We start from the raw sequence: 41,144 nt of genomic DNA, 5'->3' as shown, positions 1-41,144 counted from the left end.
TGTAAATCATTAAACACAATTTTGGCAATCACTAACCAGGCCACGAAATTCAAGGTATACGTAACCAGATACATTGTTTGGTTATTCATAAAACGTCGTTGCAAACCAAATTGCATGATAAAAATGACGCCAATAATCGAAGGTAAACATAGTAATTTGGCAATCATATGCTCACCAATAAATTCGTAAATTAACGTTTCCAAATGCTCAGTCCCTCCGAATTAGAATGTAATCGGTTCAACGTTTACCGGACTTGAGTAATAGAAAGATTGTTGCCGCCATGACGTTGGCAAATCTTTTATCAAATCACTATCTTCAACTCCTTCAATAACGACCTCTAAGGCCATATCATCGATGGCTGTCACAATCAAATTAATAATGTCGATGATGGTATCGATCGGTAAGAAACGCTTGAGATGCAAGACAGAAATCTTAATTCGACTAATCAGGTGTGGCACCTCAAACAAACCAGCCAACGAATTGACGCCCGCTAAGAAATCGTCAAGCACCAACTGATAGCCAAGCGCGGATAATCGTTCTAGCTGTACTTTGGGTAAGAATTCGTCGTATGCATTCGTCCGATTCAGCGGTAACCGTTCTGTGAGTTCAAGCTTTAATCGTGACCGCAGCGCTGGATCAATCTGTTCAAATAGCGTAAAGGTTTCCTCATAAAACAATTCCTGATAATCCAAATTAAATGAAAATGTATAGTTGGGATTATGACTCAAAACCTTTGGCAGAATGACTGCAAGCTCTGTAACATATTGCTTATGCTGGTCATGATCTGTCATCGTTGTGATAAATTCTTGATAAGGAAATCTTGCCACCCCATCAATATCGCGGCGCATCAATAGCTCATATTCTTTACTTGTCTTTCCTTCCAAGGCAATAATTTGCTGTCCTTGGAAATATAACTTACTTTGTACTTTGTCAGTCATACATGACTCCTTTATTGTTGTCATTCAAGTATGCCTGTATTTCGGAATACTAACCGGCTCATTTTTACGTTAGCCTTGTTGCGAACTCGCAACTTGGTTTTTCGAAAAAAATAGTCAGCCCCTTAAACGTACAAAAGGCAGTCACCTCGCTGTGTGACTGCCAATTTACCCGGTATTTATATTTACTATTAACTCGTCGCCACATCACGTGCCTGCAAGTCAGTGGTTATTCGTTGCAATTGCGCGGTTAGCGCCGGTACTATGACGGCCGTCTTCAGCCGCATATATGACACAAGCAGCGGTAAGATTTCAGCAGGTACCCGCGGATTCAAATCCGTTAATTGGGCAATTTTGTCTAGCCGATATTGGACTGTTCGCCGATGAACATGCAAGGTGTCACTTAATTCACTCATTGAATGACCTAACGTGCCGTACAGCCACAAGGTAACCTGGACTTCCTCATCGACCCGATCCTTTAAGAATTGTTCGACCTGCGGATAGGCGACACCAGCTTCCACAACTTGCGCCAAATCAACTACGTCTTCGTAAAAGACAATTTTCATTTCCTCAATTACCGGACTGGTTAATGCTAACGCAAACACCGCCTCTTTGATGCTTTTTGTTAAATCAAAGTGTGGCCGACTAACCCCCGCTAAGGCATGTTCCGGCAACGTTGCCAAAAATTCATGTACCCCCGTCAACGGAAAAATATAAACCCGTCGTAAGTGATCCAAGTCAAAAGCTAAGCGCTGATTTGGCAAATGATTGCGGTTCCCCTCGACCACAATTGCCACATATTGTTCACTAAAATCCACACCGTACGCCCGTGCTTTCTGAACAAACCGATCATCAACAGTGTAATCATAATCTGACATGATTAACCATTGTTGTATAAATGTCTCAAGCATAGTTGTGCCCTCCATAGATTTTCTTTGACCTGTCACTGCTTACCATTAAGTCTACATTGTTAACAAAAATTAAGCTGACTAAAAATTAAGCGCTTACATGAAAATCAGTTTGTTGGGTGGCTGGCAGTCGTATCATCGCTACACCAATTCCCTGACAACGGCGGCCAAGATAGTCTATCGTTGGTTTATATTCATTCCTGACAAACACCCAAAACATCAAAAAAAGAGGCTGGGACAGAACAGTTCCAGCTGAAAATGAAAAAGGAGAAGAAAATCCGGTGGATTTACTTCTCCTTCTTTCTTTTTTATCCAAAATAAACGGGATGTTATCCCGCCATGATGGCCATATTCATGGCCATAATAACCAGTCCGGTTTCTATTTTCACCTTTCGCAGACCGCGAACCATGAATCTGCCCACGCCAAAATGAGCCTTCATTCGACCGAAAACTGGCTCGTTATCAATCTTACGACGTGCGTAGATTGAAGCGTTGATTTCGTCAGAGAGGCTTTCTCGCATGCGTGCTTTCTGATACCCCCATGAGGGGTTAATATTGATTTGGCGAACGTTTCCACCCTTTGTATATACCGCTGGAATATCTTGGTTATTTTCGTCCTTTTCTTCCGCGCGATAAACTTGGAAATCGCGGGCCTTGCCATTCTTATCCGTGCGATGACTATAATTGCGCCATTTGAAAACGACGCCGTCGTTATCCGTATACTCATCAGCTTTTTCATCGTCAGACCAGTTCATGACCCTGCTGTCATCACTACGCCACTTACGACTAGCTTCGCGAAGCATTGTGTTGTAGGGAATGAGTGCTGTTACTTCTGGCATTTCATCTTCGAAGAATCGATAGTTAGCTTCGGATACATAACCCATGTCAGCTACGACAACTGAACCCAGTGTTCCTGCGTTATTCATTTTCTTGACTAGTGGAATAAGCGTTCTTGCATCAGTCGGATTTTGGAATACAACATATCCAATAACCATTTGATTGCTGACAGCAGATGGTACATTATAGGCCGGCTTAAGCTGGCCATTCATCATCGGATCTTCCTTTACGCGCATAAACGTGGCGTCGGTATCTGTTTTAGAATAGCTGTTACGATTACCGAACGTATCCATTTAATTTTCGTATTGCTCATTCTTATCGCGTATTTCTTTCAGCTTGCGAGTTTGAGATTTCATAGTACGCCGTTCTTGCTTAGCTGGATTTGGTGATACCTTTTTGGTTTTTTCGACAGCTTGGTTTAGCTCATCAATATGCATCTCTAACCGTGCAATAACATCATCCATATAATCAAACGACAATTCGGTTTCTTCATGAAAGAAATCCGCTTATGATGCTTTGATTTCTTCGAGAAGCGCAACTGCTTTGGCTTTGTTCAGTTCGCTAAAACGAAGGGTGTTCTTACGCCAAACAAACGAGTACTTGTTAGCGTTGGCCAGAATCTTCGTCCCATCGATAAACAAGACATTATCAATGACGCCTGCGGCGACTAGTTGCTCACGCAACTTTGTAAACATCTCTAATATGATTTGCTCCATACGACCATCAGCTCTAAAACGATTAATTGTTCGATATGATGGAACTTGTCCTTGAGTTAATCACATGGCTACCTTATTTTCATCCGCAAATCGTTCTATCATACGACCATATCGAATTCCACGAGTATACGCAAAAAGAACCAACTTAAGTAATAGACGTGGGTGATAAGGATATCGTCCCGTCGTGTACTCATCCGTAAAATCCAATGATTCTACAAGCTGGTTAATCTGATATGCTGGGTGGTTTTCTTCAGGTTCATATGCAGTTGGGATATCCAACATTAGCTGATTCATGCTATAATTGTTATACATTGTTTGGTTCAGTCCTTCCGAGACAGAAATCGTAGACGTTGAGTGGCCGCTCAACGTCTTTTTCTTTGCCTTTATTACTACTATTATACCAAAAAGCAGGCGCAAGCCCTTGATAGACATGGTTTTGCGCCTGCTTTTTATTCAAAATATTCAGCTAAGTTTTGTCCCAGCCTCTCTTATATACTTATATCTTGCCGGTCAATGCTTGGAAACGCTGCACAGTTAATTCGATTAACTTTTCATGCAACGCTTTTTCTTCCGGGTTTTCTGGGAATGACCGCCAGGCAAATCCCGGCACTTGGCTATCGAGTTGCACATCAGAAATGTATAGGTCCGTTTCTGATGTAAATTCGGTGGTGATATTAAGGTTAACTGATTGCCATTTTGCAAGCCGCTCAATAATAATTTGTTCGAGTGCCGGCATATCAATCATATCGACGGTGACATTAATCACCGGCAAGATTTCACTATTATTCAATACAAGCACAAATGTATTCAGATACTCATTAAAGATGGCCGTTGATACTTCTGCTTCTGATAAGCCAAAGTGTGGTGCAATATGGGCAACGACTCGTTCTGTAAATGCCGTGTGAATTGGAAACGTACTCATCGAGAATTGACGATTAATTGGGTGCGTAATGCCATTTTGTCTGAAGAACAGCATCCGGAAATTCAACGAGAAGAGTGCTTTTTGAATTAACTCTAATTCTGGTTGTGATAACGACAAGCCAAAAAAATCTTGATAAACTTCGCAAACGTCATCATAAATTTCCTGGAATTTCCGGCGGACATCCGGTACCAGGTTGGCAACTCGGTATGAACCTGAACCGATGCCTAGTGAATAAATCGATCCTAAGCCAAAACGTAACTCTTCGTCAAACCACGGCGCCTGATTATCAAAGGAAAGCGTAATCACCTCACGCAATTTATCGATAATCATCCGCGCATGTCGTGACAAGTCCGCATCTGGCTTAAAGAGTTGATGGTTATAATCACCAATAACGTGACCGTGCTTCAAGCGAGTATACCAAATACCAAAAAAGATGCGGAATGCTTTCTTCACAGTCGTCCGGATGTGCGTTTGTTCTTCAATAATCGCCTCAACCTTATCAGTTGCTGCTTGCACATCCGCTGGAAACGGCGTTGGCTGATCGGCATAGGCAGTATACAATGCCTCAAACAGCAGAATTCGAATATTTCGTTCATCCCCAACTAATTGATAATCGTCAGAAATTTGGATACCAGACTTTTCAAGTTCCTCACCAACTTCGACCTTAGTCACACGGACAACCGTTGTACTCGATGAGTGACGCAAGGCAATCATTTCATTAGACTGCGCCACTTCTAAGAAAATATCCATTAGCACATCGAATTGTAATGAATTTCGAATGTACTCCCCTAATAAAGCTGTATCACTAATTGTTTGTAACTGATCAACTTGTAATGCCCGGTTTGAATCAACTAGTCGGAGATACACAATGTTCCCGTCCCCAACTTGTTGGTAATCAACACGCAATGTTTCCACGTTTTGCAAGACCATATACCGTGACCACCCTAAATCAGCCATGATGTCTTTAATTAGGACAGCATGGCTTGACTTGCTCGTCAAATATCGATGTAATGCTAAACGTTCTTGATCTTTCTTAGGTAATAGCCACTCCATAATCGCATTCTCTCACTTCTATCTTCGTTCAATATGCTTAGTTTAGTCGGTTATTGTTTTTTGATTTCGCGGGATTATTTTTTCGTATGAAAAATATTAGTTAACAGTGCCATTTATTCAATCTCACAAAAAGAGCGATTCATCCGAATCGCTCACAAACCAATCTCATATATACCATAGGGGTTACTGATGGTACAAGCTTATCTTACCGAAGTGATTGGCAATATGCCGACGTAACATTTTTCTATTTTTAATAATTTAGCTAAACTCCAAAGTTTCCAACTAGTTTTCATTATATCAAATGTTTAACGGTATTTGCAAATATCGACTCATAATCGTCTGCGACAACTCAACCGATGCGCTAAACGCTTGCTGACTGCTCAACGTTGTCCCGAAAACAACCCCCACCACTGCCAATCTAAAAAACTTTTTCATGACTTTACCTCAACATATTGCTATTTTCTCCACGTGACAAATTCTATCATGTGAAAAAACGCACAGTTGACGAAAATTTTTGCCTGTAAAAAAATTCAAATAGGGTTATTCGGACGCTAACGGTATTGTTGCCACAGAGCATCATACCGTCTTTGATAGTACTGAACTAGCGGGCCATCACCCAGGAGGACGGCATAATTATTGTAGAGCCCTTTTAATTGGCGAATCGTTTCCAATGGATTAGCTGCAAACTGTTCGTATAGCCGATATGATTCAACCCGCCAACGCCAAGCAGTATAGCGTAACGTATTCGTTAATGACGGATTATTCGTTAAAGCCAGTCGGACAAGCTGACGGACACGGTCGAAATCTCCCTTGAAGAGTGCGCCGAAAATCGCATACTCTACCGCATCAATTTGGCGGTCGGTATAAACCCGTGTCGCCCGGTTATCCCGGTGATCTTGTCGCATTCGCCGAAACCACATCGCCAACTCATCCTCATTTGTCACCACCATTAAACCAACTTTAACGAGCCGATATTCCTTTTCATGCCACTCATCTAGCTCACGTAGCAGGTTGGCCACCGCCGTCGCGACCTGTGTGGCGCGTTCTGTGCCAAACCAAGTCACGTCCGCTCGTACAGCGGCGTAGACTTCGTTCTCGTAATAATCTTCAATGTCAGTAGCGCTTTGCCGTACGACGGCTGGTGAGACCACACTGTGTGACGCACCGTATAAATTTGTGCGTGCATTTTGTTCGTCCAATGGGAACCACATGAGCACCGCGACAATGTCCCCAGTGTCAAACCCAATAATGCGCATCAAATCTAACATCTCATCAATCATCAGGGTGCCCACATCTTCAAATACCCGGTACAACTTCGACTTTGAAAAACCCAGGGCTTCCAAACTCCGTACCCGGATATGCTTGTCTTTCAAACGCCGGCGTAACGCCTCGCCAAATGATTGACTTCGCGGTTGTAGCGTCAAATCAGTGATGATAGCTGGCAACGTCTCGGCCATTTTTTGCGCATGCAATTGTTGCTTACTTAATTGTAGCCGTGTCCAAACCGCCACCAGGGATGTTTGGACGGTGTTCATCGTCATTTCGCGCACGCCCATTTGTTGCGCAGCCATCAAAAAGACGCCAATTTCAGCCGCGACCACTTCTGAATCCATGGTTAAATAGGTGCGTAGCAACCCGGTAAATCGTTGCAGTAGCAAAATTTCTACATTTGAACGGCGTGCTGGCTGACGCATAATACCTTCTAAGGTCAGCCAGACGTCCGTCACGTTTAATTTTTTAGGCCAAATAACTGCCTGATTAAGCGCAGTCATATGAATCATTAAACTTGTTTCAAACAAATTACCAGGCATATAATCGCGGAAAACTTGGACATCATGAGCGAATTTTCGATAGAGTTTAAAAAAACGTTTTGGTGTTAGATCCGTTGCAATTAATGAAAAGACATGCATTTCAAAAATCGTGAATGCCTGAATGCTATTCAGTCGATCATATAAACGTTGTGTTTTGTCACGATAATCAACCCCACAGCGGCGATCGATGATGATGTCAATCACAATTGCCACCATTTCAGCCGTTGGATAACCAACCGATGCAGCAGTTTGTGCAATTTCCGCCTGTTTTTGACGTAATTCAGTTTCCGTACATTTTGCTAAGTCGCCAATACTCAGCTGATACGGATCAGCAATTACACCCGCAAACAATTCTGAAAACGACACTGCTAATAACTTTAATAAGCGAGATAAATCCACTACTGAGATTTGTGTCTCACCACGTACAAACCGATAGTATCGTGACCTTGAAATGCCGGCTCTTTCAATATCTTCAACCGTTATATTTTTTCATCCCGGAGCGCATTAATCCGCTCTGCTAATAGTACCTGTGACATTTTCAATCCCCGTTTTTCTCTGTCAGGCTACTTACTAATAATTCATTATATTAGAAAAATACAACAATTTGTGGAAACGGTTTCAAACATTTAGCGTAAAAGCATTTAGCCGACTTGTTGCGATTTCATGAACAACACCCCTTACCTATTTTGTATTCCAAATTTTTCAGGTAAAATGAGAACATCTTAATAAACAACGGGGTGCAACAGATGACACTAGAAAATTTTGATTTGTTATCACAAAAGTACGCTGACTTAATTACGTCAGTTGGGGTTAATGTCCAAAAGGGACAAGATATTGTCATCTATGCGGATGTCGCACAGGTGCCTTTGGTGCACAAAATTGTGGACTCGGCCTACAAACGTGGCGCAAACAACGTCATGATTGAATGGCAGGACATTCATGTGCAACGTGAATTTTTGCAACACGCCAACAACGATTCTTTGACGAACATCCCCACTTGGGTATCTGTTCGCGCTGAAGAATTGATGGCGAAGCATACGACGCGCATTTCACTGATTTCTGCCGATCCAGATGGTCTTGGTGCTGTTGATGGCGATCGCGTTTCGGCCTACCAACAAGCCTACCAACGCGCTAATCAAGCCGTTCGCAAGGCCACGATGAATAATGATGTGTCATGGTTAGTTGTTGCCGCGGCTGGTGAAGCCTGGGCTGAAAAAGTTTTCCCTGATTTAAAGGGTGAAGCTGCAACTGACCGTCTTTGGGAAGAAATCTTCAAGATCACTCGCGTTGGGGTTGCAAACGACGTCATCGCTGACTGGATGGCCCATGTGAATACTTTGAAAGAAAAGGCGCAATGGCTCAACGATTTGAACTTCAAGGAGTTACACTACAGCTCACCCATCACGGATTTAACAGTTGGGTTAGCCGAGGATCACGTGTGGGAAGCTGCTGACTCAATTGACAAGGCTGGTAACATGTTCGTCGCTAACATGCCAACTGAGGAAGTCTTCACCTCCCCTGACTACCGCAACATTCACGGTACCGTAACGTCAACAAAGCCATTATCATACGCAGGCGTTTTGATTAATGATATCAAGCTAACGTTCGTTGATGGCCACGTCACGGAAGCGCATGCCTCAACCGGCGAAGCAGTCCTACAACAATTGATCAAGACTGACGAAGGTGCTTCATCTTTGGGTGAGGTATCATTGGTACCAGATCCGTCACCAATTTCACAATCAGGCATTGTTTTCTACAACACTTTGATTGATGAAAATGCTTCTGACCACTTGGCACTTGGTGCAGCATACCCATTCAATTTGAAGGGTGGCACCCAAATGGACGTCGCTGCGCGTCAAGCAAAGGGCCAGAACGAGTCATTGGTTCACGTTGACTTCATGATGGGATCAGCCGATATGGATATCGACGGTATCACGTATGACGGTCAAGTCATCCCCGTCTTCCGCAATGGTGACTGGGCATAATCGCACACAAAAAGAAAAGCATCTGGTATTTGCAAACACCAGATGCTTTTTAATTATCATTAATTTGCTTCACCAACGATGACATTGCCAACAATCGCAATCCCAACACGTGAGTAGCCCGCATTCATTTCCCAATCACGGTGACCAGTTGTACCAACCGGCATCATGTTCGTCTCATTAAACCAAGCGTTTACAACCGACGTACCCGGGGCATAATCAATCGCTACGACTTCACCAGCGGTGCTGTAGTGATCACTCGCAACACCACCCAAGTTAGCCATTTGTTGGGCCCGTGCCTGTGCACGCGCTGCCAAATCGTTATCAAACGTCAATGGCGCCAACCCCTGTGACTGACGCAACGCATTCAAGGCATTAAATGTCGACATATCCGCGCTGCCAACCGTGGCTACCGTCGCCTCAGTCTGAACTTGTGACTCAGCCGTTACTTGTGCTTGGACGGTACTAGCTGCAGCTTGTTGTGATGATGCTTGCTCAGCCGCCACCTGAGCGGCTACGGCGGCTGAAGAAGCAGCTGCAAGTGCAGCCGATGCCGTTTGTTGCGCAGCAGCTTCAGAAGCGGCCGTCGCTTGTGACTCCGCGGCCGCCATTGATGCAGCGTCAGCTTGTGACTGTGCTACGCTAGCTGCGTATGACGCTGCTGCCGCCTGACTAGCAGCAATTGAAGCTGCTTCACTCGCTGCTTCAGAGGCCGCTACTTGACTGGCAGCAACTGAATCAGCAACCTGACTCGCTACGACTGCCTCTGACGTTGGTGTCGCAGTGCTGGTCGCAACAGCATCTTGCTCAGTCGTTGCGGTTTGCTCTGTAACACCTTGCGGTTGTACAGTCGCACCAGTAGTCGTTTGCGCCATAAAACTTTCATTTGCAAACAACACATCCGGATTTGCAATACCGAATTGGTTAACAAACGTATCCAAGTTCTCACCATTCGCTAAAGCTAATGCCCAAACAGTATCCCCATACTGCACGTTGTAATTTGCCAAACCACCCGCTTGTGCCAACTGATTGGTTACTTGTTGGACACCATTCGCTTGCCAAACGTCAGCTGACGCCTTGTCATTTGCTGTGATGGCCACGCCAGCAACCGTTGCTACCGTCGCCAACGCTACCCACTGCTTGCCTGATTTGTACATCTTCTTACGAGAAACCGTGTTCATATTTAATAAATCCCCTTGATAATCATATTCAAACCCGTTTTCTCTTTCTCTAACAAATATTAAGTTTAGCAACTCGTCTTAACAAATTCATTACAAACATAAATGTTTTTTATATATTAACCTTAAAAAGCGCCTAACCTCTCAGTGAGAAGTTAAGCGCTTTTTAGGGGCCTACTGTTGTAGGCGTTGAATCGTTTCGCACAACCGTGCAACATCGACATCATAATCTTCAAATTTCGTCTTCATATATAAGGAAGCATCGCGCTTGTCGAGTCGAACATCAGTCCCTTTCAACTGCGTTTTTACATCATTCAACTCCGAACGTGTTAACTCGCCACGACCTTCTGCCAAAGCTAGATCTTCCGTCACATAGCCACCATCTGAAATCCGCAACTGCGATCCAAAAAGACTTGATTCCTCATACACATAAAGCGTAATTGGCAATCCTTCGACATCCAAGTACGACGTCTCAATTTTTACAATATCTGCTGTCATCTTTTCAAACCTCGGTTTTGGACCATTTTCGCTACGCCACGCATTCTCTAGTTGCGTGATATCAATCATATTGACCTGTCCAAAATTTTCTCTCTTACAGAAGTATAGCACAATCCGGAATATATGAAAAACTTTGCATTCTCAACACCGTACACGGATTATTTTCGCAGATTACGCGGAAATGTCGGCGGTAAAGGCGCTCCAACTGACTTCACATCGTTAGTAAACGGAATTGGTAGTTGAATCGCTGCCGCATGCAGTAATAAGCCATCTGAATAATTACTGTCTGGGTTATACAGCGGATCACCAACTAACGGGTAGCCGAGGTGCTTCATGTGTAAACGAATCTGGTGTGTACGTCCCGTCGCTAATGCAAGCCTTACGAGCGTATTTTGGTAGACCGTATGAACCTTGTGCCAATAGGTAACTGCCGGACGCGCATTAGGCCCGTTGACCGTCCGTGTGCGTGAATCTACTGGATTATCGCCAATTGGTGCATCAATAGTGCCACTTGTTGCGGTAATGTTGCCACATACCCACGCCAGGTACGTTCGCTTGATAGTCTTGTCACGCAACATTTGGTTTAACATCGGCACAACATAAGGATTTTTAGCTATAATTAACGCCCCTGTCGTGTCGCCATCCAACCGATGCACCATATACGCCGATTTGCCCTGCTCTGCTAAATAAGCCTGCGCAAAATTCATCATGGTGCCATCTTCACCTGGCGAATTCGGATGGGTTTTGACACCCTTTCGTTTATTCACAACAATTAAATCATCATTTTCAAACAATACATCTAATGGCTGACTAGCATCTGGGACGTAATGCGAATCCGCCACTTCAAAATCCGCCGGCAACCAGGTCATATCGAGGACGTCACCCGGCTTTAAACGCGTTGAGGTCGGTTGGTAAACGCCATTTAATAAGATACGCCGCCCCATTCTAAAATTGCCTCTGATGCGTCGTGGCACTTGCCAAGCCGTTAACTGTTCTTTAATTGAAATTGCCGGTTGATCTGCTGGTAAAACAACACGCTTCGTCCACACTGTCATTACACCCACTGCTCCTTTTAAAACTGCAAACAAAAAGGCAACCTGATGATTACCAGGTTGCCTTTAAGCCGTTATTACAACTTAGTAACGTTAGCAGCTTGCAAGCCACGGTCACCTTGTTGAACTTCGAATGATACAGCTTGTCCTTCTTCCAATGACTTGAAGCCGTCACCTTGGATAGCTGAGAAGTGAACGAATACATCGTCACCTGACTCACGTGAAAGGAAACCGAATCCCTTGTCTGCGTTAAACCACTTTACTGTTCCTTGTTCCATGTCTGAAACCTCCTGGCAATTATTGCCGAATTTTTTAATAATCTAAATATGACGATGCCAGATATTTCTGTGAAACATAAAACAAAATCCTTTAAACTATGTACATAAGTATAACACGCTTATCCAAAGAAAGATACCCAAAGTTTTAAATTAAATATTTTAATCTTATCCAAAAAAGCCGTCGGTCTATGATTGGTATAAATTTTGAAACAAAAACGGACATTCTGACTGTGTCAGGATGTCCGTTTCGTTTACTTTAGCATCGCCTTCATTGCCTCAGCCGTTAGTTCAGCCGTCACCTTTGTGGTGTACGCCTTAACTTCGTCTTGTGAAGCCTTTGGGTTAGCTTGCATGAACGCAGCAATCTTTGCAGAAGCCGCAGCCTTTAGTTGTTCTTGTTGTGCTTGCGCAGCAGCAGGATTAGCCGCAGCCGCCTTTTGCTTCGCTTGTACAGCCTTTGATTGTGCCGGCGTCATAACCACCCACGTATCCTTAGGCAACTTAACAACTGTTTGTTGCTTATACAATGAGTGGCCTTCACCACCAAACCCAAACATCAACTTAAAGAAATCGTTTTGCCACTCCCAACGAGTCGTCTTAGTCGTGACCGTTGCCTTATCAGCATCGATCAACTTATAAGTCGCCGTCTTCTTAACCGCCTCTACAATGTGATTCTTGTTAGGCACAAAGTGAGCCGTTGGCTTAGCGTTTTCTTTATCGGCGTAAATCATAACATAGTTGTTTGACTTTGTCCCCAATGCTTGGGCAATCATCATACCAGCTGGAACCTTAGAACCACCGGCAGAATAAATTGTCTTGGTTTCCGTCTTAGTAACCTTCTCCATACCGAAATGGTTGTTGAAGTTCGCTACCAACATCAAAACTGTCGCCAGTAGTAATCCACCTGAAATCAAGCCAGATGTTACACGAGCAGGGACATTTTCAATCTTAATCCAAGAAATAAACGTCAAAATGGCGAAGACTGCCAAAAGGATAATAACCATCTTATTCAGCCTCCTTCATTTGTGGGTCAACCGGCTTGTGGTTTGAATAACCGGCTGCCTTAATGGCCCCACCCTTCAAGAACATCGCAACGACGATACCAACGATGGCAAATCCCAAACCGATGGCAAATGATACGTGGAATCCCTTCATTGAAGCGTCCAAGTAATCCGCCCCGTACTGGAGTGGGTTCGTCTTTGACAATGCCTTAGCAGGCTCATTATTTGAAATCACATTTTGTGTTACTGATGACAGCAAGGCCACAACAACGGCTGACGCAACTTGGCGGGCCGTGTTGTTAGCAGCTGTTGCGTGTGGTGCCTCAGCTGGTGGCAATACTGACATGGCCATCGCCGTCAACGGCATCATTGCCATGGCGATACCAAACATACGAACCGCGTACAAAGCGGTAATGAAGTGTGCTGGTGTTGACGCCGTCAAGAATAGGAACGGTACTGTTCCAATGGCCAAGATTGAGAAACCAGTCAAGGCCAAACGCTTAGCCCCGATCTTATCGTAGGCTGAACCAGCGATTGGCGCCATGATACCCATCATCAAAGCCCCAGGCAACAACGTCAATCCTGATTCCAATGGTGACATGGTGTGAACGTTTTGCAAGTACGTTGGCAACATCATTTCGACACCCATCATCGCCATCATTGCCATCATAACTGACACAGTCGTCAACGCGAATTGGTGGTTCTTAAAGACCTTCACGTCAACAAATGGTTCATCCAACTTCAATTGGCGTACGACGAACAAAACGATGAACAACAAACCAACAATCATTGGCAAGATAACGTTCTTAAAGTCGCCCCAACCATCAGTCGCCACATTAGTAAATGACCACAAGAAGATTCCGAACCCAAGCGTTGAGATAATCAATGATGGCACATCCAACTTCATCTTACGGTTAGGAATAACATTCTTAATAAAGAATGGTGATGCGATAATTACCAATGCCAAAACAAACATTGGCAAGTAGAAAATCGTCCGCCAAGAGTCAGAAATCGTCAGACCCAAGAAGTGGTGATTCTTTTCCAAAATCCATCCAGACAACGTTGGTCCAATGGCAGGTGCCAAACCAATGACAATACCATTAATTCCCATGGCTGCCCCACGCTCTTCGGCTGGGAAGATGTTCACCATTACCACCTGCATCAACGGCATAGTCACACCCACCGCGATGGCCACCAGGATACGTCCCAGCAAGAACATCCACCACATATCGTGGTGTGCGGGTGTAAAGGCCGTCGTTGCCATACCGGCAAACAACATCAAGTACGCGAAAATGTACAAGACCTTAGATGGAATACGCGTTGATAGGTACGCAGAAACTGGCATCATAATACCATTAGCTAACAAGAACCATGTCGTTGCTTGTTGGGCCGTGGCTAACGTGATATCAAAATCGCGCATCAAAGTTGGGATTGCGGTACCCAACGAAGTTTGCATTAACACACCAGCGAAAGTACCGATCAAGAGCACTGCCACCATGGCAGAGCGACTAAATGGGTTTCCGTTGATGTCCATAGCAACACTTTTATTTTTTGCCATGTCATCCTCCAATTGTTCTATTTAATTATAAGTGCATCAATTTGACAAGAATTAATTGTAAAGCTACTTAACAAACTTTGCAAGTATTTTTGTCAACTTTTTTGACAAAGATTGCCGATTGTTTCACAAAGAAGTGCCGTAATAAGACACAAAAAGTGCTCGGCCACCGAAGGGCCAAGCACTTTTTTAATAATCTATTTAAATGGGGTAAATCTTACCACCAACCGTTAGCGGCACGGAATTGTACGGCACCGTCAACTGAACCGTAACGTGAAACGGCGTAGTTAACCAAACCATTAGTTTGCGTGGCAACGTCACCCGTTCCCCAGCCTTCCTTAGTTTGACCCAATCCCATGTAACCGTTTGGTGAAACGGCGTTAGGGTTACCACCTGATTCAGGCATTACGATGTTTTGCCACAAGGCATCAGTACCACCGTTAGCAATGAATTGGTCATAAACTGAACCACCAGCGGCTGGTGCGGCTGCAGGAGCAGCTTGTTGTGCAACTGGCTCAGCTTGCTCAGCAACGGCAGTATCTTGTGCAACTGGTTGTGCTTGAACTGAAGCAGCAGCGGCTTCTGACTCAGCAGCCTTTGAGGCAGCAGCTTCTGAAGCGGCAACTGATGATGCAACGGCCTCTGAAGCAGCGGCAGATGATGCGGCAGCTTCTGATGCAGCAGTCATTGAAGCAACAGCTTCTGACATTGCTGATGAAGCAGCATCTGATGCAGCGCTGTTAGCTGATGATGCAGCAGTCGTGTTCAACGCATTTTCATTAAGCTCTTCTTGCGTTGGCACTTCGATTTGTTGATCAGCAAAAATCATGTTTGCGTCAGTAATCTTGTTAGTCTTAACCAAGTCTTCAACAGTCAAGTTAAACTTGTCTGCCAATTCTGACAACGTGTCGCCCTTTTGAACCGTGTATGTTGAAGCGGCGTTTGCAACAGTTTGGCCTGCAACCAATACTGAAGCCAAACCGGCGATCGTCAATGCTGTTTCTTTCATCTTACTCATAATCAGTTAAACACTCCTAAGGATTGTATCTATGTCGTGCGAACCCTATTGCTCAAGCACGTTCTCTTATATGAGGCTTCTTCCTTGCCTCAACCACAAGACATAGTTTACCAAGCTGAGCAGGCTTAAAATTACACATTCATTACATAACATGTCTAGAAACAATATCATGACCCCTTTTTGTGTCATATTAACGTTACATAAGGTGTGTTACACGTGTAAACCATTGATATATAGGTATTTCCCGCCATTTAATTAACCGGTTAAATAACATGTTTTTTGTAACTTAAATTGATAAATAAAAGCCGGAAAACGTTGATTTCCTGGCTTTTGTCTATTTTTGTCACATTCATGACACGTTGAAAAGTAATGAAATCAGAATTTACGTAACCAAATTTCGTTAATTCCGTGTCCCATCGCCTTATGAAGAATTAAATCAGCTCGTTCACGCGTTGGTAAAATGTAGTCCGTTAGGTTCGGTAAGTTAACCGTTTCCCAGACGCGACGCGCACCAGCTACCGCTTCAGCTACTGGAATTTGCGTATAAGGAAAGAAGAAATTCGTTGGATCTGCCTCTTCCTTTGCCTGTTGCAGCAACGCCTCAAATCGATCAATGTACCAATGCTCAATTAATGATGTCTCTGCATCCACATATAACGACAAATCAAAGAAGTCTGACAAGTAGACTGGCGAATTAGGCGCCGCTTGTAACGTATTAATACCCTCGACAATAAAAATCTCTGGGCGCTTAAACGTGTCGAATTCATTCACTAAGACATCTGATATGTCGTGCGAATAGCGTGGTGACCGAACGACTTCATCACCATCTTTAACGTTATTCATAAATTCAAGCAGCGCTGGCATATCGTATGATTCTGGGAAACCCTTCCGATCAAAAATACCTTGTGCTTGCAATTCTTCATTAGGCAACAAGAAACCATCCGTTGTCGTTAAGGCAACGTTTTGTTCACCATACTCCGCTTGCAACATGTATTGGAGCAACCGGGCTGTGGTTGATTTACCAACAGCCACCGAACCAGCAATGCCAATAACAAACGGGCTTGGCTTAATTGCGCGACCTAAAAAGCGCTCACGTTCTTCACGATCACGCAAATACTGTGCATGGCGCAACTTAATGTAATGGACCAATGGATCATAAACATCGGCGACATCACTCATTGAAATTTGGTCATTAAACGCTTTAATTTCTCCCAATACCTTTGGTGTGACGTGAGATGTATCTCGGTCAGCTGCAGGCACGACTAATTCGTGCCATTCATCACGCTGAAATACCGCATAATTAAACGGTGCCTCACTCATGGTTCTTACCCCTTTTCGTACAAACGCTCGTCAACTTCGGCCAGCAATGGCGTCAATGATGTTACAGCTAAGACCGTTAACTGGTGCATAGCACGTGATGCAATTGTGTAGACCAACTGACGTTCATCATCGCCGTGGTAAACGCCTTCTGAAGCATCCCACATAATGACAGCGTCAAATTCAAGTCCCTTAGCCAAGTAGGCTGGCACGATAATTGTGCCAGGTACCAGACGTTGATTCTCGGTCCGAATAATGGTCACGTCAGCGCGTTCACGGAGTGCCTCGTACGCAACTTCCGCATCTGCCAGTGTCTTGGTAATGATTGCCGTTGTTTCGTCAGCTTCATCATTAGCGACCAATTGCATCAAGGTTGCTTCAACCATCTTATCTTGTGATGGCAAAATCTTAACAACTGGCTTGTCACCCTCACGTTCAAAGGCATCAATTTGGGCACCGTTAATCAAAATGGCCTTTGAGTAATCGGTAATTTGTTGGGTTGAACGATACGTTTGCGTTAATTGCACGTATTCTGACTTTTCTGGATCAAACAAACGTGACAATTCATCCTGCAAACTGACGGCGTTTTCCTTCGTGAAAATGGCTTGGTTCAAATCACCCAACATCGTAAAGCGAGCACGTGGGAAACTAAACTTCAAAAAGGCCAATTGGAATGGTGTGTAGTCTTGGATTTCATCAATAAAGACAAAGCGAATGTCACGCTCACCGCGACTACCCTTAATCAAGTCGAATAACAGCATAAATGGTGTCATGTCGGCCATTGGTAATTCACCGTTCTTCATCTTATTCACTGTGTATTCAACCGACTTGGTCCAATCCGCTTCCGTAATATCGTAGGCCGCCAAGTTAACCAACTTTGGCACAGAACGCAAGAAATGAATAAATTGATTGTTAATATTGATAAAACGATTTCGGTTGACACCCTTGGCGATTGGCGCCAGGGCATTCGTCACAATGATTTTAGCCAAATACTTGGTTTCTTCTTCATCAGACTTAAACTCACGCGGGTTATCACCCAACATGGTGTCATACTGTTCTTTCGTCAAGTTTTGAATTTCAGCTTCGACCCAATCAGCTTGCATCTCATTACCAATTCGACCTTGCAACATCTTCATTAGTCGTTCTTTCGTCCCTTGAAGACGGTTACCCAGCTTATAGTTCTCATTGAATGAATAATAAATGTCGACAATCTTTTCCTTAGAAATGATTTCTTGCCCACGGAACTTAATTGGGCGGACCTTAATATCAGCCTTGTTCAAGCCATCAGCATAGCGTTGCATGGCATCGAAGTAGACACTTGTACCCTTCAAGTCAATGATACGCTTTTGAGCGCCGGCTGGTTGCGCCTCAAAACGTTCTTGTAACGTTTCAAGTTGCAACTTTGGCAAACGGCGTGATGCGTATTGGTAATATGTCATTTGAACCATGTTTTGCTCACCCAATTCAGGCAAAACTTGGTCGATATAATCGTTAAATAGTTGATTTGGTGAGAACATGACCACTTGACCAGACGTCAAATGACCACGATAACGGTAAAGTAGGTATGCCACACGTTGCAAAACAGCTGAAGTCTTACCAGAACCCGCCGCTCCTTGTACGAACAGCAATTCAGCGGCCGTGTTTCGGATAATCTTATTTTGTTCCTTTTGAATCGTCGTCACGATTGACTTCATCTTAGTTGTTGATTCACCAGACAAAGCATTCAACAACATTTGATCACCCACAGCTTCGTCGGTGTCGAAAATCGTCACAATCGTGCCATCTTCAATTTGGAATTGACGCTTCAGGTGAACATTTGCTTCCTGCTTGCCATCTGGTGTTTCGTAGGTCACATTGCCCAAACCCGCATCATAATAAATAGAAGAAATTGGTGCGCGCCAGTCGTAAACCAAGAAATTATCTGGTGAATCAGAGAACGATGCCAAGCCGATATAAATTGGTTCAACCGTCTCTGAACCAGCTTCTTGCACATCAATACGCGCAAAGTATGGTCGCGCTTGTAAACGGTCCAAGACAACCGCTTGGTGCTCAACTGAATTCATCGCCAATTCACGTTCTTGTAACATCTGTTGCTGTTGACGTACAGACATCGCCGTTTCGAACAAGCTGCCGTACGTTGATGACCTAAAGCGGACATCGTTCCACCCATTATCGACGTCAGCCTGTTTTTGTTCAGCATTTTTTCGATCTAAATCATTTTGTACCTTCGCGTCTTGAATCTTCTCCAAGACGGTATCCAAGCGTTGCTGCTCGGCTTCATATGGTTCCATAAACAGGGGTCCCCCTACGTAAATTTAGTGATTCCATGGTACTACAATTTGGGTTTAATTACTACTCTTTTTCAAGTAGTCGTTTTTTACCTAACAACAAATCCCAGCCTTACGACCTAATGAGTCGACAAAGCTGGGATTTGTTAGTTTTTATTGGGCGAGCCACTGTCTTGCCCAGCGTATTAATCTTCTTGAGCGTAATCTGTCACGATAAGGTGTTCTAGGAAATCACGTGCGTCAGTTTCATCAGTCGTGCCTGCAGCGATTTCAGCTTCCACTGCTGCGTGAATCTTAGCCGTAACTGCTTCACTCTCTGCATCTGCGGCAATAACGTGCACGCGGTGGAATTGGTCTGACCAGTAAACCTCAGTAGGTCCCCAAGTGTTCAAATCCAACTTCTTTACCCAATCTTGTACTTCTTGTCTAGTGTATGCCATGATGACTACCTCCAACTGCTTTCGCAGTGATTAACTTCCTTTTCCTTTTTTATTACATGATTAGTATAGAACAACTATTTTGTTGTGGCGATAAAAGGCCTATTATCGCGAATAAATCGCGGCATTCAACGTCCCAATTATGACATAACTTAATAACCTGAAAATCGGCATCAAAAAACTCGTACTACACTACATCGCTGTACCATAATACGAGTTTCCAAAAGTTACTTAGTTTTCATCAATTTCGAGTTCAATATCATCCACGTTATCAGCTGACGTGTCGTTATCATCAGCTGAACCATCGGCGCCATCATGGCTACCGATGTAGGCTTCACGAACTTGGTTATAGACATCATCGTAAATCGCCTTGTGTTCTGGGTCTTCCAACCAACGAATAACATTGACCTTTCCTTGACCAATCTTCTCACCATTATATGAGAACCATGACCCTGACTTAACGATAATATCTTTATCAGCCGCCAAGTCAATCATTTCACCAGTCTTAGAAATTCCCTTACCAAACAAGATTTCAACTTCCACTTCACGGAATGGCGCCGCAACCTTGTTCTTAACAACCTTAATACGTGTCAAATTACCAACCGACTTGATATCATCCCCATCAGCCTTCGTCGCATCAATACCACCCTTACGACGGACATCCAAACGTACTGATGAGTAGAACTTCAACGCACGTCCACCAGGCGTTGTTTCTGGGTTACCAAACATGATACCGATCTTTTCACGTAATTGGTTAATGAAGATGGCTGTTGTACCAGTCTTCAAAATAGCACCTGACATCTTACGCAAAGCTTGTGACATCATACGTGCTTGCAAACCAACCGTTGAATCACCGATTTCACCGTCAATTTCAGCCTTTGGCGTCAATGCGGCAACAGAGTCAATAACGACCATGTCGATTGCACCTGATGTAATCAAGGCATCCGCAATTGCCAATCCTTGTTCACCAGTATCTGGTTGTGACAACAGCAACTCATCAACGTCAACGCCCAATGCCTTAGCATACTCAACGTCCATCGCGTTTTCGGCGTCGATATAAGCGACAATTCCGCCATTACGTTGGGCCTCAGCAACTGCGTGCAAAGCCAACGTTGTCTTACCTGATGATTCAGGTCCATAGATTTCAATGATACGACCCTTAGGGTAGCCACCAATGCCAAGAGCCACGTCCAACTTCAATGAACCAGTTGACGTTGATTGCACCTTCGTAAATTGGCTATCACCTAGCTTCATAACAGATCCCTTACCAAAAGACTTTTCAATCTTCTTCAAGGCTTCGTTCAAGGCATTTTGACGTTCCTTAGGGTCTGCAATCTTTCCTTCCAACTTCTTATTTGGGTTAATGTTTTTTCCTGATGCCATTTTTATCGGCCTCCACTTGTTAACTTAAACTTAATATAAATATAGTGTAACCTAATCGCTACAATAATTCAAATGTTTTCCCAACTATTTTGCCAACTCGGCGAGTTTTGTTGCAATCGCTGCAAAACCAGCTGCGACACTTGCTTCCCGCACGGCTTGCCGATCACCAGTAAAATGGTGCTCCGTGGCGACTACTGATCCATCCGGTGCCGCGACACCAATGAACACCGTGCCAGCCGGATGCCCTTCCAGCGCGTCAGGTCCGGCCACGCCGGTGAAGCTAATCCCCCACGCCGTCTGCAACGTTGCTTTCGCACCCGTTGCCATCGCCTTAGCAACCTCTGCCGACACCACGCCATACGTCGCAATCATGTCCGCTGGCACACCGACGAGTTGCGTCTTGGCAGCTGCAGCATATGTCACAAATGCCCCTGGCAAAACGGCTGAAATACCACTAACACCAGCCAGCGTACTAACAAACATCCCCGCCGTTAAGGATTCTGCCGACGTAATCGTCTCACCTCGTGCAATCAACGCCCGGCCAACTTCTTCATTCGTCATCTGCAGCCTCCAATTTCATGTGTTATCCAATATAGACGATATCATGGTCCATTTGTCCATTTTCTGTCACTACTTATTCTAATACAAAAGGAGGCAGGCTAACACATCAGGTGTCACCCTACCTCCTAATTATGATTTACTTAAAACCATCCGAGAAAACATCGCGGTTCTTATAGAAATAATCAATTCCTGAATAAATCGTTGCTAACAACGCAATCCAGATCATAATCATGGCAAATGGAATATTGGCCATTGCAAACACGATATCATGTAGCAAGAAAAATGAAATAGCAACCATTTGAGAAGCCGTCTTAATCTTGCCTGGCATCGCAGCAGCCAATACCTTACCGTTGTTTTCAACAATCAGCGTGCGCAACCCGGTAATCGCCAATTCGCGAATAACGATAATGGCAACCATCCAAGCAGGTACCCAACCAAATTGAACAAAGAAAATCAATGCGGTCATTACCAATAGCTTATCTGCTAAAGGATCGGCAAACTTACCAAAGTTCGTCACTAGCTTATACTTGCGAGCAATCTTACCATCCGCCAAGTCAGTTAATGACGCCACAATGAAGATAATCGCGGCAACCAAGTGTGTCACTGGCAATTGTGCGCCCGCAACTTGCAATGTTCCCCAATCCAATGGCAATGCCAATACTAGCATAAACACTGGAATCAAAATCATACGGAACACCGTAAGCTTGTTAGGTAAATTCATGACTGTTAACGCTCCTTACTATCTTTTAGCGGGCAAACGTCATTGCAAGGTTCCAGACCGTTGCATTGTTTGCCATCAAGTCAACTGACTTGCCGTCAAGTGATACTGCTGTCGCAGCTGCGTTACCAATTGAAACACGTACACCAGGAACAGTTGCTGGAATCTTAACATCTTGGTTCCCGTTTGCTTGCAATGTACCGTTCCACAAAACGGCACCTGATGCATCACTCACTTGAATCCATGAAGCACCAGTCGTCTTCAAGTTCAACGTCAACTCCTTGTTAGCAGGGGCCTTAACAGTGCCGTAGTTAACGGTGTTGCCAGTTGCTTGACCAGCACCCAAATCAACAGCATCCTTATCCTTCTTCTCAGATGATGCAGAAGAAGACTTCGCAGCTGATTCCTTTGACGCGTCCGTTGAGGACTTTTCAGCATCCGATGACGCTGATGATGACACCTTTGACGTTGTGACAGAGACTGATGACGTTGTGTTTTCTTGCTTAGCTGAGCCAGCAAATGACGCAACTAGTGCCCAAATAATACCAATAATTGCCACCACGGCAACCCCAATTAAAATCTTTGGTAACATTTGGCGCGTCTTTTCAGCCGTTGACTCTTCAACATGGTGCATACCAGCACGCGTCACATTATCTGAATCCACACGTGCCCCACTCAAGTCTGGTTCAACTGTTTGCGTTTGAATATCATGATTTTGCATGAATTCCGTCACGTCTAAGCCAACAGCTGACGCATATTGGCGTACAAACGCGCGCTCGTAGAAAGCACCAGGCAACTGGTCGAATTGACCATTTTCAATGGCTGCTAGGTAGCGCTTTTGAATTTTTGTTGATTGTTGAATATCGTCAAGGGATAGCCCCTTATCAAGACGAGCATTTTGTAGCTCTTGTCCGATTACGCTGTTGCGCTCTTCGTTCATTAGTCTCTCATCCTTAACTATTTATTGTCATTATAATTGCATATAGGCTTATTCTATCACATGTCCAAAGCATTTGGCGTCGCAATTACGGTTGTCAATGCACTGACTTGGGCATTTCTTAAGATTTCTAATACATCTGTAAACGTCAATGCTTGCAAAATATTAATTTCGTCACGTAATGTCGCAAAATCAAAGGTTGATCCTTCAAAGCGAGTGACAATTTCTTCAAGTTGATTCAACTTGTTAATTAAGCGGCCCAAGGCATCTTTCTTAACTAATTCGAAATCTGCTTGCAAAGCCGCAAAACGATCGGCCATGTTTTCCAATTCATCAGCGACTGCATCAATTAGTTCATCAGCTTCTGGTGTCTCGGCGGCAATGGTCAAAAACGCTACCCCACGTTCCCAGTCAAACTCTGCACTGAACGAATCGTCAATCATCCCTGAGTCATACCAAGTCATGTAAGTTGGTGAGAATTCACCAAAGACCAAATCAACTGCCAAACTACCCGCAATTGCAATCCGCAACGCTTCCCGACCAGTCGGCATATCGGCGCCATCATACCAACGTTGTCCCATCGCTACCTTAGGGCGAACAACATCCATTTCGACCTCTAAAATATCATCACTTACTGGTTGCAGCTCGTGAGTTGGCACTGATACTGGCGCCACGGCGGGCCGTTGACCAGCTGGTGATGCGTTAATTAGGTCACGAACTGTTGTTTCATCAAAAGCCCCCGCAATCACGACGTCCATGTTGTCGGGCCGATAGAATGCGTCAAAAGCCAACTGTAAATCTTCTGGCGTCACGCTATGAACTGATTCAGTCGTACCAGCAATATCGTCGGCCATTGGATCATCCTTAAATAATTGGCCTAAAATCAAACGATACAACCGCGCATTCGTATCATCTTGATACATATCGACTTCTTGCGAAATGATATCCTGCTCGCGTGCAACGGATTCAGCCTCAAAATAAGGCTCCTGGGTAAACGTTAACAATTCCTTTAGCGCCTCATACTCGTTCGCCGGGGCGGTTAAAAAGTAACTGGTCCGGGTCTGAGTTGTAAACGCATTGGCATTCGCCCCTAGCTCACTCAACCGTGAAAACGCATCATAGCCAGGTTGTGCAAAGAGTTTGTGCTCCAAAAAATGGGCAAGACCCGCTGGTTGTTTCACCAGTTGTCCGTCTTTTTCAAAACTTTGGTCTCGCGCACCAAAATCAACCGTCACCATGGCAACCATTTGATGGAAGTCAGGTCGTGGTAGAAGATGGAGACGTAGGCCATTTGGTAATGTTTCATGACGCTCATTGGGCGCAAAACGTGTCACAGCATCAGTCATTCTGGGTCCCTCCCACTAATTCATAATGCAGTTGTTTTTTGACTGCGTTCGCAACTTGTTGTACTTGTTGTGCGGTAACCGACTCAACGGCGGCCAACCACTCTTCAGCTGTGGTGTGATACCCGATTAATTCTTGATTCTGCAATCGTTCTGTGATGCGGCCTGGTTGGTCCAAGGAAGTCACATAGTCTGCCTTCATCAAGCGTTTAATCATGGCAAGTTCGTCGTCAGCAACTAATTCCGTCTGTAGGCGGGTCAACTCCGCGTCAATTCGTTGCTCGGCTTCACCTAATTTGGCATGGTCCACCCCGGCCTCAACCATGAGCAAACCAGTGTATGGGTTGTAATCTGAATAGACAGAATAAGCCAAGCCAGCTGACTCACGCACATTCATAAACAAACGCGAGACAGCTAAGCCACCAAACAATGCATTAAACACAAAGCCTTGAAAACGATCCGTCTGCGCAATATGCAATTGATAAGCCAGAATCAAGCGGGCCTGATTCACCTTGTCAAGTTCAACCACCTGCTTAACAGCATCTTTTTCTGGTTGCTCATAATAGGGATTTCCCACAATGGCACGACCGGTTAGTGGCAATTGTTGTACTGCCTGCGTAACTGTCGCAACATCGACATCACCCAAAACAATAATATCAACGCGATCATGCTGCATCGTATCAAACCAGGCATCCCAGGCTTCCTTGGGAGTGACCGTTTTAAGCAAGTCAACAGTCCCGTAAGCCGGCAATGCCTGCACTGGATCATCGAAATAAGCATTGATGGCTTGCCGAGCCGCATAGAACGGCTTTTCTTCCTGTAAACCGGCGATTTCATCAAGTGAGATTTCACGTTGGCGCTCAAAAACAGTTGGATCAAAGCCCTGTTCGGCATCACCGAGTGGCGCGCACATCATCTCCCGGATAAAAGCAAAGCCATCAACCAACAGACTTTCTGAATCTGGTGCAAACGAATCGTGAACCAACGTCATTCGTAGTCGTAACGTGTGCAATGCACCAGTTTTCAAAACATCTGTGCCAAAGGACGCACCATAGAGTTCACTCAGTGCGCGGGCCAAAGCTGTTTGTGAAGGATATTTTTTAGAAGCCGTTTCCAGCATATTGCTGGCTAGGACACGGCCGCCCAAAGAAGTCGCGTCATGTTGGCGGGTGAAATTAACGAGAATTCGGGTTGTGGCAAATTGCTGGCTAGGCAGTACGTGTAAAAAAACGCCTGGCTGTACAGTTACGGTGGTCAATGGCAATACCTTCTTGTTTCCAAACTAAAAGCGCGTAATTGAGACGCGCCCTTGTTTTGTTGTAGTCCGACTGTGTCATACAGACACGCTAGTTACTTTAAGTATACCTTTCCGGACCACGTTTTACCATCGCTTTTACGCCTGAGTATCCTTCTCTTCTGGCAGTGCCATTTGGAAGCTACGCAAATGTCGTAAGAGCGTTGAAATCATCATCAACACTGCAATTGCCAACATGCTAATTGTTAACAGCGTGATAATCCAACCACCGATTCCCAACACCGAAACATGAAAAATATAGAGTAAACAGAAAAGCCCCGTTGTGTTATACCAGACCCAGCGGACCCACTTATTATGCCAAACCTTCATGACCTATCCCCTAAAAGTATCTTAGAAAAAATTATTATAGACATAATCGCAAATAAAAATACCCTAACTTTGACTGAAGTTAGGGTATTTTATGACATGTGTAAGTTATGAGAAGATGGCTGACAAAATCAAGATAACAATCAAACCAACAACTGAAATGATTGTTTCAAGGACAGTCCAAATCTTCAACGTTTGTGGTACGTCCAAGTCAAAGAATTCCTTGAACATCCAGAAACCAGCATCGTTAACGTGTGAAGCTGCCAATGAACCAGCACCGATAGCAAGCACAACAAACGCTGGGTTAACCGCCGTTTGGTTAGCAACCAAAGGCGCCACAATTCCGGCCGTTGTCAAACCAGCAACCGTAGCTGATCCAACAGATACACGCAAGATAACGGCAATCAACCATGCGAAGATGATTGGTGACAATGACGTGTGTGAGAATGCTGTGGCAATCGCAGTTGAAATACCACCGGCCGTCAAGATTCCCTTGAAGGCTGCACCACCACCGATAACCATCAACAAGTTAGCGATTGACTTCAATGCTTCTGACATTGAGCCACCAACTTCTGACATCGTACGACCTTGCTTTGGTCCCATTGACCAGATCGCAAAGGCCATTGCAATAACCATCGCAATCACTGGGTTACCAAACATGGCAATCACACGGTCAAGCGTTGATGGATCCGTCAAGTAACCGTGACGAGCTGAAGCGGTCATCGCCTTCCATGCTGCATCCCCGACCATACCTGAGTAAACCTGCTTACCACCGTTGTGGGCCAACGTGTAAACCGTTGAAATCAACATGAAGAACACAGGCATCAATGACGTCACGATTGACAAGCCAAATGATGGCGTCTCTTCCAGCTTAAACGTCTTGACTTCACCGATTGCATCCAAGTGCTTTGTAATCTTGAACGCCTTTGGCTCAATCTTACGTACGAAACGTGTGAACAAAGGTCCCGCTACAATCAACGCCACAATGGCAACGATGATTCCGTACATCAAGACAACCCCGATGTTAGCACCCAAAACGTTCGTCACAGCCGTTGGTGATGGCTGTGGTGGCAAGAATCCTTGGGCTGCTGACAAAGCAGCGGCCATTGGAATTCCAAGATACAACAATGATACGCCAGCTTCCAAAGCAATTGTGAAGACGATTGGAATCAAAACAACCAAACCAACTTCAAATAGCAATGAAATTCCGATAATAAATGAGGCACCCGCAACCGCCCATTGCAACTTTGACTTACCAAACTTGTTAATCAAAGTTGTTGCGATACGGTATGACCCACCAGCATCAGAAACCAAACGACCAATCATTGACCCGAAACCGAAGACAATGACCAACTCACCCATCGTGCCACCGATACCGTTCTTAAGCGCATCGGCAATACCAGCTGGGTTCATTCCCAAACCAAGAGCCACGAGAATTGATGTAATAATCAATGACACAAACGTGTTAACCTTGGCCTTGAGAATCAAAAATAGCAAAATAGCGATACCCACCACTAGGACCAAAAATGGCCAAACGTTCAAGCCGTTTGACATCCATTGGTACAACCCTGTTGAAGGATCAGTAGTGAGGCCTGCAAGTACAGAAAACATTCCAAACACCTCTACAAATAATCTCAAAAAAATATCTCTTTAAATTTTATGAAATCGTTTTCATAAAACCAACTTTACTAGTATACACCCTAAGTAAGCGTTTGCGCACAAAAAGTTCGTGGATTTTTTAATAAACGGTATTCCAGTTGCGTGTGCTGTTTTTGTCCAACATTTAGGAATGTATCTGTTGGTCACCGCTTTGGACCAGCAATTTATTAATTGCCTGCTTAGCCGACTTTGGTCATCTCAGCCATCAGAGAACAACTCGGCTGCCGCAACAGGGACGACACGCACTAAAAAAAGAAGCACCCACACAATGGTAGGTGCTTCGTATTTATGAACTAATTAATTAGAAGTTGTACTTCGTGTCTTCGTCGTTAACCTTAACGACTTGTGACTTAAGTCCCTCTTCTTCAAGGAACTTACGGAATGGTACAAGTTCTTGTGCATCAAAGCGCTCCTTAAAGGCCTTGATTTCTTCTTCAGTTGCAAGCGCTGGATCGAGCTTCAAACCTTCGACAGGAATTGGACGCTCCTTCGTGATCTTGGCATCAACGACTACGACACGACCTTGCTTGTAGTAATCAACGGCTTCTTGCATCACCTTATCGATGTCAGCAATGCTGTTAACCGTCAAACCAACAGCACCTTGGGCTTCAGCAATCTTAGCATAATCAACATCACCAAAGTCAACGATTTCATCGTTACGGTACGTGTTGGTATCCTCGTACTTGTCCTTGATGAAGCCGTATTGCGTGTTCGTCATAACAACGTTGATAACTGGCATGTTGTAACGAACAGCCGTTACGATATCTGAATCAGTCATCGCAAAGGCACCGTCGCCGGCAATGTTAAAGACTTGACGATCTGGGAAGACGTTCTTTGCACCAATTCCACCAGGGATGGCAATACCCATCGTGGCAAACAATGGTGATGTACGCCACATGTTCTTAGGCGTCATGTGCAAGTGACGAATTGACATTTGCGTCGTGTCACCAACATCAATTGAGAAGATTGCATCTTCATCAGCATACTTGTTGATTGCGTTGTAGACTTGGTATGCCTCCAATGGGCCTTCCGTCTTCGTCTCAATCTTGTGCATGTAGTCACGCCAGTTTTGCGCATCCTTCAAAGCAGCGTTCCACCAGGCTGACTCAGCAACTGGTTCAACCTTCTCCAAAAGTGCCTTAACTGCCAAACCAGCGTCAGCCAACATCGCAACGTCAGCCTTGTGGCGACGGCCAAGACGAGCTGGGTTGCTATCGATTTGGATAAAGTGCTTTACAACAGCCATGAAGTTCTCAACTTGTGAGAATGGGTAGTTGTTACCAATGAACAAAACAGTGTCTGCTTCGAAGATAACATCGTTTCCTGACTTCCAAGCAACACGTCCAGCTGAACCCATCAAACCTTCAAAGTCATAATCGAACGCTTCGTAACTCTTGGCAGTCGTCAATACCGGCGCCTTCAACTTACGAGACAACTCTTGGACAAGTTCACCGTGACCGATTGTACCGAAACCAGCGTAGATAACTGGACGCTTGGCATTCTTCAAAATTTCAACGGCTGCGTCAACATCAGCTGCCTCTGGTGCAACAGGCTTGTACTCCTTGTAGATGTCACCAGATGAGTAAATTGGGTTAGCGTAGTTCATCTCGGCATCAATTTCAGCAAAACCGAAATCAGCAGGCACTTCAAGAACGGCAACACCCTTCTTTGAAATCGCTGTACGGATGGCATCATCAATCATGTATGGCAATTGCTCAGGTACCGCAACACGCTTGTTGTAAACCGCAATGTTGTTGTACATAGGGTTTTGGTTCAATTCTTGGAATGAATCCATTCCCAACTCACGTGATGGCTTTGAACCCAAGATGGCCAAAACCGGCGTTGCATCCATTGCAGCATCATACAAACCGTTAATCAAGTGCGTGGCACCAGGGCCACCAGATCCGACAGCAACCGCCATCTTACCGCTAAACTTGTATTGCATGGCAGCTGCCATACTTCCAACTTCTTCGTGCTTTACTTGAATAAACTTAATGTTGTTTTCAGGGTTACTCATTGCGTTCATCAAACCGCTCAAAGTACCAGAAGGAATACCGTACATCGTATCGATACCCCAACCTTCCATAACCTTCAATGCTGCCAAACCGGCAGTAATCTTCTTATCTGACATCGAGATAAGCCTCCTGTTTTAAAAAAATCAGTAAAATTTCATTTCCTAATCAATGCAACCAGGCAAGTGAATGATATCTAATAATTTACAAGTATTAGTCTGACACTATCACCCATTTAAAACAAATAAAAAGGGCCATTTTTCAGGATTTTGGCGTACAAAAAACCCATCAGCGAACTGATGGGTTTAATAAATGCTAATTAAATCAAAATCATGGCCATGATTAGGATGACAACCATACCAACAAGGGAAATGATCGTTTCCAAAACCGTCCAGATTTGGAAAGTTTGCTTAATCGTCAAGTCGAAGAACTCTTGGAAAATCCAGAAGCCAGCGTCGTTAACGTGTGATGCAATCAATGATCCAGCACCGATTGCCAAGGCAACCAAAACAGCCAAAGTTGGGTTGTTTTGTGATTGCACGATTGACAACACAATACCAGCCGCCGTCATACCAGCAACCGTTGCTGATCCAACAGAAATACGCAACACTGCAGCAACTGCCCAAGCGAAAATAATGACTGTGATAGCTGACATGTGGCCGTTAGCTTGGAACAAACTAGCAACCTTATCTGACAAACCACCAGTAACCAAGACACCACGCCAGGCACCACCACCACCGACAATCAACAAGATACCGGCAACAGCTGACATACCGTTATTCAATGAGTCACCAATTTCCTTGGCTGACTTCTTTTGCCAAACACCCATTGAGAAGATGGCAAACAACAAAGCAATCGTCATGGCCACAGCTGGTGTTGCCATGAATTCAATAACCTTGTCAAAACCGCTTGGGTTCTTTGGTGTCACACCACCTGTGTAAATCATCTTGTAAACTGTCGCAATGATCATAAAGATCAATGGGAAAACTGACGTGATAACTGACAAGAAGAATGATGGCGTCTTGTCCAAATCATATTCCTTAACTTCACCGACAGCCTTAATTTCTGTCTTGAATTGGAATGCGTCTGGTGCATACTTTTGCGCCAACTTCGTGAACAAAGGTCCGGCAACCACGGCCGTAATGATTGATACAATCAACCCAAGAATCAACGTCAAACCGATGTTAGCACCCAATGATGTTGCAACGGCTGTTGGTGCGGGCTGTGGAGGCAAGAAGCCTTGTGCTGATGACAAGGCAGCCGTCATTGAAATTCCAAGGTATAGCAATGGCACACCAGCCTCAATCGCAACCGCAAAGACGATTGGAATCAACAAAACCATGCCGACACCAAAAATCATTGAAATTCCGATGATAAATGAGGCAATCAAAACAGCCCATTGTAGACGCTTGATACCAAACCAGTTGATCAACGTCTTCGCGATACGGTATGAACCGCCCGCGTCCGCAACCAAACGCCCAATCATACCACCGAAGATGAAGATAACGGCATTTGATCCCAAGATATTACCCATACCTTGGTCACCCAAGACAGCACTTGGGACATCCATTGGGTTCATACCCAACAACAAAGCCAAGATAAACGCCGTCACAACCAATGATACGAACGTGTTCAACTTGAACTTAACAATCAAGACAAGCAATATCAAAATTGCAATTGCCAACATAACGAATTCCATCGTTTAAACTACTCCTTAAAATAGGTAAATTATGCCATTCAAAACAAACGCTCACAGCACGGGCATAAAGTCACGTGCTGTGAGCAACGTTTTAATTGTTTATCTGTTTAGTCGAAAACAAGTTTACTTGTCTTCCTTCTTGACGTGCTTACGTTGGAAGTTCGCAATGTTTGCGTACTCCGTTTGCAATTGACGCGCCAAACGAATAAAGATTGGTGTCAACTCACGGTAAACTTCGTAGTTTTCTGGGTTTGGTGCGTACGTGTTTGAATCACCAACCATGTCGGCGATAACATCCAAACTATCAACCATTCCCAAAGCCTTTTGTGCCATAACCGTCGCAGCCAAAGCACCTGACTCAAAGGCCGTTGGCACCGTAACAGGTTGCTCAAAGATATCAGCCGTCATTTGACGCCACAAAGCTGAACGGGCAAAACCACCAGTTGCTTGCACTGACTTCAAGTCACCAACAACTTCTTCCAAGGCCAAAGCAACCATGTAGATGTTGAAGATAATCCCTTCAAGAACGGCACGAACCATGTGAGCACGCGTGTGATTGTGTGTCAAACCAAAGAATGAACCCTTGGCGTTGGCATCCCAGATTGGGGCACGCTCACCACCCAAGTATGGGTGGAATAGCAAACCATCAGCACCAGCTGGGATCTTTGACGCGATTTCCGTCAACAAATCGTACGTATCGACACCCATCAAGGCAGCCGTTGACTTCTCAGCGTCAAACATCTTGTCGCGGGCCCAACGGAAGACATCCCCACCGTTGTTAACCGGTCCACCGACAACCCAGTGATCCTTGTCCAAAGCATACGTAAATGTACGTCCCTTAGGATCAATCTTAGGTGCGTCAGTCACAACACGGATGGCACCTGATGTACCAATCGTTACCGCGGCAACACCAGGTTGCACAGCGTTAACACCCAAGTTTGACAAAGGACCGTCACCGGCACCGTAAATGAATGGCGTATCAATATCCAAGCCCATCACAGCAGCGTATTCGGCAACCATGCCCTTTTCCATCTCGTAAGGTTCAACTGCTTGTGGCATTTGTTCCTTCTTGATACCAGTCACTTCAAGTGCTTGCTCATCCCAATCCAAGTTGAAGATGTTGAACATACCTGTTCCAGAAGCAATTGAGATGTCCATCTTGTTAGCACCGAACAAACGGTGGAACAAGTATTCCTTAATTCCCAAGTAGTGGGCCGCATTGTTGTAAACGTCAGGCTTTTCGTTCTTCAACCACAACATCTTTGACAATGGCGCCATTGGGTGAATTGGTGTACCCGTCTTGCTGTAAATCTCTTGGCCCAAACCAGTTGACTTCAACTCTTCCGTGTACTTAACTGCTCGCGTGTCAGCCCACGTGATAACACGTGTCAAAGGCTGCCAATCAGCGTCAAATGCGATCAATGAGTGCATTGCTGAACTGAATGACACACCCAAAATCTTGCCACCGTTTGCGCCACGCACAACTTCTGTCATTGCGTCGACGAAGGCTTCCCAAATTTCGTTTAGGTCCTCTTCTGCCATGTCTGGCTCATCACGGTACAACTTGTAACCCTTGTTGGCACTGGCAATCACGTGACCTTCAGTGTCAAACAAAACTGCCTTAGTTGACGTTGTTCCCAAGTCAACTCCGATCAAGTATTCCATTGTTAAACCTCTCGTATCTCAAAAAAATCCACAAACTTATGAATAGTACTTGTCTATTTTATGTAAAAACCTTTCACAATGCAAACGTTTTCCACGAAAAGAATTTTCTAATATATCCCAATGCCGGAACATTTGACGCACAATAAAAAGCGCACCGTCTCACAAGAGGTACGCTTTTCACATTATTTTAGATCAGGTTTGTATACATTTCGGTTATCTAATGCCCACTGGCGTTGTGAAAATTCGCCCGGTTCTGTTTCGGCTAACGCGTTATCAAAACTTTGCATATTGGCATCTAATTCATCCAACTGGTGCAAAATATTCGCTTCCTTAATCAACGGACGGACAGGTGACCCATACTCCATCAACCCATGGTGAGCTAACACAGTATGGCGTAGCACCAACATATCTTCGCTATACAAATCCAGATGGAGTTCATTTGCTGCCAAAACAATCTGTTCATCGATCAGGACAATGTGACCAATTAAGTTACCTGCCGTCGTATACTGTGTTGCAATTGGGCCAGTTAGTTCAATCACTTTACCCAAATCGTGCAACAAAGCACCCGCATATAACAAACTAGCATTGACCCCTGGATACTGCTTCACAATCGCTTGGGCCAAACGAGCAATCGACAATGAGTGGAAGCCAAGTCCGCCAGCAAAGGCGTGATGATTGCTCTTAGCTGCTGGGTACTTATAAAACTCATCATGATACTTCGATAACAAGTGGCGCACAATCCGTTGCCACGTCGCGTTAGTAATTTGGAAAATCAACGCCGAGACTTCTTCTTCCATCTCGCTCGCCTTCATTGGCGCTGCATTCATGAAATCACTCGGATCTTGCGGTTCGCCCACTCGGGTTGGGCGCATTGATAGAATTTTAAGTTGTGGCTTATCCTGATACACTTGCCGAACAGCTGTCATAAAAATAACCATGCCGGCTTGCAATGTATCCGCCTCTTCTTGTGTTGCATCCCACTTCATGCCGCGGATTTCCATCGACCGATCCGCAACAGAGACAGCCAGATACCGTTTACCTTGTTGTGTGACCCGTGGATCAACTTCCTTCAATAGGACAAAGATGTCCATGCGCTCATCAACTTGATAATCGCGCAGTTGTTTCACTTCTGCCATGTTACTTATCCCCCTTTAGCTCATTCAAATCCAAGATATGGTGTCCTGTTGTTCGTCGTGCCGTAAAGTACAAAATTTGTTGCTCATCTGTGGCCATTTCAGCTAGTACCTGCAACATGGTTTCCTGTCGCGGTGTATCAAAGTCTACAAATGCGTCATCAATCATAATTGGCAAGGCTAACGTGGGTGCAACTAACTTAACGAATGCCAAGCGCATGGCGACGTAAACTTGTTCAGCTGTTCCCTTTGACAATTGCGTCACGGTAAACATCACCCCATCTTGACGTGTTACTTTAATTAAAGTCTTCGTCTGTGAAATTTGCGTGTAGTTCCCTTGCGTTAAGCGTGCTAATAACGCACTTGCTGACGACAATAACTGCGGTAGTCGATCACCAATCGCTAAGTTAAACACCCGATTCACCCACGCACTCGCTAAACGATTCGTGAAGTACGTCTGCATATCAGTAATCACAGTGGCCTCTTGGTTTGCTAACGCTTGTTGTTGGGCTTCGATTGTCGTATCAGTTGCCAATCGCTGGCGTTGCACGTCTAAACGCGCAAGTTGTTGTTGCGCATCCGCTAATTCCGTCTGCAACCGCATCGCCAATGCCGATGGCGCAACGTCGTCAACCGATTCACTCGCCGCTGCCAAAACAGTTAAATCAGCATCCCCCAGTTGTTCACGCAACAAATCGGCCTCTTGCTGCTTGGCAAGAATCGCCTGTTGCTCCTGACGACGAGCTTGCAAGGCAGCAGCGCCAGCCACATCAAGGGCTTGGTAAATTTCTAATAGACGTTGTTGGTACTGTGCCCGAGTAACTGCCTGCTGACCCGCTGTTGTCATTTGGGCTTGTTCATCCGCTAACCGTTGGCGATATTCAGATTCCGTCAAATGATACCCTAACCAATTCAAGCGTTCTTCCGCCCGTTGCATATCTGGCATCACCGTTTGTTGCATCGTCATCAATTCTTGAATACGCGCAATCAAACCATGGAGTCTTTGAACGTCCGGTTGCGCTGTAATTATTTGTTCATTAGTCATGCCCTCGTAGCCCGCTGGCAAGGTAACATCCGGTGCCACCCGCTTTGGCATCACCCGGTAAAGCACGTGGCCGGCTCCGGCCAATAGGATGAACAAGACGATTCCCGCTAATAATTGCCCAGCGATTGCCAAGCCAATTAGCAATATAACACCGAAGGCTAAGGCCCCAATGCCCGCCCGCCGATATTGCGCCGCAACAGCCGTTCCCGTACCAGTCTGCAAAGCTTTTACTTGAAACGGTGTTAATTCAGCTGGCACAGATTGCCAATGATGCGTCTGCAACAGCGAATCACGTTCATCTTGGAATTGCGCTTGTTGCGTGGCTGCTTGTCGTTGCTGTTGTTGCAACGTTGCAAATTCATCAAGCGCGACACGGGTCTGATTAAGTTGCTCTTGGGTAACTGTTGTGGTCGTTGGCACATCCGGCATAACCCGCAATTGTGCTTCGAGACGGTCAGACTCATCCGCCAACGCCGTATCCAACGGTTCGTCAGCATGTGCTAATTGTTGTTGTAATTGCTGCCACCGTTGATACACCGGCACTAGCTGCTGACGCGCAGCCTGTTCAGAGGCATCAGCCGTCAACCGACTTTGTCGCTCAGTTAAGGTGGCAACTTGTTGCCGAGCGGCTTCATAGGCGGATTCTAATTTGTTGACGGACGGACGATTCGCAATTGTTGCTTGCAAATCCGTTCTCTGGTTAGCCAGCGCCGTTAACGCCTCATTGATAGGTCGGTGCGCCGTCTTAGTTGCCCCAAATTCATTCGTAGCCTCTTTATCCCAACGATTAGCCAACGCGAGCCATTGTTCTGACCCAGGCGTTGCTAGCGTACGCAGGTGTTCCGCAAACTCGTCTGGACGTAAGGCAAAAATTTGTGCCAATGCTTCCTGATCAAAACTAAAGACCGCTAAGTATAAGTCACGATCAACAGGTCCCAGCAATTCTGCTAACGTCTGTTCCGCATCCGCAAATTGTTGCCCCGTCGCAACCGTTCGTAACGTAACTGTCGTCTGCGTACGTCCCAATCGTGTCAATTCGTAATCCATTCCCGCTACATCGAACGTAATGGTACCACCATAAGGTCCCTGTTCAAGTGGCTCGTACGTATTAATACGGCGACCCTTAGCTTGCGGGAAACCAAACAGCATCCCCAGTAAGAACTGATGTAAGGTCGTCTTACCGGATTCGTTCAACCCCTGAATGATTTGTAACTGTGTCACAAAATCAAACGTCTGATTGCGCCACTGGCCGAAACCGACAATGTGTGCTTGCTTAATCTTCATCAGTCGCAACCCCCATTTCAGTTAAACGTAATTTTTCGATAACGGCTTGCTTTAGTTCCGCCAACATCGCTGGCGTCAAAAATGCCTGCAATACTGCCGCATCCTGTACTTGTTTTAAACCAAGCTGTTGCAACATATCATAGTTAAATACATCATCAGCCGTCTGCGCCCAGTACTGTTGGTCCACAGCTGGTAATGACACTTCCTCGTTAGCTGCTACAAGTTTAATGTTATAGACAAAGAAATTATCGGTTGGCGTTGATGCAGCGATTAACTGGGCCAATAACTGATTATTCATGATCAACGACAACAGCGCACTGTCCTCGCTTGTCACTGATAATTCAACCAATTGAAAATCATCATCATTCTGCAGTGTTTGTCGAATATGCTGGATTGCCATCGGTGCATCTGATGCTAACTGGACACGAGCTGTTTGCCAAATCACTGGGGCCACTGGCGTAAACGTCGGCACCAATTCACCTTGCTCCGACGTGACCAAATAATAGCCTTTGGGACCCGATTCATTTTTATTTAAGCCTTGAATACTACCGGAATAACCGATGAATGGTTTGTCTTGCAATGTTTGCCGCACGTGAATGTGGCCAAGGGCCCAGTAGTCATAGTGCTTAACTTGCATGTCGCTTAACGTAAACGGTGCATAATCACCCTGGCCATCTTCGCCAAGCGCCCCGTGATACAGACCAATGTGATAATCCACATTGGCCTGCTTAACTGGGTAAAGACGGGCACGGTTGTCATTAATATGCCGTTGCGTATAAGAAAAACCGGTGATGGCCACACGTTCTTGCGCTTTCGTCACTAAAGTTACAGTCGTTGTTTCAGCTGGAAAAACCGTCACATTCTCTGGCCAGGTAGGCAAATTTTGCCAATTAGCCACAAAGTCGTGGTTACCAAACCCTAGATAGACTGGAATTCCTGCTGATCGCAACGTTTCGAATGCTTGTCGCAACGTCAATTGGGCCCGTGCATCAGGTGTCGTTGTATCAAACAAATCACCTGGCAATAGTACAAAATCAACCATTTCAGCAATCGCATCGTCAACCAATCGTTGTAATGCTGTTTCAGTCGCTTGCTGCAATGTTCCCTTCAGCCAAGCTGGAACCTGTGTTAAACCCATAAATGGATTGCCAAGGTGCAAATCACCAGCATGTATAAACTTCATTGTCCCACGATCCTTTTCACGTTATATGTCTTTCCATTATCCCATGTTAGGTATATCCTAACAAGCATCTATCAGTAGTTTGTAGACAGAAAAACGCTCGTCATTCGTGACGAGCGTTTCCACTAAACATTAAACAAAGTTGCAATATAATCCATTTTCCCCCAGACACTTAAATCCACTGTTATAACTTCGGCGTCAAATTCATATATCACGATGTATTTACCACTTACTAACCGATAATACGTTAACTCACTTTCAAGATTCAATACGGCCGAAAGCGGGCGTCCTAATGTAACGTTGTATTGTAATTTCCGAATATCATTACCAATACTTTTGACGATATTAGTAGCAATTTTTTCACTAGATGAGACACTTAACACCGTTTGGAAATGTCATCTAAATTTTCCACGGCTGTGCGAGTGTACTCTAATCGTCGTTCTTTCAACATGGTTAGTCTAGTCCAAATCTTTCTCGTACTTCTTGATCAGTAAATGTATCACCTTGTAATTTATCTTGATGTCCTTGTTCAATTTCCAGCAATAAACGTGCTATATCACGTTCTCGATGGGTTTCCTTTGACGGCTGAAACGGCAGCCCTTGTTCCGCGACGGATTGCTTAAGAAACAAGCTAATCGCCGCTGACAAATCAATCCCCAAGTCATTAAAAAGTTGCGAAGCTTGCTTTTTCAAAGCCGGATCTATTCTCATCGAAAATGTACCACTTGCTTGTGCCATACTGTCACCTCCGTACAAATGCATCAACATTGTCATTACAATAACATGATTTGTAGAAAAAAATAAAGCGATTGCAACTAAAAAAGAGCAGCTGTCATAAGTGAACAACTGCTCTTTTTAAAGATTTAGTCTTGACCGTACAATTCAGCGATTGGCTTCGTGATGATGTTGTTAATTTCCATCAACAATTGGTTAACGGCTTGTTCTGCTTCCATCATCGTCTTCAACGCATCGTGCTTGTCCATCTCACCAGCAATTTCTTGCCAGGCAGCAACTTGCTCAGGTGCAGGCTCTTGACCTGCTTGCATTGATTGGTTGATTTCCATTTGTGCTTGTTGGAAGCGTTGGAAAACCGCCTTTGCTTCGGCGTTACCGTTCAAAGCTTCAACCGCATCGCGCAAAGTCTTGTATTGTGCTGTTTCGCGTAAGTCAGCGGCAACAGCGTTTACGTTATCGTAAATGTTAATCATATTAAGTAAATATCCAATCTTTTATTGTTAGTTCTATTATCGCATACTGTGCGTTAATTGCCCAGAATGTTCCGGATGCCTGACCAAGCTGCCTTTGCCCCATCCTTTACATTATTCCAAGCCTTTTCAGCACCCTGCTTCACTTCATCCCCGATACTATTAATCGTGTTGGATACCCCATCCGAACTGTTTGAAGCACCGTCATCAGCTGCCGAAATCTTTTGACGCACACTCTTCACATCAAATTGGGTTTGCTCAGTATTCGGAATGACTTGTTCCAGCGTCGTCTTCATCAATGGACCAGCTGTTGCCGATAAGTAAGCCGGAATTGATTCCCCATTTGCATTCGAATCATATCCCGTCCAGGTCGTTACAACAACGTCCGGTGTGTAAGCAATCGCCCATGAATCAGTCGCATTCATCGCTGTTGAACCGTCACCAGTTACCTCAGTTGTACCCGTCTTACCAGCAACATCGTAACCGTATGGGTCAGCTGACTTACCGGTACCATTCGTGTACGTACCGAACATCATCGACGTCATTTCATTAGCAACTTTCTTCGACCAGAGACGGGTATGCTTTTGCTTGGCTTGGACAATTACCTTACCGGAAGCATCAACAATCTTGGTAATGAAGTGTGCCTGACTCATTTCACCACCATTGGCGAAACTGGTATAGGCCTGAGTCATTTGCAATGGGGTAACCCCCTTCTTCACACCACCAATGGCCAAAGCCAGATTCTTATCTGACTTGGTCAATGGCAACCCGGCCTTCAAACCGGCATTATAACCCACCGATACGCCCAATTGATCTAACAACCAAACGGCAGGAATGTTATAAGAATTTTCCAACGCCACGTACATTGGCACATCCGCGCTGGTGTAGTTGTTGTAATTCGAAGGTGAGTAGCCGTTCGTTCCAAAACTCATCTGCTCATTCTTCAATTCCGAATCATAAGAGAAACCACGTGACAACGATGGTGCGTAATCTACAATTGGCTTAATCGTCGATCCTGGTGATCGATACATCTGGGTTGCACGGTTCAAATCACGGAAATTGTGTTCACCACGTCCCCCAACAACCGCGCGTACGCCACCAGTTTTCGCATCCATGACAACTGAAGCAGCCTGTGAGTCACCACCAACCGGATTCAAACTCTCGTCTTCATAATCATCTTGCAAGTTGGTTTGGTCCGTCTGATCCATCGTGGTATAAATTTTATACCCATCATTCAGGATGTCATCTTCCTTCAAGTCATACTTGCTAATGGCTTCATTAATCACAGCATCAAAGAAGTATGGATAATTATAGTTTGAATTGTTAACATCGTGATCCGCTGCACCAATTTCATAAGACGCATACGTATCCGCTTGTGCTTGGGTCAACTTTTTATCATTAACCAAATTTTGTAGCACTTGATTACGACGGTTGATTGCATTCTTGGGGTACGTCAGCGGGTCGTACCCGTTTGGCGATTGCAGCATACCGGCCAACATCGCCCCTTGGTTCACAGACAACTGTGAGGCATCAACACCGAAATATTTTTCTGCCGCATCTTGCACACCCCATACACCGTGGCCGAAGTAGGCGTTATTCAAGTACATCGCCAAAATATCATGCTTTGAGTATTCTTTTTCAACTTGTACTGCTAAAAATAATTCACGGATTTTACGGGTAATCGTTTGATTTTGCGTCAAAAAAGCATTCTTAACCAACTGCTGGGTCAACGTCGAACCACCAGCCGAGGCATTAATACCTCGAATGCGGTACCAAATTGTGGTTAACGCGCCACGCGCCATACCCGTCACTGAAAAGCCGGGCTCGTGATAAAAATTACGATCTTCCGTAGCCAAGACCGCATTCACCACGTTTGACGAAATATTATCAAACTGCACATACGTCCCCTTTTG

At 44.9% G+C, this 41,144-nt stretch carries 38 protein-coding genes (1 of these 38 only partly in view); 1 reads left to right on the top strand and 37 read right to left on the bottom strand.

The features are described 5' to 3' along the window. From ESE_RS0102255 to ESE_RS0102210, 10 genes are all read right to left on the bottom strand, one after another. On the bottom strand, positions 1-203 hold a 203-nt coding region (locus tag ESE_RS0102255), incomplete at its 3' end, for a hypothetical protein (RefSeq protein ID WP_010370555.1). An 18-nt stretch (positions 204-221) separates the two neighbouring features. Further along, positions 222-938 (bottom strand): EAL domain-containing protein, encoded by a 717-nt coding sequence (locus ESE_RS0102250; RefSeq protein ID WP_010370551.1) that lies wholly within the window; start codon positions 936-938, stop codon positions 222-224. A 188-nt stretch (positions 939-1,126) separates the two neighbouring features. After that, positions 1,127-1,846 (bottom strand): PucR family transcriptional regulator, encoded by a 720-nt coding sequence (locus ESE_RS0102245; protein WP_010370548.1) that lies wholly within the window; start codon positions 1,844-1,846, stop codon positions 1,127-1,129. Positions 1,847-2,172: 326 nt separating this feature from the next. Next, the gene (locus tag ESE_RS12450) at positions 2,173-2,973 is read right to left on the bottom strand and encodes a transposase (RefSeq protein WP_029237432.1); all 801 of its coding nucleotides are present in this window, start codon (positions 2,971-2,973) and stop codon (positions 2,173-2,175) included. Next, positions 2,974-3,144: a hypothetical protein gene (locus ESE_RS12445; RefSeq protein WP_223822989.1), complete on the bottom strand. Its 171-nt coding sequence runs from the start codon at positions 3,142-3,144 to the stop codon at positions 2,974-2,976. A 42-nt stretch (positions 3,145-3,186) separates the two neighbouring features. Beyond that, positions 3,187-3,396: a transposase gene (locus ESE_RS12440; protein WP_010370545.1), complete on the bottom strand. Its 210-nt coding sequence runs from the start codon at positions 3,394-3,396 to the stop codon at positions 3,187-3,189. 60 nt (positions 3,397-3,456) lie between these two features. Then, complete coding sequence (locus tag ESE_RS12435) at positions 3,457-3,708, bottom strand: transposase (RefSeq protein WP_010370542.1); 252 nt, start codon at positions 3,706-3,708, stop codon at positions 3,457-3,459. Between the two features lie 184 nt (positions 3,709-3,892). Beyond that, positions 3,893-5,371, bottom strand: coding sequence for a helix-turn-helix domain-containing protein (locus ESE_RS0102220; RefSeq protein ID WP_010370539.1), 1,479 nt, complete (start codon positions 5,369-5,371; stop codon positions 3,893-3,895). 297 nt (positions 5,372-5,668) lie between these two features. Then, a complete protein-coding gene (locus ESE_RS12225; protein ID WP_010370536.1) occupies positions 5,669-5,806 on the bottom strand; it encodes a hypothetical protein in 138 nt (45 codons plus the stop codon). 116 nt (positions 5,807-5,922) lie between these two features. Further along, positions 5,923-7,665: a helix-turn-helix domain-containing protein gene (locus tag ESE_RS0102210; protein WP_123157485.1), complete on the bottom strand. Its 1,743-nt coding sequence runs from the start codon at positions 7,663-7,665 to the stop codon at positions 5,923-5,925. A gap of 263 nt (positions 7,666-7,928) precedes the next feature. On the opposite strand from ESE_RS0102210, the gene ESE_RS0102205 reads away from it, so the two are divergent. After that, positions 7,929-9,167, top strand: a complete 1,239-nt coding sequence (locus ESE_RS0102205) for an aminopeptidase (RefSeq protein WP_010370530.1) — start codon at positions 7,929-7,931, stop codon at positions 9,165-9,167. A gap of 59 nt (positions 9,168-9,226) precedes the next feature. Here the strand turns inward: ESE_RS0102205 and ESE_RS12220 are convergent, their stop codons facing one another. From ESE_RS12220 to ESE_RS0102070, 27 genes are all read right to left on the bottom strand, one after another. Beyond that, entirely contained in the window at positions 9,227-10,345 is a 1,119-nt protein-coding gene (locus ESE_RS12220; protein WP_010370527.1) for a CAP domain-containing protein, read from the bottom strand. Between the two features lie 171 nt (positions 10,346-10,516). After that, the gene (locus ESE_RS0102195) at positions 10,517-10,840 is read right to left on the bottom strand and encodes a DUF1828 domain-containing protein (RefSeq protein ID WP_128735734.1); all 324 of its coding nucleotides are present in this window, start codon (positions 10,838-10,840) and stop codon (positions 10,517-10,519) included. Positions 10,841-10,998: 158 nt separating this feature from the next. Then, the gene (locus ESE_RS0102190; protein WP_010370522.1) at positions 10,999-11,895 is read right to left on the bottom strand and encodes an RluA family pseudouridine synthase; all 897 of its coding nucleotides are present in this window, start codon (positions 11,893-11,895) and stop codon (positions 10,999-11,001) included. 74 nt (positions 11,896-11,969) lie between these two features. Then, on the bottom strand, positions 11,970-12,170 hold the full coding sequence (locus tag ESE_RS0102185) for a cold-shock protein (RefSeq protein WP_003610350.1): 201 nt from the start codon (positions 12,168-12,170) through the stop codon (positions 11,970-11,972). Positions 12,171-12,421: 251 nt separating this feature from the next. Further along, positions 12,422-13,174, bottom strand: coding sequence for a DUF4811 domain-containing protein (locus ESE_RS0102180; protein WP_010370513.1), 753 nt, complete (start codon positions 13,172-13,174; stop codon positions 12,422-12,424). A gap of 1 nt (position 13,175) precedes the next feature. Then, on the bottom strand, positions 13,176-14,729 hold the full coding sequence (locus ESE_RS11325) for an MDR family MFS transporter (RefSeq protein ID WP_010370511.1): 1,554 nt from the start codon (positions 14,727-14,729) through the stop codon (positions 13,176-13,178). Positions 14,730-14,943: 214 nt separating this feature from the next. Next, entirely contained in the window at positions 14,944-15,744 is an 801-nt protein-coding gene (locus ESE_RS0102170) for a LysM peptidoglycan-binding domain-containing protein (RefSeq protein ID WP_010370508.1), read from the bottom strand. Positions 15,745-16,119: 375 nt separating this feature from the next. Continuing rightward, positions 16,120-17,064, bottom strand: a complete 945-nt coding sequence (gene coaA / locus ESE_RS0102165; RefSeq protein ID WP_010370505.1) for a type I pantothenate kinase — start codon at positions 17,062-17,064, stop codon at positions 16,120-16,122. A gap of 5 nt (positions 17,065-17,069) precedes the next feature. Next, positions 17,070-19,352, bottom strand: coding sequence for an RNA polymerase recycling motor HelD (gene helD / locus ESE_RS0102160; RefSeq protein ID WP_010370502.1), 2,283 nt, complete (start codon positions 19,350-19,352; stop codon positions 17,070-17,072). A 182-nt stretch (positions 19,353-19,534) separates the two neighbouring features. After that, positions 19,535-19,789 carry a hypothetical protein gene (locus tag ESE_RS0102155; RefSeq protein ID WP_010370500.1) on the bottom strand — a complete coding sequence of 85 codons (255 nt, stop codon included), beginning with the start codon at positions 19,787-19,789 and terminating at the stop codon, positions 19,535-19,537. 228 nt (positions 19,790-20,017) lie between these two features. Continuing rightward, positions 20,018-21,169 carry a recombinase RecA gene (gene recA / locus ESE_RS0102150; protein WP_010370496.1) on the bottom strand — a complete coding sequence of 384 codons (1,152 nt, stop codon included), beginning with the start codon at positions 21,167-21,169 and terminating at the stop codon, positions 20,018-20,020. 84 nt (positions 21,170-21,253) lie between these two features. Further along, the gene (locus tag ESE_RS0102145) at positions 21,254-21,730 is read right to left on the bottom strand and encodes a nicotinamide-nucleotide amidohydrolase family protein (RefSeq protein ID WP_010370493.1); all 477 of its coding nucleotides are present in this window, start codon (positions 21,728-21,730) and stop codon (positions 21,254-21,256) included. A gap of 136 nt (positions 21,731-21,866) precedes the next feature. Beyond that, entirely contained in the window at positions 21,867-22,451 is a 585-nt protein-coding gene (gene pgsA / locus ESE_RS0102140; protein ID WP_010370489.1) for a CDP-diacylglycerol--glycerol-3-phosphate 3-phosphatidyltransferase, read from the bottom strand. 25 nt (positions 22,452-22,476) lie between these two features. Further along, positions 22,477-23,388 (bottom strand): helix-turn-helix domain-containing protein, encoded by a 912-nt coding sequence (locus ESE_RS0102135; protein WP_010370486.1) that lies wholly within the window; start codon positions 23,386-23,388, stop codon positions 22,477-22,479. A gap of 56 nt (positions 23,389-23,444) precedes the next feature. Then, positions 23,445-24,731: an EF-P 5-aminopentanol modification-associated protein YfmH gene (yfmH, locus tag ESE_RS0102130; protein ID WP_010370483.1), complete on the bottom strand. Its 1,287-nt coding sequence runs from the start codon at positions 24,729-24,731 to the stop codon at positions 23,445-23,447. Beyond that, positions 24,724-25,986 carry an EF-P 5-aminopentanol modification-associated protein YfmF gene (gene yfmF, locus ESE_RS0102125; RefSeq protein ID WP_010370480.1) on the bottom strand — a complete coding sequence of 421 codons (1,263 nt, stop codon included), beginning with the start codon at positions 25,984-25,986 and terminating at the stop codon, positions 24,724-24,726. The genes yfmH and yfmF overlap by 8 nt, the downstream gene beginning before the upstream one ends. Before the next feature lie 135 nt (positions 25,987-26,121). After that, complete coding sequence (locus ESE_RS0102120) at positions 26,122-26,352, bottom strand: hypothetical protein (protein ID WP_010370477.1); 231 nt, start codon at positions 26,350-26,352, stop codon at positions 26,122-26,124. A 105-nt stretch (positions 26,353-26,457) separates the two neighbouring features. Next, positions 26,458-27,960: a gluconate:H+ symporter gene (locus ESE_RS0102115; protein ID WP_010370474.1), complete on the bottom strand. Its 1,503-nt coding sequence runs from the start codon at positions 27,958-27,960 to the stop codon at positions 26,458-26,460. 349 nt (positions 27,961-28,309) lie between these two features. Then, positions 28,310-30,139 (bottom strand): pyruvate oxidase, encoded by a 1,830-nt coding sequence (gene spxB, locus ESE_RS0102110; protein WP_010370471.1) that lies wholly within the window; start codon positions 30,137-30,139, stop codon positions 28,310-28,312. A 200-nt stretch (positions 30,140-30,339) separates the two neighbouring features. Then, positions 30,340-31,719, bottom strand: a complete 1,380-nt coding sequence (locus ESE_RS0102105) for a gluconate:H+ symporter (RefSeq protein ID WP_010370468.1) — start codon at positions 31,717-31,719, stop codon at positions 30,340-30,342. A gap of 123 nt (positions 31,720-31,842) precedes the next feature. Further along, positions 31,843-33,384, bottom strand: a complete 1,542-nt coding sequence (gene gntK / locus ESE_RS0102100; protein WP_010370464.1) for a gluconokinase — start codon at positions 33,382-33,384, stop codon at positions 31,843-31,845. Positions 33,385-33,566: 182 nt separating this feature from the next. Further along, entirely contained in the window at positions 33,567-34,520 is a 954-nt protein-coding gene (locus ESE_RS0102095; RefSeq protein WP_010370461.1) for a 3'-5' exoribonuclease YhaM family protein, read from the bottom strand. A gap of 1 nt (position 34,521) precedes the next feature. Next, the gene (locus tag ESE_RS0102090; protein ID WP_010370458.1) at positions 34,522-36,846 is read right to left on the bottom strand and encodes an ATP-binding protein; all 2,325 of its coding nucleotides are present in this window, start codon (positions 36,844-36,846) and stop codon (positions 34,522-34,524) included. Then, the gene (locus ESE_RS0102085; RefSeq protein ID WP_010370455.1) at positions 36,836-38,029 is read right to left on the bottom strand and encodes a metallophosphoesterase family protein; all 1,194 of its coding nucleotides are present in this window, start codon (positions 38,027-38,029) and stop codon (positions 36,836-36,838) included. Before ESE_RS0102085 ends, ESE_RS0102090 begins: the two co-directional genes overlap by 11 nt. 450 nt (positions 38,030-38,479) lie before the next feature. Further along, positions 38,480-38,764 (bottom strand): type II toxin-antitoxin system RelB/DinJ family antitoxin, encoded by a 285-nt coding sequence (locus ESE_RS11320; protein WP_010370452.1) that lies wholly within the window; start codon positions 38,762-38,764, stop codon positions 38,480-38,482. A 125-nt stretch (positions 38,765-38,889) separates the two neighbouring features. Further along, complete coding sequence (locus ESE_RS0102075; RefSeq protein ID WP_010370449.1) at positions 38,890-39,234, bottom strand: YlbF family regulator; 345 nt, start codon at positions 39,232-39,234, stop codon at positions 38,890-38,892. Positions 39,235-39,287: 53 nt separating this feature from the next. Next, positions 39,288-41,144, bottom strand: the 3' portion of a protein-coding gene (locus tag ESE_RS0102070; RefSeq protein WP_029237429.1) for a transglycosylase domain-containing protein. 234 nt of this gene lie beyond the right edge of the window; the window shows 1,857 of its 2,091 coding nt (coding positions 235-2,091); the start codon falls outside the window, past its right edge — the gene reads right to left on this strand; the stop codon is at positions 39,288-39,290.

The organism is Weissella cibaria KACC 11862, assembly GCF_000193635.1.
Classification (GTDB): Bacteria; Bacillota; Bacilli; order Lactobacillales; family Lactobacillaceae; genus Weissella; species Weissella cibaria.
Note: the sequence above shows the minus strand (reverse complement) of the source record. Positions and strands in the feature narration are given on the sequence as shown.

What these genes read in the sequence shown, in the direction of transcription:
- ESE_RS0102170 (WP_010370508.1), bottom strand. Translation starts at nt 15,744, where the DNA reads ATGAGTAAGATGAAAGAAACAGCATTGACGATCGCCGGTTTGGCTTCA.
- ESE_RS0102220 (WP_010370539.1), bottom strand. Translation starts at nt 5,371, where the DNA reads ATGGAGTGGCTATTACCTAAGAAAGATCAAGAACGTTTAGCATTACAT.
- spxB (WP_010370471.1), bottom strand. Translation starts at nt 30,139, where the DNA reads ATGTCAGATAAGAAGATTACTGCCGGTTTGGCAGCATTGAAGGTTATG.
- yfmH (WP_010370483.1), bottom strand. Translation starts at nt 24,731, where the DNA reads ATGACTGATGCTGTGACACGTTTTGCGCCCAATGAGCGTCATGAAACA.
- ESE_RS0102075 (WP_010370449.1), bottom strand. Translation starts at nt 39,234, where the DNA reads ATGATTAACATTTACGATAACGTAAACGCTGTTGCCGCTGACTTACGC.
- coaA (WP_010370505.1), bottom strand. Translation starts at nt 17,064, where the DNA reads ATGAGTGAGGCACCGTTTAATTATGCGGTATTTCAGCGTGATGAATGG.
- ESE_RS0102120 (WP_010370477.1), bottom strand. Translation starts at nt 26,352, where the DNA reads ATGAAGGTTTGGCATAATAAGTGGGTCCGCTGGGTCTGGTATAACACA.
- ESE_RS0102250 (WP_010370551.1), bottom strand. Translation starts at nt 938, where the DNA reads ATGACTGACAAAGTACAAAGTAAGTTATATTTCCAAGGACAGCAAATT.
- helD (WP_010370502.1), bottom strand. Translation starts at nt 19,352, where the DNA reads ATGGAACCATATGAAGCCGAGCAGCAACGCTTGGATACCGTCTTGGAG.
- ESE_RS11325 (WP_010370511.1), bottom strand. Translation starts at nt 14,729, where the DNA reads ATGGCAAAAAATAAAAGTGTTGCTATGGACATCAACGGAAACCCATTT.
- ESE_RS12445 (WP_223822989.1), bottom strand. Translation starts at nt 3,144, where the DNA reads ATGGATGATGTTATTGCACGGTTAGAGATGCATATTGATGAGCTAAAC.
- ESE_RS0102115 (WP_010370474.1), bottom strand. Translation starts at nt 27,960, where the DNA reads ATGTTTTCTGTACTTGCAGGCCTCACTACTGATCCTTCAACAGGGTTG.
- ESE_RS12220 (WP_010370527.1), bottom strand. Translation starts at nt 10,345, where the DNA reads ATGAACACGGTTTCTCGTAAGAAGATGTACAAATCAGGCAAGCAGTGG.
- ESE_RS0102135 (WP_010370486.1), bottom strand. Translation starts at nt 23,388, where the DNA reads ATGAACGAAGAGCGCAACAGCGTAATCGGACAAGAGCTACAAAATGCT.
- recA (WP_010370496.1), bottom strand. Translation starts at nt 21,169, where the DNA reads ATGGCATCAGGAAAAAACATTAACCCAAATAAGAAGTTGGAAGGAAAG.
- ESE_RS0102245 (WP_010370548.1), bottom strand. Translation starts at nt 1,846, where the DNA reads ATGCTTGAGACATTTATACAACAATGGTTAATCATGTCAGATTATGAT.
- ESE_RS0102205 (WP_010370530.1), top strand. Translation starts at nt 7,929, where the DNA reads ATGACACTAGAAAATTTTGATTTGTTATCACAAAAGTACGCTGACTTA.
- ESE_RS0102085 (WP_010370455.1), bottom strand. Translation starts at nt 38,029, where the DNA reads ATGAAGTTTATACATGCTGGTGATTTGCACCTTGGCAATCCATTTATG.
- ESE_RS11320 (WP_010370452.1), bottom strand. Translation starts at nt 38,764, where the DNA reads ATGGCACAAGCAAGTGGTACATTTTCGATGAGAATAGATCCGGCTTTG.
- ESE_RS0102090 (WP_010370458.1), bottom strand. Translation starts at nt 36,846, where the DNA reads ATGAAGATTAAGCAAGCACACATTGTCGGTTTCGGCCAGTGGCGCAAT.
- pgsA (WP_010370489.1), bottom strand. Translation starts at nt 22,451, where the DNA reads ATGAATTTACCTAACAAGCTTACGGTGTTCCGTATGATTTTGATTCCA.
- ESE_RS0102180 (WP_010370513.1), bottom strand. Translation starts at nt 13,174, where the DNA reads ATGGTTATTATCCTTTTGGCAGTCTTCGCCATTTTGACGTTTATTTCT.
- ESE_RS0102185 (WP_003610350.1), bottom strand. Translation starts at nt 12,170, where the DNA reads ATGGAACAAGGAACAGTAAAGTGGTTTAACGCAGACAAGGGATTCGGT.
- ESE_RS0102145 (WP_010370493.1), bottom strand. Translation starts at nt 21,730, where the DNA reads ATGACGAATGAAGAAGTTGGCCGGGCGTTGATTGCACGAGGTGAGACG.
- ESE_RS0102105 (WP_010370468.1), bottom strand. Translation starts at nt 31,719, where the DNA reads ATGGAATTCGTTATGTTGGCAATTGCAATTTTGATATTGCTTGTCTTG.
- ESE_RS12435 (WP_010370542.1), bottom strand. Translation starts at nt 3,708, where the DNA reads ATGTATAACAATTATAGCATGAATCAGCTAATGTTGGATATCCCAACT.
- ESE_RS0102155 (WP_010370500.1), bottom strand. Translation starts at nt 19,789, where the DNA reads ATGGCATACACTAGACAAGAAGTACAAGATTGGGTAAAGAAGTTGGAT.
- gntK (WP_010370464.1), bottom strand. Translation starts at nt 33,384, where the DNA reads ATGGAATACTTGATCGGAGTTGACTTGGGAACAACGTCAACTAAGGCA.
- ESE_RS12225 (WP_010370536.1), bottom strand. Translation starts at nt 5,806, where the DNA reads ATGAAAAAGTTTTTTAGATTGGCAGTGGTGGGGGTTGTTTTCGGGACA.
- ESE_RS12440 (WP_010370545.1), bottom strand. Translation starts at nt 3,396, where the DNA reads ATGGAGCAAATCATATTAGAGATGTTTACAAAGTTGCGTGAGCAACTA.
- ESE_RS12450 (WP_029237432.1), bottom strand. Translation starts at nt 2,973, where the DNA reads ATGGATACGTTCGGTAATCGTAACAGCTATTCTAAAACAGATACCGAC.
- ESE_RS0102190 (WP_010370522.1), bottom strand. Translation starts at nt 11,895, where the DNA reads ATGACAGTGTGGACGAAGCGTGTTGTTTTACCAGCAGATCAACCGGCA.
- ESE_RS0102195 (WP_128735734.1), bottom strand. Translation starts at nt 10,840, where the DNA reads ATGACAGCAGATATTGTAAAAATTGAGACGTCGTACTTGGATGTCGAA.
- ESE_RS0102095 (WP_010370461.1), bottom strand. Translation starts at nt 34,520, where the DNA reads ATGGCAGAAGTGAAACAACTGCGCGATTATCAAGTTGATGAGCGCATG.